Genomic DNA, 57671 nt, shown 5'->3' on the forward strand with positions numbered 1-57671 from the left:
TACGGCTTCATCGGCGAATCGAGCTCGCTCCCCGTCAAGGTCGAGAACGGCGAGATCTGGCTCGCCGACCGTCCGATCGGTCTTGCCGCGCCGCACGCGCCAAAAGGCGAGGCGACGCTCTATTTCCGCCCGCACGATGTCGAACTGCTGGACGGCTGCAGCGGCTGTATCGCCGGCACGGTGGCCGCCAGCCGCCGCGTCGCCGGCACGCGGCGCGTCGAGCTCGAGATCGGCGGCGAACGCCGGCGGGTCGAGATCGAGTTGCCGGTCGATCACCCGGCGGCGCAGAAGAGCCGGGTGGCTTTCCGGCCGGGGCGTTGGAAGCTGTTCCCGGCCGCTTGATCCCTAGGGTCAGGCGCTATTGTGCACAGGCGGATCGTTAATCGCGGGAAAGTCGTCTTCAGGGCCGAGCGGTGGCTCTTTCGCCCATTGGGCGAGCAGCGCCGTGAGGCTGGGTTTGCGAACCGGCTCGATGACAAGGCGATCGCCTTCACGGCTGATCAGAACCCTGTCACTCGGAAGTTCGAATTCGGCAGGAATGCGCACCGCCTGGCTGCGGTTGTTGCGAGACATTTCGCCTCCTTCGGCGGCGTTGTTGAATGGCGGTGCTGGGGCATGACTGCCTCCTTGTATGCCATTGTAAATGCGGCCCGACGCTGCAATGCAAGAAGGTAGAAACCGAAGGCAAGAGTGGGCTGACTGGAACAGAATTCCAATGAAAGGCGTTTCTGACGATGTATTTTCGCACAGCAATGCCATGGGTCGCCTCGCATGCCTCGCCGCGCACCGTGCGTCGCGGCTATGGTCGGGCTATAAGCGCATTGCATCGGAGCCTGTTTTCATGAAGCGATTTTTCCTTGGCGTTGCCACCGTCGCCGGCCTGTTCCTCGCATCCTCCCAAGCCTGGTCGGCCGACAAGTTGCTCAACGCCTCCTATGATGTTGGCCGCGAACTATTCGCCCAGGTCAACAAGGCGTTCATCGAGAAACATCCGGGCGTCACCATCGACCAGTCGCATGCCGGCACCTCGGCGCAGGCGCGCGCCATCGCCGAAGGCCTCGGCGCCGATGTCGTCACCTTCAATCAGGTCACCGACGTCGATTTCCTGGTCAAGAAGAAGCTCGTCTCGGCCGACTGGCAGAAGGACTTTCCCGACAACGCCTCGCCCTTCTATTCGCTGCCTTCGTTTCTCGTCCGCGCGGGCAACCCCAAACACATCAAGGACTGGAACGATCTGGTGCGCGACGACGTGCAGGTGATCTTTCCCAACCCGAAGACGTCGGGCAATGCGCGCTACACCTATCTGGCGGCAACCGCCTACGCCAAGGAAGCCTTCAAGGGCGACGACGCCAAGGTGAAGGAGTTCATCGCCAAGCTGTTCAACAACGTGCCGATCTTCGACACTGGCGGCCGCGCCGCGACCACCACCTTCGTGCAGCGCGAGATCGGGGACGTGCTGATCACCTTCGAGTCCGAAACACGCGGCATCCGCAAGGAGTATGGCGACGACAAGTTCGAGCAGGTCACGCCTTCGGTCAGCCTGCTTGCCGAATTCCCGGTTGCGATCGTCGACAAGGTCGCCGACGAGCACGGCACGCGCGATCTGGCCAAGACCTATCTCGACTTCCTCTACACGCCCGAAGGCCAGGATATCGCCGCCCGCAACGGCCTGCGGACCCGCGATGCGGCCGTGGCCGCCAAATACAAGGCCGATTTCCCCGATATCCGCCTGCTGACAGTGGAACATGTATTCGGCGGCTGGGACAAGATCCAGAAAGAACACTTCGCGGCCGGCGGCCTGCTCGACCAGGCCTATGGCAGCCGCTGACGGTTGCAGGATCTGAACGCGATGAAAGAGCCGGCGCCTTGCCGGCTTTTTCGTTTTTGCGCCGGCCGGTTTCCAGCACAATATCGGCGACCTCCGTGCAATACGTTACAAAGAATCAACGCGTTTGTGCCTAACGTGCCATTAGGCGTCTTGTTGTCGCCAAATACTGTCGCGCGGCGATACCGTCATTATTTGCACACAAACAGCCGCCAGATGCGGGTGGTTGGGGCTTTCAATGGGTTGATCAGGGCATGCTGACAAAAAAAGGCAAATACGGCCTCAAGGCCCTCGTTCATCTTTCCAGTCTTCCGGTCGGCCAATTGGCCTTCGTCAACGACATCGCGGTCGCCAACAACATCCCGAAGAAATTCCTCGATGCCATCCTGGGCGAATTGCGCAATGCCGGCTTCGTCCAGAGCCGCAAGGGCAAGGAAGGCGGATACCGCCTCGCCCGCCCGGCCTCCGAGATCAAGATCGGCCATGTCGTGCGCGTCCTCGACGGGCCGCTGGCGCCGATACCCTGCGCCAGCCGTACGCAGTACCAGCGTTGCGAGGATTGCGACGAGGCGACCTGCCAGGTCCGGCACATGATGCTGGAGGTGCGCCAGGCGATCGCCGAGGTGCTGGACAACCGCAGCCTCGCTGCCATGCGCGATGCCGACAACGATGATTTCCCGGTCGAGTTGACGTCGCAGATCTAGGCCACGGCCTGATGCGCGGCATTCGCTATCGCGGTTGCGCGGCCCATGTCGACGCAGTAAAGCGGTCTTGAACAACAGGCTGGACCGATGAGGCTGTCGTGGTTCGCAAAGTCCCGCAACCGCAAGCCGCCGTCCGCGGCCGCCTTCCGCACTGAAATCATCGCCGACGTTCGCGTTCCGGAACGGGCGGAGGACGTGCGCTTCTTCAGCCGCAAGCTGATCCGCCCCGGCAGGCCGCGCCGTTTCTCCAACAGGGACCCTCGCGAAAGCCTGCTGGCCGTCTTGTATCTCGTGGTCGCGGCGGCTTTGCCCGTACGCTGGTGGGCGCCGGTCTGCCAGCGCGTGTCCAGACTTGGCCTGAAGCGGCATCTGCGCAAGGAGTTCTCACCCTACGCCGAAGCCGTCCACGCAGTGCTTGGCGATGATATCGATGCGCGCAGCCTGTTCGAGGCCTTGCTCGCGGCACGCCATCGCCGCCGCCTGCAGCTTGCCGCGCATCTGGTCGCCAGACGCTGGTCGCCAACGACACGGCTGGAAGGGCTCGAGGGACTGCGGGCCGCCTTGCGACGCGGCCATGGCGCCATGATCTGGTGCGATCAGTTCACCTCGCAGACCATCTTCGGCAAGCGCGCCCTGCACGAGGCCGGCATCGGGGCCTATCAGGTGAGCGTCAACGCGCATGGAGTTTCCGAGTCTTCGTTCGGCCTGCGCTTCCTGAACCCGCCGCTGGTCAATGTCGAGAACCGGTTCCTGAAGGGTCGCCTCGTCTTCGACCGCGACGATGTCTATCAGCTCACCATCCGCATCCAGAAGGTCTTGAAGGAGAATGGCGTGGTGCTGATGACCAACAACATCCACGCCGGCTCGACCTTCACCGAGGTCGCTCTGGGCGACAGTGGCTGGACGCATCTTGCCTCGGCCCCGGCGAATTTCGCCGCCAGGGGCAAGGCGGCGCTGTTTGCCATGTCGACATTCGAAGAGGTCCCCTTCAGCCAATACCGAGCCGTCCTGAGCCCCGAGCTGGTGCCCGCGAACCCGCCAACGGGCATGTCCAGGGATGGAACCAAGAACACGGTCCTGCAGGCAAGCTACATCCTGCTCAAGCGTGATTGTCTGCTGCAGGCACTCAAGCATTGCCCCGAGCAGATGATGTCGTGGTCCCGTCGCCAACGCCTGACCGAGGGTCGACACGGCATCGGTGCCGATGACGGTTCATGACCGGCGCAGCAAACGGCTCGCATTCGTGACGAGTTCGGCCACCGGGCGCGTCGCATCGAGCGTCAACGCCCGCTCATCCATTCCCGGTGGCTCGAGGATGGCGAACTGGCTGTCGACCAGGCTTGCCGGCATGAAATGGCCTTTGCGGCCGGCGACCCGCTCGCTCGCCGTCGCCGGATCGATCTCGAGGTAAAGGAAGACGATGTCGCGGCGGAAGCCGCGCAGCCGTTCGCGGTAGCCGCGCTTCAGCGCCGAGCAGGCAGCGACCACACCCTGCCCTTGGCCGACCGACACGGCGATGCGCTCGCCGATCGCGTCGAGCCAGCCTTTGCGCAGCTGGTCGGTGAGCGGCTCGCCGCTTGCCATGCGGGCGACATTTTCCGGCGGATGCAGCCTGTCGCCCTCGATGAAGATCGCGCCCAGCACCTCCGCCAGCGCGGTTCCGACGGCCGACTTGCCGCAGCCGGCGACGCCCATCACCACGATCGCGGGGGGCGCCGAACCGGAGACGCCCGACGGCGCCTGGGCTGCCTTGTCGTCCATGGTGGTCAGCGGCTTGCCGGCGCGCGGCCGTAGAGCAACAGCATGGCGACGATGACCACGCCGTAGATGATCTGCCGCCCCGCTTCCGGCATCTGCATGACCGACAGGATGGATTGCAGGAGCGTGATCAGGATGACGCCGGCGACGGTGCCGAGATAGGAGCCGCGCCCGCCGAGGATCGAGGTGCCGCCGAGCACTACGGCTGCGATCGACGGCAAGAGATAGGCGTCCCCCATCGACTGTGCCGCCTTGGAGGCATAGCCGGCCAGAAGCACGCCGCCAAAGGCGGAGAGCCCGCCGGAGACGGCGAAGGCGATCATCACCACGCGCCTCGTGTCGATGCCGGAGAGGTAGGCGGCGCGCTCGCGGTTGCCGATGCCGTAGACGGTGCGGCCAAAAGCGGTGCGGGTCAGCACGAACACCATCGCGGCGCCGATCAGCGCCCAGATGATCACCGCATTGGGCACCGCCGGAATGGCAAAGCCCGTGGCCAGGTAGCGCATGGCGCCGGTGGCCGAATCCTGGGGCGAGAAGCCGCCGGTGTAGACCACCATCAGCCCTTGCGCGACGGCATTGGTGGCAAGCGTGATGATCATCGAGGGGATGCGCAGATAGGCGACGCCAATGCCGTTGACGACGCCGATCAGCACGCCGCAAAAGATGCCGAACGGAATGGCCAGCGCCACGCCGACCGGACCGTAGGCGGCCGCTGCGCAGGCCATCATCGCGCCTGCCGCCACCGACCATGGCACCGACAGGTCGATCTGGCCGAGCAGGACGACCAGCATCATGCCAGTGGCGATGACGCCGAGAAACGATGCCACTTTCAGCTGCTGCAGCAGATATTCAGGCGACAGGAAGCTGCGCGAATAGAGGCTGCCCAGCAACAGCAGCATCACGATGCAGGCAAAAGCCGTCAGCACCGCCGGATCGGCGCGGCGGATGAATTTCGGCATGCGGCCGGCAATGCCGCCCAAGGTCGTATCGCTCACAGGAACCACTCCAGCCGGTTGCGGACCCGAAACAGGGCGAAGGCGCCGAGGCTGACGGCGACCAGCAGGATAACCCCCTGGAACAAGGGCTGCCAGAGCGGATCGAAATCAAACACGAACAACAGGTCGCCAATGGTGCGGAAGGCAAGCGCGCCGAAGATCGCGCCGATGGCGCTGCCCTTGCCGCCGAACAGCGAGACGCCGCCCAGCACCACGGCGGCGATCGAAAACAGCGTGTAGGCGTTGCCGCTGGCATAGGCCGCTTCGCCCGTATAGGTGAAGAAGGTCAGGAACAGGCCGCCAATCGCGGCCAGCAGCCCGGCCAGCGCGTAGGCAGCGAACTTGCCGCGCCTTATCGGCACGCCGGACATGTAGGCGGCCGTCTCCGAGGACCCGGCCGCGTAAGCCGCCCTGCCGAGCACCGAGCGGCTGAACGGCACCCAAACCACCAGCACGACGGCCAGCAGCACGACAAGGCTCGCCGGCACCACGCCGAAAACGCGGCCCGTCAGCGCATCGGCCAGGTCCTCATTGACCGAACCGCCCGGAAAGGGCCGCAGCAGAAGGCCGATGCCGTAGTAGACAGCGCCCGTCGCAATGGTGGCGACGATCGGCTGCAGCCGCCCGTAGATCACGATGGCGCCATTGACGGCGCCGCACAACAGCCCGACCGCCAGCACGGCGACGACGCCGAGCGCCGTCTGCATCGGCGTCCCCACCACCAGCCAGGAGGCGAGACAATTGGTAAGCAGGAAGATCATGCCGACGGACAGGTCGATGCCGGCGGTGATCACCACCAGTGTCTGCGCCATGGCGACGAAGGCGAGCAGCACGCCTTTGTTCGCCGCCGTCTGCACGACGTTGGCGCTGAAGCCGGCCGGATGGTTCGCGCTGTAGATGGCGAACATGACGATGAAGATGCCGAGCGCCAGCAGCGTTCCGCGCTGCTCGGCCAGCCAGTAGCGCCAATCCTTCACGCACTTGCTCCCAGGCCCACCGGGCTCTCCTTGCCGTCAATGTTGAGCGCGCTCGATATCAGCGCCCGCTCGGTGATCTCGGCGCCGACTAGCTCGCGCTTGACCGCTCCGTCATAGAGGACCAGCACCCGGTCGCAGCAGCCGATCAGCTCGTCATAGTCGGTCGAATAGAACAGGATCGCCGCACCCGCATCCGCCAGCTTGCGCATCAGCTGATAGAGTTCCTGCTTGGTGCCGACATCGATGCCGCGCGTCGGATCGTTGAGCAGGATGATGCGCGGCTGGCGCATCAGCCATTTGGCGATGACCACCTTCTGCTGGTTGCCGCCCGACAGCGCGCCGACCGGAATGTCGAGCCCTGCCGTCTTGATCGCCAGAAGACCGACCATGTCGTCGATCAGCCGCTGCTCGGCCGTGCGGTCGATGATGCCGCCCCTGGACAGCCGGTCGAGCGCGGCGAAGGACAGGTTCTCGCGCACCGTCATCGGCAGCATCAGCCCTTCCGTCTTGCGGTCTTCGGGGATTAGCGCCATGCCTATGCCGTCATCGCGGGCGGCCGATGGACTGGCGATCGCCACCGGTTTGCCGTCGATCAGGATTTGACCGGACAGCCCGCGCAGCACGCCGAAGAAGGCGAGCAGCAATTCGCGCTGACCCTGGCCGTCGAGGCCGCCGAGACCGACCACCTCGCCGGCCCTGACGGTCAGCGAGATGTTGTCCAGCCGGTCCGCCCAGGAAAGCTTGCGGGCTTCGAGCCTGGGAGCGGCGGTGGCAGGCACCGCCGCCGGCTTGGGCGGAAAGATATGGCTGTATTCGCGGCCGATCATCAGTTCAACCACCTCATTGTCGCTCTTCGAGCCGGCCTTGTAGCTGGCGACATTGCGGCCGTTGCGAAACACCGTGCACTGGTCGGCCAATTCGGCGATCTCGTTCATGCGGTGCGAGATATAGAGCAGCGCCAGCCCTTCCGAGCGCAGCCGCTTGAGCACCTCGAAAATCCTCGAGACATCCGCCGCCGTCAGCGCCGAGGTCGCCTCGTCGAGGATGAGGATGCGTGGCTTGCGCGCCAAGGCCTTGGCGATCTCGACCATCTGCCGGCGCGACAGCGGCAGGTCCTTCACCAACGCCAGCGGGTGGATGTCGGCTGCCCCCGCGCGCGCCAGCGCATCTTCCGCGATGCGGCGCTGCGCCTTGCGGTCGATCATGCCGAAGCGTTTGGGCGGGTCGGAAATGACGATGTTGTCGGCGACACTGAGTTCGGGGATCAGCGACAGTTCCTGGAAGATGCAGACGATGCCGGCCTTGTTCGCCGCACCCGGCGAAGCGAAGGTCACTTCACGCCCGTCCAGCATCATGCGGCCCTCGTCGGGTGCCACGACACCGGCCATGACCTTGATCAATGTGGATTTGCCGGCGCCGTTTTCACCGAGGATGGCGTGGATGCTGCCGGCAGAAACCGACAGATCAGCCTTCTCCAGCGCCCGTACGCCGCCATAGCGCTTGGATATGCCTTCCACGCGCAAGAGCGGAACCGCGCCGTCCATCAACCCTCCCCAAGGGTAATTGCGATTGGAACAAGCGGCCGATGCCGCGGGATTTCTCCCGCTGCATCGGCCGGTCGGATTATTTGTTTTCCTTGGTCTGGCCCATGATCTCCTGGGCCGTGAAATTGATGCCGCAGGTCGGGAAGGAATTGCCGACGAAGAAATTATCGGACTGGTCGGGGAAGAAGTCCTGGCCTGCCTTGAAGTTGGGATCCTCGACGATTGCCAACGGCAGCTTGACCGACTGCGGCACGACATTGCCTTCGAGGGCCGCTATCGCGGTCTTGATGGCGACCGCCACCTGGGCAGGACCAGTGCCGGCCGATGAGCATTTGAGCCCATCCGCCGCATGCGCCGAGCAGAATTTGCGGAAGCCATTCTCCGTTTCGCCGCCGAACGGAACAAATGGATGCTTGGCGTCCATCATCGCCTGCACGATTCCGGTATCGCCGCCCTGCCCAGTGATGCCGTCGAAAGGTCCATTGGTGGCAATCGCGTCGGCCGTCGCTTTCTGGGCCACGCCGTCGTCCCACTTGCCGACGACCTCGGTGACGGCCCACTTCTTGCCGGAACCGTCGAGCACTTCGTGGATACCGGCATGGCGGTCGGTATCGACCGATGTGCCGGCAACGCCGCGCACCTCGAGCACCTTGCCGCCGTTCGGCACGTGCGACACCAGCCACTTGCCCCACAATGCGCCAAGCCCCTTCTGGTCGACATTGACGTTGATGGCGTCCTTGGTATCGAGAATGTTGTCGAAGGCGACCAGCACGACGCCGGCTTCCTTGGCACGCTTGATGACCGGTCCGAAGGCGGTCGGATTCTGCGCGTTGACGACGATCGCGTCAAAGCCGGAATCGATGAAGTTGTTGATCGCGGAGATCTGCGCCGGAACGTCCTCGCCGGTCGAGACGACCTTGAACTCCTTCAGCTTCTTGGCGACATCCGCCTGTGCGGCATAGGCCTTGGCGGTCTGCACCATCTGGATGCGCCAGGTGTTGGCGATATAGCCGTTGGCGAGCGCAATGCGGTATGGACCGTCCTTCTTGGGAAATTTGAAGAATTGGGTATCGGCGGCCCAGGGCGCAAAACAGTCCGGCTCGGCGGCCGGTCCCTTGACGACCTCAGGCCCCGCGGCCATCGCAGCCGAGCTCAACATGACGAATGCAGTGGCGGCAACGATGCCACCAACGAGTGACTTGATCATCGATATTCCTCCCATTTGCAGTTCTGATTTATCTTTTTGGCTGCAGTACAACTGACGCGCTTGCTCAAGCACCTCCTGCCTTGGCCCGCCGCTGTTTCAGGCGGTCAACGCCGACCTGATCCTCTCCCTTGTCGCTCCCTCAAGCGGCTACGAAAACTATCATATTATCCATAATAAACAAGAAACATTCTGTCGCTTATGGATAATAAACAGAGTTGTTCCTCTTGCGAGTTTTCGCGAGCGCGGGATGGTAGCGCTACCAAGAAAGGCTGTAAAGTCTCATTTCAGCGAACTCTAAGATACTCAGCGGGCAGTGCTCTCGCGGCGCTTGAGCTCGAAGCCGAGATCGACGACCCGCTGCTGCGGCCTGTCGCCGCCGATCGCTGCCAGCGCCATGGCGACAGCACGCCGGCCGATTTCATAGCGATGGGTGCGGATGCTGGTGACCGAGGGAAACGCCACCTGCATCATGTCGAGGTCGTTGAAGCCGACGATGCCGATGGTCTTTGGAACGTCGATCGCTGCGCGGTGGCATTCGAACAGCACGCCGAGCGCGATGTCGTCATTGTTGCAGAACACGCCCTCGAGCGTCGGAACCTTGGCAAGTGCATCCCGGAACAGTTCACGGCCAAGCGACACGCTGGACGGCACCGGCGTGGTGGTGATCAGGCGCGGATCGAACAAGCCGGCTTTTTCCATGGCGATCCGGTAGCCGGCAAGGCGGCGCTGCGAGCGCGGATCCATGCGGGCGCCGATGAAGCCGACACGACGATACCCCATCTCGATCAGGTGCTCGGTCGCCGTTCTGCCGCCGTCGAGATGCGAAAACCCGACCATCATGTCGACGGGATCGGGACCGGTCTCCATCACCTGCACCACCGGGCAACCGGCATTCTCCAGCAGTCGTCGTGAACTCGGCGTCTGGTCGATGCCGGCCACGATCAGCGCCGCCGGCCGCTGCGAGCCGAACAGTTGCAAGAGCCGCTCCTCCTCCAGCCCGGAATAGTGCGTGTTGCCGAGCTGGATGCGGAACGGACTGTCCGACAGGCTGTCATAGATGCCGCGCACCACCTCGGCGAAGACGTTGTTGGTGAGCGAAGGCACCAGCACGCCGAACACCTCGGCGCGCGCCGAGGCCAGCGCCCGCGCATTGGGGTCCGGCACATAGCCGAGTTCATCGACCGCTGCCTGAATCTGCCGGCGCAAATCCTGGCTGACGCGCTCCGGCTCGCGCAGCGCGCGCGACACGGTAATGGCGCCGACGCCGGCCTTGCGCGCGACATCGGATATGGTCGGGCGGCCGCCGCCTCGGCGCGAGCGCGGCTTGATCAAGGCCATGGCCCGTGCGCATGTCCGCCGAAGCTGACCCGCAATACGATCATCTGATCTGTCGACATGTCACCGGCCCGTTGCCGCACCCTTCGGCCTTTGGCGTCGCGCAGTGCCTGTCCGTTGTCAAGCCGAGGCGCTTAGCAGCCGCACCGCGCCCCTTAACTCAGATGGCTGCGACGGTCCTGTGTCTCGCCTTCCACATGAACAGGCCGATGGCCAGTATGTTCAATAAATTCCAGGCGATGCCGTTGAGGAATGCCGCGGCGTAGGAACCAGTTAGGTCGTAGATCCAGCCCGACATCCAGCCGCCGATCGCCATGCCGAAAATCGTCGCCATCATGACGATGCCGATACGCTGGCCGGCCTCCTTGGCAGGCAAATATTCGCGCACGATGATCGCGTAGCACGGCACGATGCCGCCCTGCGACAGGCCGAATACCAGCGACACGACATAGAGCGAGGCGAGCCCGTCGAACGGAATGTAGAACAGCAACGACAGGCATTGCAGCACCGAACCGATAAGCAAGGTTTTCGCGCCGCCGATGCGGTCGGCAATAAAGCCCGAGGCAAGCCGGCTGACGACTCCCGCCGCCATCATGATCGACAGCATGTCGGCGCCATGCGCCACCCCGTAGCCGAGATCCATGCAATAGGCCACGATATGCACTTGCGGCATCGACATCGCTACGCAGCAGCCGAGACCGGCGACGACCAGCAGCGCCTGCAACGCCGCCGGCGACATTGGCATCGGCTGCACCGGGCGGCTTCCCGGCGAGCCGGCGGCCGCGGCCTCCGGAGCGCCNCGCCGCAGCATCAACACCAGCGGCACCATCGTAACCAGGCAAAAGATGCCGATGGCTGCATAGGTGAAGCGCCAGCCTTCCGCTTTCATCACTGTCGGCATGATGGTCGGCCAGATCGCTCCGGCAAGGTAATTGCCTGCCGCCGCGGCTGTCACCGCGACGCCGCGCCTACGGTTGAACCAGTGCGAGATGTCGGCGATCAGCGGCCCGAAGATCACCGAGGTGCCGACACCGATCAGTACCCCTTGGGCAAGGGTGAATTGCAGGATCGAGGTCGACAGCGCAGCCAGCAGGAGGCCTGCGGATAGCGCCACGGAAGAGATCAGCGCCGGGATCCAGTACCCCATGCGGTCGATGGCGCGGCCGACCAGCACATTGCCGGCGGCGAAGCCCACCATGGTTGCGGTGTAGGGCATCGATGCAGCGGCGCGGTCGACGCCGAACTCGGCCTGCACGGCGGGCAGCACCACGACGACAGCCCACATGCCCACGGCGCCGATCGTGGCCAGCAGCATGGAAATGGCAAGGCGCATCCAGGCGTAGGAACTGTCGATGCCGGGGCTCGGTCCGCTCAAGTCTGTTCGGGTCAAAAGGCGTTTCCTGTCGGCGATCTCGAAAATCGGCTGCCGTTGGCCTCCACTATCGGCGCATTCTGGGCTCGCAGCAGCGCCACGACAGGCAAATCCGTGGCTCCAGAATGGACAAGAATGCGGGAACCGACGCCAATATGTGGAGTTTTCCGGTCAGCAACCCCGCAAAGGAGTCCCAGCCATGACCGCTGCCAAGGAAAAATGGTCGGCCGAGGTGACCGAGCACAGCAACGCGATGGATCTTGAGGACCATGTCTTCGAATCCGACGATGCCAAGAAGATCGCAGCCTCGCTCAAGCGATCTGCCGAACACAGCCACAGGCGCAAGGCCGAGCCGTTTCAGTCCGCCATGTCGATGCTGAATTTCTACATCAACCGGGCCGGCAAGAACCTGCCCGCCACGCGCAAAAAGGTGCTCGAGAACGCCAAGGACGAACTGCGGGTGGCCTTCGGCCGCGAGAAAGAAGGCTAGCGCCGGCCAGGGTGTGTTGAGATTCAGGTCAGGCCGCGCCGAGAATGGTGGTTTTCGAGAACCGGCGCGCAGCGTACGTTTGGTACGTGAGCACCGGAAGCGCAGAAAACTGCCGTTCGCAGGCCGGCATCACCTGAATATCAACACACCCTAACGCGACTTGATCACGTGGTCGGTGTTGGCCAGCAATTTGCGCACCGCGTTGCGTGCTGCGTCCGGCCGCTGCAGGCGGATGTTCTTCTCGATCGCCTCATGCAGCTTTTGCGCATGGTTGAGATCGTCGACGGCCCGCGTCGTATAGGTGAAGAGATGATCGAAGGCGGATTCGATCAGCACGCCGAGCGGAACCAGCAGATCGTTGCCCGAGGCGCGCAGGATGGCAAGATGGAAGTGCGTGTCGGCGCGCGTGCGCTCCTGCAAGCTCGTCGCCTCCCCCATCTCGCGGCAGGCCTGGCTGATCTCGGCCATCTGCTCGTCGGTTCGCCGCATGGCGGCAAAGGCGGTCGCTTCCGGCTCGATGATATGACGGAACTCCTGCACCGTCTTCAGGAACACCTCGCGGTCCGGCGACGTCGCGTACCAGGCGAGCACGTCTCGGTCGAGCAGGTTCCAGCGCTCCTTGGGCTCGACCCAGCTGCCGATCTTGGGGCGTGAGGCCAAAAGGCTCTTGGCCATCAGCATCTTGATCGCCTCGCGCACCGCCGAGCGGCTGACGTTGAAGGTCTCGGCCCATTTGGCTTCGTTGGGCAGGATGCTGCCGGGNTCGACCCAGCTGCCGATCTTGGGGCGTGAGGCCAAAAGGCTCTTGGCCATCAGCATCTTGATCGCCTCGCGGACCGCCGAACGGCTGACGCTGAAGGTCTCCGACCATTTGGCTTCATTGGGCAGGATGGTGCCCGGCGGATAATCGCCGCGCACTATCCGCAGACCAATCTCGCTGGCCAGTGATGTGTGCACGCTGGAGCCGGGAATGCGCGCCGCGTCGGACCGCCGAACACCGGCCGGGCGCTCAGCGGCTATAGCCTTTTTCGGCGATCTTTCCTTGTTCGGCTTTGCGTCCCGCATGCACTTCAGAAAGGCCGGTTTGCGGAAGCTGTCAAGCACTGTCGGGCGGTTAGGCCGTAAAGCCCGCAGCTATGCACAGCCCAGCCCGTTCAGCTGCTCGATTGCATATGTTGAGGTTCAGGCCGGCATCACCTGAACCTCGACCTGCCTCAGGCGGTTTTGACGTATTTGCGCCAGCTATGCTCCGGTCGGAAACCCAGCATGTCGCGCGCTTTGCGGTTCGATAGCAGCGTCTCGTATTCGCCGAGTTCCGCCTTGACCGGCACATCTGGATAGAAACGCTTCAAAAGCTCCGCCGTCGGCAGATCCGACGACGTGTCGTCATTGGCGGCGTTGAACACCTGGTAGCCGAGCCCATCCTTCTCGATGGCGCGCAGCGTGATCTGGCCGAGATCGCGCGCGTCGACATAGCTCCAGGCGATGCGCTTGCGGAAGCCCGGATCGGCGAACCATTTCGGGAACAGCGAATACTCATGCGGTTCGATGACGTTGCCGATGCGCAAGGCGTAGATGTCGGTGCCATTGCGCTGTGCGAAGGCCCGCGCCGTCTTCTCGTTGACGATCTTGGACAGGGCGTAGCTGTCCATCGGATCGACATCATACTCCTCGTCGAGCGGGAAATATTTGGGGTCCCGCGGCTCGTTGGCGAAGACGAGGCCGTAGGTCGTCTCGCTGGATGCGACGATCACCTTGCGGATGCCAAGCTTCACCGCGGCCTCGATGACATTGTAGGTGCCCATCGCATTGATGCGGAACACCTCATTGTCGGGCGTGATCATGATGCGCGGGATGGCGGCGAAATGCACCACCGCATCCACCGGCTGCGGGCGCAGCGACGGGTCGAATTCGTGCAGGCCCATATAGCTCGACAGCGCGTTGAACACCTGCCCGCTGTCGGTGATGTCGGTAATCAGCGTGCGCACCTTGGGATTGTCGAGCGGCTTGGTGTCGATGTTGAGCACCTGGCAGCCCTGCTCGACAAGATACTGCACGACATGACGCCCAGCCTTGCCGCTGCCGCCGGTGAACATGATCCGCTTCGTCATTGTGGTCTCCATGACAGGCTCTGGAATTCCCGTGTATTGTCAGACAATATTGCTTTCTGCAACCGCGTAGGGCTAAAACGGCGGCGCTATTATCAATAATCTGGGATAGGACTGATAACATGAACACGACTGCCGCGCGCGAGACGATCGGCTTCATCGGCCTTGGGCTGATGGGACACGGGATCGCCAAGAACATCGTCGACAAGGGCTACCCCCTGACGTTCCTCGGCCGCAAGAACCGCAAACCGGCGGAAGATCTTCTGGGCCGTGGCGCCAAGGAAGCCTCGACCTCGCGTGATGTCGCCGCGGCATCGACGATCGTCTTCATCTGCGTCACCGGTTCGCGTGAAGTCGAGGCCATCATCCGCGGCCCGGGCGGCCTCAAGGAGGGGTTGAGAAAAGGCTCGGTCGTCGTCGATTGCTCGACCTCCGATCCGGTCTCGACCGTGGCACTGGCGACCGAACTCAAGGCATCAGGCATCGACTATGTCGACGCACCGCTGAGCCGCACGCCGAAGGAAGCCTGGGAAGGCACGCTCGACGCGATGGTCGGCGCGCCCGACGCTCTCTTTGCCCGGGTGAAGCCGGTGATCGAGACCTGGGCCGGCCGCATTGTCCACATCGGCGACACCGGCGACGGCCACCGCATGAAGCTACTCAACAATTTCATCTCGCTGGGCTATGCCGCCATCTATTCCGAAGCGCTGGCCCTGGCGCAAAAGGTCGGTATCTCGCCGCCGCGTTTCGACAGCGTCATCCGCAACGGCCGCATGGATTGCGGCTTCTACCAGACCTTCATGCGCTGGACGCTGGAAGGCGACCGCGACGCGCACAAATTCACCATCGCCAACGCCTTCAAGGATCTGACCTATCTGGAATCGATGGCGGGTGCCGCCGGCATCGCCAACCCACTCGGCAACGCCACCAAGAACTCCTTCGCCGGCGCCCATGCCACAGGCCCGGCCGAGCAGTTCGTGCCGATGCTGGCCACCCATATCGGCAAGGTCAACGGCGTCGACCTGATGCCTATGAAGGACGGCAAGAAGCAGACGATTTGAGAGAACAGCTTTCCCGGGGAAAGTGCGTCAAAACAAGGAGTTGGAGCAGCTAGGCGGGGCCTTACCGCCGCCCTCGTCCAATCCCTTCATCGGTGTCGGCAAGCAGCTTGTGCACCGCATTGCGCGCCGCCCCCGGGCGCTGCAGGCGAATGCTTTTCTCGATCGCTTCGTGCAATTTCTGCGCTCGTGGCTGGTCGCCGACCTGCCGCGTGGTGAAGACGAACAGATGGTCGAGCGCGGACTCGATCAGCACGCCGAGCGGCACCAGCAGGTCGTTGCCCGAGGCGCGCAGGATGGCGAGGTGGAAGCGTGTATCGGCGCGGATGCGTTCCGGCAGGTTCGCCGCCTCGCCCATCTCGCGGCAGGCCTGGCTGATCTCGGCCATCTGCTCGTCGCTGCGCCTTATGGCGGCAAAGGCGGATGCTTCCGGTTCGATGATGTGACGGAACTCCTGCACGGTGCGCAGGAACGCTTCGAGGTCGGGTGCGGTCGCGTACCAGGCAAGCACGTCGCGGTCGAGCAGGTTCCAGCGCTCCTTCGGCTCGACCCAGCTGCCGATCTTGGGGCGTGAGGCCAAAAGGCTCTTGGCCATCAGCATCTTGATCGCCTCGCGCNCGCCTCGCGCACCGCCGAGCGGCTGACGTTGAAGGTCTCGGCCCATTTGGCTTCGTTGGGCAGGATGCTGCCGGGCGGATAATCGCCGCGCACGATCCTGAGGCCGATCTCGCTGGCCAGCGAGGCATGGACGCTGGCTCCCGAAAAGTGCGCGGCATCCACTCTGCGCGCCGCCGGATCGCGGTTGGCTTGCACCTTGGCCCGGCTGGCTTGTTTCTTTGCCTTTTCGTCCGGCATTCACGTTCCAATAGGTCGGCCGACTGTCGTCCGGATGGATCCGGATCTGCGCGCCGATCCCGTTGCCGAAATCAAATTCTGGACGCGTCAAAGCTGGAGCCAATCGCCCCGGCTACCGCGTCTTCCTGAAGGTTCGATGGAACGGGGCGCCCGTCGCCGGGCGCCCCGAAGTTGCAGCCTATTTCTGGATGCAGGTGTCGACCGTGTCCTTGGTGCATTCGTCGAGGCCGGTGAAGACCGGATCGTCGACCTTCTTGCCCTCGATGAGGTCGATCATCACCGTTGGCGCCTTGTAGCCCATCTCGAACGGCCGCTGGCCGACCAGCGCGGTGACAAGGCCGTCTCTGGCGATCGCCACCTCGTCGCCGATCGTATCGGCGGCGCCGATGACGAAGTCGTTCTTGGCCAGCCGGTCCTTGAGCGGGCCGATCAGGTCGCGATAGGGCTGCGGCGCGCCGAACAGCGGCCAGCCGCCCATGATGCCGAACGCATCGAGCTTGGGGTTGGCGGCGAGGATGTCAGTCATCGCCTGAACACCCTTGGCGCCGTCGTCATTGGTGAACACCGGGCAGCCTGCGACTTCGGTCCAGCCACCTTCGCCGGCAAGCGCCGAGAGCCCTTCCTTGCCCGTCAGTGCGTCGCGCATGCCTTGCGCGCGGCGCAGGATGTTGTCGGCCGCCGGATTGCCCTCGATGGTGCAGATCGTGCCACCATTCGGCTTGGCCTTCTTGATGTATTCGCCGATCTTCTTGCCCATCAGATAGTTGTCGGTACCGAGATAGGTCTTGCGAAGCGAGGCGTCGTCCTTGGAGAGGTCGGCGTCGACCGTCATGATCGGGATCGTCGGATTGGCGGACTTGATCGTCTGCGCGATCAGCGGCGCGTTGGACGGCGAGATCGCCATCGCGACCGTGTCGGCCTTGCTCAGCATGTCCTGGACGATCTGTGCTTCGCCGGCTTCGTCGGAAGTCGACGCCGGGCCGGTGTAGAAGCATTCATATTCCGAGCTGGCGTTTTCCTTGTTCCACTTCTCGCAGCCTTGGTGGATGGCCTCGAAGAACGGATTGTCGAGACCTTTCACCACGATGACGAGTTGCTTCTTGGCCAATGCCGGCCCGGCGCCCAACGCCATGGCGGCGACGGCGGCGAGCAAAAGTGTTTTCCTCATGTCAGTCCTCCCTTGGAAACAGACGGGCACGGCGTGCCCGCCACACAAACCAGCCCGGATGCAAGATGACGAAGGCGCGAGCGCTCGTGCCATCAAGCCAGGCCGATAAGCATTTTCAGATGCGACCGGGCCGGCATTCGCCGGCACGGTCGATAATAACCTCCAGCCGCTCCCGTCGCCAATGATGGCGTCAAGGGGACCAGCCTATCTTCCTCCGGCTCCCAGCTAATAACGGCGGACGGCCAACGTCAATTGCAATTTGTCCTACAAAACTGATTTTTCAAAACAGCACGAAACTATTCGTCTGACAATTGGATTTTCTTGTGCATCCGACAATTGACGCCCGCGCGGCCATTCGCGTAAATGCCGGTCATCGCTGGTTCCGGGAGGATCTGGGAGCGCGACGTGAAGGCAGCACCCTAGCTTGGGTATGCGGCAAACATGGGAGGCAATAGGCTGGTGGCGGTTCTCGAACTCACCAATATCTCGAAGCATTTCGGCGCCATCCAGGCGGTCAACGACGTGTCGCTGTCGATCGAGCCCGGCCAGGTCGTCGGCCTGATGGGCGACAATGGCGCGGGCAAGTCGACATTGGTCAAGATGATCGCCGGCAATTTCCACGCGAGCCATGGCATCATGCGCATGGACGGCAAGGAATTGATCCTGAACAAGCCGGCGGAAGCCCGCCAGCACGGCATCGAGATCGTCCATCAGGACCTTGCGCTCTGCAACAATCTGACGGCCGCCGCCAATGTCTATCTCGGCCGCGAACTGCGGCGCGGCGTCGGCCCATTCCGCATCCTCGACTATGCCGCCATGTACAAGCGCGCCGGCCAGCTCTTCGCCGAATTGAAATCCGAGACCCGCCCGCGCGATCTCGTCAAGCAGATGTCGGGCGGCCAGCGCCAGGCGGTGGCGATTGCCCGCACCATGCTGTCTCAAGCCAAGATCGTGCTGATGGACGAACCGACGGCGGCGATCTCGGTCAGGCAGGTCGCCGAAGTGCTCAACCTGATCCGCCATCTGCGCGACCAGGGCATCGCGGTGGTGCTGATCAGCCACCGCATGCCCGACGTGTTCGACGTCGCCGACCGCGTCATCGTCATGCGGCGCGGACGCAAGGTCGCCGACAAGACAATCGCATCGAGCTCGCCCGAGGAAGTCACCGGGCTCATCACTGGCGCCATCGAGCAGGTCTCGTAAGCGCGGCTAATTTCACCAGGCTGGCGCGTATCGCAGCCGGCAGGAAAGGTCGATAATGGCAGTCACCCTTGACCAGACGATCGCACAGAAGCAGCACAGTTTCCTGTCGCGGCTGTTCTCCACCCAGACCTTTTGGGTGGTGATCGCCGTCATCCTGGCCTGCATTTTCCTGTCGTTCGCAACCGACGCCTTCGCCACATCGAAGAACCTCTACAACATCACCCGAAACATCACCTTTGTCGCCATCATCGCGCTCGGCATGACCTTCGTCATCATCACCGGGGGCATCGACCTGTCGGTCGGCTCGGTGCTGTGCCTGTCGTCGATGGTGCTGGCCGTCACCATGCATGCCGGCTACTCGATCGAGGTCGGCATCCTGGCTTCGATCGCCACCGCGCTCGCCATCGGCGCCTTCAACGGCATTTTGATCGCCTATCTCGGCTTTCCGCCCTTCGTGGTGACGCTCGGCATGCTATCGATTGCCCGCAGCCTGGCCATGGTCGCCTCCAACAACACCGTCGTCTTCCAGTTCGGGCCGGACCACGACAAGCTTCTGGCACTCGGCGGCGGCGCCTGGGTGTTCGGCATCGCCAATCCGGTGCTCTACATGATCCTGCTGGGGCTGATCACCGGCTTCATCCTGCGCTGGACCAAATTCGGCCGCCACATCTTCGCCATTGGCGGCAACGAGCATGCGGCAACGCTGACCGGCGTCCCGGTGAAGCAGATCAAGGTCGCTGTCTACATGATCTCGGCGCTTTCGGCAGGCATTGCCGGCATCATCCAGACCGGCTGGCTGGGCGCCGTCACCACCAATCTCGGCACCGGCATGGAGCTTCAGGTGATCGCCGCCACCGTCATCGGCGGCGCCAATCTGGCCGGCGGTGTCGGCACCGCCTTCGGCGCCATCGTCGGTGCGGCCCTCATCGAGGTGATCCGCAACAGCCTTGGCCTGCTCGGCATCAATGCCTTCTGGCAGGGCGTGTTCATCGGCGGCGCCATTCTGATGGCCGTGCTGTTCGACCGCATCCGCAATTTCAGACGCAGCGACTGAAACTCAAGCGCCCGTCCTTCTCCCACAAGGGACCGCCCTTCTCCCACAAGTGAGAAGGGCGAAGCGTTATTCGTTCTGGTTCCTATCGTTCAGTCTGAAAATCGGCTGAAGCGGCCCGCCATGGCTATCGGCTAACAACCGATAGCTTGACGGAGGCGGACAACCGGCCGCACAATCCTGGATGCAGGCGAAGGGAGGCCAGTCGCCTGCGGGAGGATATACCCATGACGGAAGCGATCAGGCTCTACTGGGGCCGGTTCGGACATGTTTCTGTCCTGAATGTCGCGAGCGACTTCGTCACCCATGCCCATGTCGAGGCCCATCTGATCATCTGGCTCGAAGGCACCGCCGGCGAGATGACCATCGGCCGCGAGACCGTCCGGCTTGGACCATGCACCGCCGCTGGCATCAATTCCTTCCAGCCGCACAGCCATGTCCTGTCGCACAACGGGACGCCCGGTCTGTTTCTCGCCTTCTACATCGATCCCGACTGGGCGCGCCGCCGCCGCGACCTGCCCTCTTCCGCGCCGCTGTTTTCGCAGGCGGCAATCACGCTGGAACCTTGGTTGCACCAGGCTGCCGCCAGCCTGCTCGACCATCTGACCGACAATGAAAGCATCGACGACGTCGCCAATTACGAGATCGAGCGCTTCATCGACAGTGTGCTCGATGCCGCCGACGCCTCGGCGCCGCAGGAGGCGCGCGCCCGCATCAGCACCATGCAGGATTTCCGCGTCCGCAAGGCGATCCAGCTGATGAAGGCTAATGTCTGCGAGCGCATCTCCTTCGACGACGTGGCGCGCAGCGTCGGCCTGTCGCGGCCCCATTTCTTCGCTTTGTTCAAGGAACAGACCAATTTGACGCCTAATGTCTACTGGAACACGCTGCGCATGGAGGAAGCGGTGCGGCAGTTGCAGTGGTCGCAGGAGCCGCTGATTTCGGTCGCCTGCAACCTTGGCTTCACCACGCAGGGCAATTTCTCGCGCTTCTTCCGCGACCATGTCGGCGTGCCGCCGACGCTCTACCGCGAGGCCGCGCGCGCAACTGCCTGAGCCCCGACGCCTGTTTTTCAGACTCCTTGATACGCGCCCAAGACGCATTGATAAGCGCGCTTGAAATGGCCGCCCTACCCTTGCCCAGCTGTCGCATTCGCAAGGGAACATCATATGCCGAAAATCACCATCTCCAGCGTCATCGACGCGCCGGTCGAAAAGGTCTGGGCGCGCATACGCGACTTCAACGGCCTGCCGGGCTGGCATCCGCGCATGGTCGAGAGCCATATCGAGGACGGCAAGGACGCCTCGACGATCGGCTGCGTGCGCAACTTTCAACTCGCCAGCGGCGCGCGCCTGCGCGAAAAACTGCTCGACTTCTCCGATGACAATTTCCTCGTCAGCTATTCCATCCTGGAAACGCCGCAACCGCTGACCAACCACAAGGCAACGCTGCAGCTCAGGCGCGTCACCGACGGCGACCGCACCTATGCCGAATGGACAGCCAGCTTCGACGCCGCCCCCGAGGATGCCGACAAGCTGGCCGAGGGCATGGGCACCAATGTCTTCCAGGGCGGCTTCAACGCCCTGAAAAGCCATTTCGCCGGCCAGAACTGAAGGAGCGGGCCATGGCGCTGGCACTGCAGACTTTTGCAACGGTAAAGGATGCGAACGCGGCGCTGAAGGCGGCCGGCACCCGCTATCTCGGCGGCGGCACGCTGGTTATCCGCGCGGCCAATGAAGGCGACGTCTCGGTTTCCGGCCTTGTCAGATCGACCGACCCGGCCCTGTCGGCCATTGCGGTCGCCGGCGGCAAGGTCCGCATCGGCGCTTCCGTGACCATGGCGGCGATCGCCCGCCACCCTGAACTAGGCCCGCTCGCCAAGGCCGCGCGCGCCGTCGGTGGTCCGGCGGTCCGCAACATGGCAACCGTCGGCGGCAATCTGTTCGCGCCCTCACCCTATGGCGATTTCGCGGTTGCCTTGCTGGCGCTCGATGCCACGGTCGGCACCGATGATGGCGAATTGCCCATCGAAAGCTTCCTGGCCGGGCGGGACAACAGCCGCGTCATCGTCACCTCGGTCAGCTTTGCGCTTCCAGTTGCCGACAGCTTCCGCTTCCTGAAAGTGTCGCGGATCAAGCCCAAGGGCGTCTCCGTGCTCAGCATCGCCGGCGTTGTGGAGCTGACTCGCGACGGCACCGTCTCCTCGGCACGGATCGCGCTCGGTTGCATGGCCGATCGCCCGATGCGCGCCAGGGCGGCGGAAAAGGCGCTGCTCGGCCGAAGCCTGACCAAGGACGGCATCGCCCCGGCGCTGGCTGCCGCAAGCGAAGGCATCTCGCCGATCACCGATCCGATCGCCAGTGCCTGGTATCGCGCTGAAGTCCTGCCGGTCCATCTCGGCCGGCTATTGCTTGGTTAAACATCCGTCGGGGGGCGCGCGTCTGTCCGATTGCTCGGGCAGGCGCGCAAGGAGGAAACATGGCGAAAGTCCCGGTTCAATTCACGCTCAACGGCTCCGAAAAAGCCGAATTCATCGAAGGCGGCACAACGCTGCTCAACGCCCTGCGCGACAAGATCGGCGATACTTCGCCGAAGGGCGGCTGCCATCAGGGCACTTGCGGCGCCTGCACCGTCATCGTCGATGGTGAGCTGCGGCTCTCCTGCCTGACTCTGGCCGAGACCTGTAATGGCGCCGCCATCACCACCACGTCGGGCCTCGCCGAGGGCGGCGTGCTGCATCCGCTGCAGCGCGCGTTCCTCGACACATTCGCCACGCAATGCGGCTTCTGCACGCCAGGCATGATCATGGCCGCCAAGGTGCTGCTCGATCACACCCCCAATCCCAGCCGCGACGAGGTGATCGAGGCGCTGTCGGGCAACATCTGCCGCTGCACCGGCTACGAGCCGATCATCCAGGCGGTGCTAACCGCCGCGCGCGCCAATTCGCAGAACGCCGCCTAGAGCCGGATGATTTCAGGTCGAATCGACCTGAAATCTGAATCCGGTTCTAAATCAAAGAGATAGAGCATGATGTCGTCCGAAAACCGCTTCACACTTTTTGGCATCATGCTCTGAGGGAACCAAAAGAATGGAACTGCGCAAGAGTTATTTCGCCGATGTCCGCAAGGACGACCTGCACGAGATCGGCCAACCCAGGCCACGCTCGGATTCGCCCGGCCACGTCACCGGCAAGACCGCTTACTTCGCCGACCGTAATTTTCCCGGCATGTTGCACCTAAAGATGGTGCGCAGCCCGCACCACCATGCCCGCATCCGCTCGATCGACACTTCGGAGGCCGAAAAGCATCCGGGCGTGATCAAGGTGCTGACGGCCAAGGACGTGCCCCACAATGTCTACACCATCCTGATCCTGATCCAGATCGGTCCGGAGGACGAGACGGTGCTGGCCGACGGCAAGGTGCGCTGGAAGGGCGAGGCCGTGGTGGCGGTGCTGGCCGAGACCGAGCGCGCCGCGCAAGAGGCCGCCGCCAAGGTCAAGGTCGACTACGAGGTGCTGCCGGCTGTCTTCGACATGGAGGAAGCGCTGAAGCCCGGCGCGCCCATCGTCAACGAATATCACGGCCAGAACTATTATCTCTACGACAGCGGCGAGTGCCGGAAGGTGCGTTTCGGCGATGTCGAGGCCGGCTTTGCCGGCGCCGACCACATACTGGAGCAAAGCTACCAGTCCTCGCCGATCGAGCACGCGCCGACCGAGACCACCGGCTGCGTGGTGGCGCCGGAGGGCAATGACCGCTTCACCTGCTACACCAACACGCAGGCGATGTTCTTCACCCTCGACAACACCTCGATCATCCTGCAGATGCCAGGCAGCAAGCTGCACTTCGTCGGCGGCACCGTCGGCGGCGGCTTTGGCGGCAAGGTTGACGTCATCGTCGAGCCGATCGCCATCCTCGGCGCGAAATTAACCGGTCGACCAGTCTGTTTTATCTACAGCCGCGAGGAGGAGATGCAGATCTCCTCGCCCCGCGCCGCCGAAAAGGTCGTCATCAAGGACGGCGTCATGAAGGACGGCCGCATCGTCGCGCGCAAAGTCACCGGCTACACCGATGCCGGCGCCTATTCGCGCCACTCCCCCTATGGCGCCCAGAAAGGCGCGGGGCACTATCCCGGCCCCTACACCATTCCCAACGTCTGGATCGACACCTACTGCGTCTACACCAACCGCACGCCGTCCTCGGCCATGCGCGGCTTCGGCGTCACCATCGGCGACTTCGCGCTGGAGGTGCAGATGGACAAGCTGGCGCGGTTGATCGGCATGGACCCACTCGAATTCCGCTTCATCAACGCCTATCGCGACGGCGACATGAAGGCGCATCGCCAGCCGACCGAGGGGGCGGCCCTGATCGAATGCATGCAAGAGGCCTCGCGCGCCGCCAACTGGCCCGTGGCGGAGAAATACATGGCGATGTCCTCCTACGCGAAGGGAGCTTGAGATGGCGATCAGGCGCGGACGCGGCATTGCCGCCATCAACTATCCGACCGGCATGAACCTCGGCGGCGACCCGACCCAGGCGCTGGTCCATTCGACACCAACCGGCAATTTCATGGTGACTTTGTCATCAGTCGATCTCGGCCAGGGCATGAAGCAGATCATGGCGCAGATCTGCGCCGAGACCATCGGCGTGCCAACCGACCGTGTCGTCGTCGATACTGCCGACACCGACACCGGTCCGCATTGCATGGGCACCTTCGCCTCGCGCGGCACCCACCGCGCCGGCAATGCCGTCATTCAGGCAGCCAAGGAAGCCCGCCAAGTGATGCTGGAAGTGGCGGCGGAAGAGCTGGAAGTCAATGCGTCGGACCTCGAGACCGACGGCCAGGGCAACATACTGGTCAAGGGAGCGCCGCAGAAATCGATCTCGATCTTCGATGTCGCGCTGTCGGCGCATTTTAAGCGCGGCCGCTCGATCTCGGGCCGCGGCATGTTCCTGATCCCGCGCTCCTATCCGGAGAAAGAGACCGGGGCCATGAAACCATCGACCTGCTATGCGCACGCCTGCACGGTTGCCGAGGTCGAGGTCGACGACGAAACCGGCGAAGTGACCGTGCTGACGGTGAAGAACGTGTTCGAGATCGGCCGCGCGCTGAACCCCAAAATGGTCGAGCAGCAACTCGTCGGCGGTTCATGGATGGGCATCAGCCACGCGCTCTATGAGACGACCGAGCCTTATTATCCCAACCGCGACCATGGCGGCACCGACTTCAACCAGTATCTGATGCCGGGCCCGGGCGACCTTGCCGAGACCGAGATCATCGTGCTGGAACGCCCCTCGGCCGACGGGCCTTACGGTGCCAAGGGGCCTGGCGAGATGTGCGCCAACCCGCAGATACCGGCGGTCGCCAATGCCGTTTTCGACGCAGTCGGCGTACGCATCGACACGCTGCCGATCACGCCGGAGCGCATCTTGCGCGCGCTCAAGGCGCAAGCGGCGAACTGAGGACCGAAATGTCCGGGACAAACGCCGAAACGGTCGCGACCTCGCCGGAGGCGGTGGGCGAGCATCTCGCCGCCTCGCGCTATCTGGCCGACGACAGCCTGGCGACCGCGATCTTCCTGGCGATCCGCCTGGGCAAACCGCTGCTGCTCGAAGGCGCGCCGGGCGTCGGCAAGACGGAAGCCGCGAAGGCGATCGCCGAACTGCTCGGTCGCGACCTGGTGCGGCTGCAATGCTATGAAGGCATCGACGCCGCGCACGCGCTCTACGAGTGGAACTACCAGCGCCAGTTGCTCGCCATCCGCCATGCCGGGGAGCATGAGATCGACATCTACGACGATCGCTTCCTGATCGCGCGGCCGCTGCTGCAGGTGCTGAAGGCGCCGGAGAAGCGTGTACTGCTGGTCGACGAGATCGACCGTTCCGACCATGAGTTCGAAGCGTTGCTGCTGGAATTCCTTTCCGATTTCCAGATCAGCATTCCCGAGCGCGGCACCATCCGCGCCGCTGCCCAGCCGATCGTCATCCTGACCTCGAACCGCACCCGCGAATTGGCGGAAGCGCTGCGCCGGCGCTGCGTCTACCATTGGATCGGCTATCCCGACGCCGAGCGCGAAGCCGCCATCATCATGCTGCGCGCCGGCAATGTCGCTGAAGGCACGGCGCGCGCCGTGGCGACCGCCGTGCAGACCATCCGTGCCCGGCCGCTCGCCAAGCCGCCGGGCATCGCCGAAGCGGTCGAGTGGGCCAATGCCGCCACCATCCTCGAAAAGGGCGGCAGCCCGTGGCCGGAAGCCTTCCGCCGCGCCATCGGTGTGCTGATCAAGGACGAGGAGGATTTGTCCTATATCGCGCCGGAGCTCGGCCATATCGTCGAGGAGGCGCTGGCGTGAGCCGGGACCTCATTCTGCAACGCTGGCGGGACAGCGCCCCCCTCTGTCCTGCCGGACATCTCCCCCTCCAGGGGGGAGATCAGCCGCCATCGCGGCTTTCGCCAATCTCCAGCATCGCAAAGCTGAGCGAAGCATCGAAGCTGCCAATCTCTCCCCTTGAGGGGGAGATGTCCGGCAGGACAGAGGGGGGCGACACAGAATGATGCGGGCAACAAGCCTGCCCCGCGCCGCCGTGCCCCTCTTCGGCTTCGCCCGCCTGCTGCGCCGCCACGGCTTCGCCATCGCACCCGAGCAAGTCTCCGGCTTCATGCAGGCGGTGACGCTGCTCGGCCCACGCTCGATGGCCGACATACGCGAGGCCGCCCTTGCCACGCTGGCGCCACCGCCGGACCGCCGTGACCAATTCGAGGCGCATTTCCAGAGCCATTTCTATGGCAATGCATCCGCGGTGGTCGAAGCCGATGCCGACGAGAAAACCCGCATCAAGGATGATGGCGGCGCCGACGACGAGCGGATCGAAGCAGAGCAGCAAGAAGAGGGCGGCGAGCTGTCCTCGGTGCTTGAGCAATTGAGCATGCGCGATTTCCAACGCGACGACGACAGGCTGGCCGCCTTTCGCCGAAGACTGTCGGCCGCCCTGCCCGCCCGCCGCTCCTTCCGCACCGTGCGCACCCATTCGCGCGGCAAGCTCGATTTGCGCCGCTCGCTCAGGGAAATCGTCAGTGCCGATGGCGATGTCCCCTCGCCGCTGCTGCGCCGGCGGCAGACCCTACCACGCAAGCTGCTGCTGCTGATCGATGTCTCCGGCTCGATGAAGCTTCACACAGCGGACTATCTCAAGCTGGCACACGCCGCCGTGCAGGGCGCTGACCGCGCCGAAATCTTCACCTTCGGCACACGGCTGACCCGCATCACCGCGGCATTGCGCATCCGCGATCGGGATCAGGCGCTGGCGCGCGCGGCGGCCCAGGTCGACGACTGGGACGGCGGCACCCGAATGGGGCCGACGCTGCTCGCTTTCCTCTCCGTGCCGCGCTTCTCATCCTTCGCGCGCGGTGCCGCGATCGTCATCCTCTCCGACGCGTTGGAGCGCGGCGACCATGCCGAGCTGGAAACAGCCATGCGCCGGCTGAGCGCCCGCGCCTTCCGGCTGTCGCTCGCCACACCTTTGGCCGGTGACCCGCGCTTCCGGCCGGAGACGGCGGCGCTCCGCGCCATCCTGCCGGTCCTCGACGATCTGGTCGACGGCTCCTCGCTCGCCGGCCTCACCGGTTTCATCCTGTCGCTTGCCCGCCCCGCCCCGGCGGCAGCGACGCTCTGGAAGAGGGTTTTGTGATGCAGAAAGCCATCGACGCGCATTTCCACATCTGGCGCCAGCAGGATCAGCCCTGGCTGGTCGGCCCAATGGTGCCGCGCATCTTCGGCCCCTACGAGCCGATCCGTCGCGACTATCCGATCACCGAGTTTTTGGAGGACCAGAAGGGTTCGGGCGTCGAAAAGGCCGTCTATGTCCAGACCAACTGGGCCAAGGAAGATTTCGAGAAGGAAGTCGCCTTCCTGCAGAAGACATCGGACGAGACCGGCTGGCCACATGCCATTGTTGGCTATGCCGACATGACGGTGGACGATGTACGCCACCAGATCGACCGCCTGATGAAATACAAGCTGCTGCGCGGCGTGCGCATGCAACTCCACTGGCACGAGACCCCGGCCTTCCGCTTCGCCACCTCGGCCGACCAAGTCATCGACCCCAAGGTACGCACCAATGTCGCCAGGCTTAAAGACTACGGCCTGTCCTTCGACCTGCAGCTTTTTCCCGCCCAGATGAAGGATGGGCTGACATTGGTCGGCGAGAATCCGCAAACCAATTTCATCCTCACCCATGCCGGCATGCTGACCGGCATGGATCCGGAGACAACGGAGGCCTGGAAAGCCGGACTGCGCACGTTGTCGGCGGCGCCCAATTTCTACGCCAAGCTGTCCGGCCTCGGCACTTTCATCCACCGCAACGACCCGGCCCTGATCGTTTACATCGTCGACAACGCAATCGAGATTTTGGGCGCCGACCACCTGATGTTCGGCTCGAATTTCCCGATCGAGAAGCTCTGGACCAGCCACGCCGAGCTGATCAAGGCGCACCGCACTGCAGCGGCAAAACACGGCGCGGCCGCCGAGGCCGATATCTTCTGGAACACGGCGGAAAAGGTGTACCGGCCGGTGTAGCGCGGGTCTTTCCCCTCACTTCACCTCGAACTGCGGATCGACCGGAATCTGCATTGCCGTCACCAGATGGTTGGTCTGGCCGGCAAGCCCGATGATCGACACCAGTTCGCCATGCTGCGCGTCGGTCATGCCCTTGGCCCGTGCCGCCGCGGTGTGCGAGTGGACGCAGTAGGAACAGCCATTGGCGGTCGAGACGGCGATGTAGATCATCTCCTTGGTCAGCGGATCGATGGCGCTGTCGGCCACCATCACCACTTTCAGCTGCTCCCAGATGCGCTTCAGCGCCGGGGGATCATTGGCCAGTCCGCGCCAGAAATTGTTGACGAAATCCGATTTGCGCGTCGCGCGGATATCGTCGAATACCGCCTTCACATCAGGGATTTTTTCGACCTCGGCATCGCTCAGGAGTTTTGTGGTGGCCATGGCATTTTCCTTTCGTGTGAATTGAATCAGGTCATGAGCAAAGATGGCTAGTCGGCTCTTCTGATTCAGTTTTCGTGCGTATCGAAACACGATCTTGATGATTGGCCGAAGCTTTTCACCTTCGTCATCCTAGGGCGAAGCAGGAGCGAAGCTCCGTCGCGGAGACCCGAGGATCCATTCCGTGACGTCTATCGAAGTGTGCAGCGGAGCAGAATTCCGCACCGTGGCAGCGCTTCCGAGTCCCGGCATGGATCCTCGGGTCTGCGCCGCGTCGCTACGCTCCTTGCTCCGCCCGGGGATGACGAAATGACGGATGCCTCGGCCAACTTCCGGTGTTCGATCCAACGGTGCGATCATCCGCCTTGCCCGCCACCTAATGTACCGCCGCGTACATAATCTTCTCTTCCGTAGCCTCCGCCGGGGAAAACTCCTCGACGATCCGGCCTTGCCGGCACACGAGAATCCGATCCGACAGGTTCGTGATCTCCGGCAGGTAGGACGAGATGACGACCACGGCGAGGCCCTCGTCGGCCAGCCGGTTGATGATCTGGTGGATCTCGGCGATGGCGCCGACATCGACGCCGCGCGTCGGCTCATCGAAGATGACGATGCGCGGCTGCTGCACCAGTCCCTTGCCGATCACCACCTTCTGCTGGTTGCCGCCGGAGAGCTCGACCACCCGCGCATTGTCGTTGATCGTCTTGATGTTCAGCGTCTTCGTCCATCCGGCCGAAAGCTGCCGCATCTCCTGCTGGTTGATCACCCAGGCCTTTTCGCGGCCTGCCGCCAGCAGGCCGCCAAACAGGTTCTCGGCGATGCCCATGGTCTCGAAAATGCCTTCGCTCTTGCGGTCCTCGGTGACGTAGACGATGCCGTCGGCCACGGCTTCGCTCGGCACGAGATAGCGCACCGGCCTGTCGTCCAGTTCGATCGTGCCGCCGCGCAGGAAATCGCGCTTGTAGATGCCCGACACGATCTTGAACGTCTCCGTGCGGCCGGAGCCGATCAGCCCGAACACGCCGGTTATCTGGCCCTCGAAGATCGAGAAGGAATTGTTGCGCACGACATTGCTCATCGAGATGTCCTGCACCGAGAGCACCTTCTTGCCGGCCTTGCGCAGCTTGGTCTCGTCGCGCTGACGATAGATCTGTCCCGACAAGGTGCGGCCGACCATGGCGGCGACAATTCGATCGCGATCGAAAGCGGATGTGTCGTCGGTGATGACCAGTTCGCCGTCGCGCAGGATGGTGATGCGGTCGGCAATGGCAAGCGCCTCCTCCAGCGCATGGCTGATGAAGACGATCGACACGCCACTCGCTTTCAGCCGCCGGATCAGCGCAAAGAAGTGGCGCTTTTCTTCCGGCGTCAGCGTCGCCGTCGGCTCGTCGAAGATGATGATCTCGGCATTGTGGTGCACCGCGCGTGCAATCTCGACCATCTGCCGCTTGGCGGCACCCAGCGTCGCCACCATCGCATTCGGGTCGACCGGAAAATTCAGCGACTGCAGAAACTGCTGTGCTGAAATATACGTGCCGCGCAGCCGGTTGAGGAATTTTTCAGTACCGAGATAAAGGTTCTGCGCCACTGTCATCGACGGCACCAGGCTGGTCTCCTGGAACACCATGGCAATGCCGGCTTCAAGTGCCGCGTGCGGCGACGCGTAGGCGATCTCCTGCCCCTTGTGGAACATCTTGCCCGAAGTGGCATCGACGACGCCGGCGATGATCTTGGTCAGCGTCGACTTGCCGGCGCCGTTCTCGCCCAGCAGCGCGTGGATTTCGCCCTTGCGCAGTTCGAAGCTGACTTGTCTGACCGCCGGCACGCCGCGATAGTTCTTGGTGACGTTCTCCAGGCGAACGATCGGTTCCATCAGAAACCTCCCGCGTCGACAGAAAGGATGCAGTCGCCACCCCTGGAGGCAATTAGCAACTGGCTATCCTTTTCCGCCACGCTGCAGATGCCGTGGCGTGTGCCATTGGCACGGCTGTGCAGACTGAACTGCGGCTGCATCCTCTGGTCGAGCCTGACCACCAGCCCATAGGAGCGGCTCGGCGACCACGGCTTGTGGATGCCCATGGTGCGGATGCCGCCGCATTGCAGCGGCTCGAGGAAGCTGCGGCTGGAGGCCAGCGCCGGCGCGATCCAATATGCCGGCGGCACCTGGTCGATCATGTCCTGCCGGTAGTGCGTTTCCTGCAGCACGAACTCGATCAGCCGGTTGCGTGGCGCAAACAGTGTCAGCCATGCCCCGCCATCCGCGGATGGCGACAGGCGGGCAGGATAACCAGGCAGATGCGTCAGCACCGTCGAGCGGCTGCCGGTCGCGCCGTCAAGGCGGATGAGCTGATGGCGCCAGCTTTCGCTGACCAGAACGTCCCCGCCGACGGGATGGAGACCGTAGGGGAAAGCGAGATCGCCGGCCGCTTTGCGGAAGTCCCCGCCGGCCGGGTCTCGCTTCCAAAGCGAACCGGACGCGCCCTTCTTCATCAGATCGGCGGCCCATTGCGATGGCGTATGGTCGAGCGAGCCGTTGGCCAGCCACAGCGTGCCATCCTCTGCATAGGCGAGCGCGGTGATGCAGCGGACACCGGCCGGCAGCGAAATCTCTTGGCCGCCAATCAGCAGCTTGCCGTTTTCCAGCCCGACGGTCAGTTCACCCGATCGCGACAGAGCCAACGCCGTAATGGGGGACGAAAAGGTCTCGACCACCTTGGGCTCGGTTTCGGCGGCAAGCGAATAGACGGCGTTGCCACTGGAGGCGAGCAGCCGGTCACCGGAGACCAGAAGATTATCCGGCTCGGTCAGCTCCGCAAAGGCCGGCGCATCGTCCAGCCGCGTGTTGGGCCGAAACGCACCATCCAGCGGCGGGATGGTCACCGCCTTGCCGCGAAATAGATCCAGGATCGGATCGAGGATCATGATGCTGCTCCCCAATAGGAAGCCGGGCTGGTCCAGTTCGGGTCGGCGCCCGAAATCTTGTAGCAGCCGATGCGGTTGTTGAGGATGCCGCCGACGAACAGATAACCCTTGTGCTCGCGCATCGAGGTGACCATCGGATGCGCGCCGCCGGTGAGGTCGCCCATCGCCTCGACGATGCTGCCCTTCTCGGTGAATTTCACCACGCCGCCGGTGTTGATGTTGGGGAACAGCCATTCGTCCTGCGGCAGCCGGCGGGTCATTCGCTTGCGCATGTCGGGATGGCGCAGCGACAGGTCGAAGCTCGGCGTGCGCATGCCGAGCCACGCCATCCAGTAATTGCCGTCCGAGGCCCGGTTGATGTTGTCGGGATATCCAGGCATGTCGCGGATGACGCATTCGGCGGTACCGGCCTTCGGCCCCTCCAGCCAGTAGCGATGCACGCGACAGGCCCAGCTTTCGGCGAAGAACAACGACTTGCCGTCATGCGCCATGCACACACCGTTGGTATAGCGATAGCCGTCGAGCAGCGTCTTGGTCGAGCCGTCCTTCGGGTCGTAGACCAGCAATCGCCCCGTAGCGCGGTTCTCGATCGAGTCCAGTGCCCAGTCATGGGCGTCGTAGCGCTTGGTGGAGTCGGTGAAATAGATGCGGCCGTCAGGTGCGATGTCGCAATCGTTGGGGTCACGCAGCCGCGCATCGTCGACGATCGAGGTCCAGGACCGCGACGTCTCCGCCGACAGGCGTTTCACCTCGCGGTCCGGCGAGACGGAATAGAGCCCCATTGCGCCGACGCAACTGATCAAATTGCCCGATTTGTCGAAGGCGAGGCCGAGCGGAAAGCCGCCGATATGGGCAAACACTTCCGACTTGACGTAATCGGGCGCGAAAAAGCGGACGATCTCACCATGACGCGTGCCGCAGTAGAGATTGTCGTCGCGGTCGAGAATGACGTCCTCCGGCCCTTCCAACTCGCCAAGCCCGATATGGTCGGCCGCCGACAGCCGGTTGTCGAGTTCATAAGGCGTGCCGGAGCCTGGTGCTGCGGACTGCGTCTCGCCCATCTTGAGATAGACCGGCGCGACATAGACTTCGTTCAGCACCTTGTGACGGTTCTTCAGCCAGCGGATGTCGATGGTCACCGCCACCGCCAGCATGATGCCCAGCACCATCTGGTTGGTACCGGTGCCGTAGCCCAGCCGGATCAGACCGTTGGTCATGGTCAAGACGATGATCGCGCCCATCAGGCCCTTGATCACCGAACCGCGCCCGCCGCCGAGGCTGACGCCGCCGACCACCGCAGCCGTCAGCGCCATGATCTCGAGGTTGAGGCCGGTGCCCGGCCCTGCCCCGCTCAGCCGGCAGGCGATGAGGAAACCGCCGATCGAGGCACAGAAACCGGAGAAGACATAGGTCATGAACACGGTGCGGCGCACGCGGATGCCGGCATTGTGTGCCGAGCGCCTGCTGCCGCCAACCGCCAGCACGTGCCAGCCGGGCCGCGAGCGCGTCAGCGCGATATGGGTGACGATGGCCAGGATGATGGCCAGCCACACCGACACGGAGAGCCCCCAGAAGGTGCTGTCGCCGATGAAATCCAGCACATCCGAGGTCGCCGTCGAAAGCTGCACGTCGGCTGCATAGGTGGTGACCAGGATGTCGAACAGCGCCCGACCGAAAATAAAGGTCACCAGCGTGGTGAGGAAGGCGCGCAGGCGCAGATAGCCGACGAGGTAACCGTTGATGGCGCCGAAGACGAGGCCGGTGGCAAGCGATGCGGCCAGCGCCAGCCAGATCGACTGTTCGAGGATGAAGAAGACATAGACGGCGGAGAAGCACGACAGCGCGAAGATCGAGCCGACCGACAGGTCGATGCCGCCGCCCAGCATCACCACGGTCATGCCGGTCACCACCATGGAGAACTCGCCGAGCTGGCGGGTCGATTCCTGCAGCGAGGTCAGCTTGAAGAAGCCCGGAATGATCGAGCCGAAGGTCGCCAATGTCACCACCAGCGCCAGGAAGGGAATGGCGTTGTCGGTCCAGCGTTTGGTCAGGATCTCGCCGACCAGATGGTCGGGCACGAGATTGTAGCGCCATGACTGGAGGCGTTCGCGAAAGGACATCGGCTCACTGCGGCAAGAGAAAGAGGTGGCCGGGCAATCCGGCCACCTCATTGACTGGTGTTTGTAAGGATCGGCTTACTTCGCCGCCGCTTCGGCCTGCAGCGCCTTCAGGTCCCAGCAGCTGTCGGGCTTCAGGTCCGCCTTGGTCGTCGCCTTCTCCAGCGTGTAGATGTAGGTGTGCGAGGTGCCGGCCGGCTGGCCGCTCTGCAGCAGGAACTTGATGATGGCGTTCATGTCACCTGATTGGCGGGCAAGGTCGGTCATCACCACGGCGCCATAAGTGCCGTCGGCCAGCTTGTCGCAGTCGGCCGCCTTCTCGCCGCCGCCGGTGGTGACCAAAAACACCTTGCCGTCGAGCTTGGCGTCACGGATCGCGGCGGAAGCGCCGGTGGCGTCACCATCCCAGAAATCGATGATCGAGCAGATGTCCGGATTCTGCTGCAGCATCGTCGTCGTCACGTTGCGCGAGGTCGTCGCATCCCAGTTGGAGTCGGGCTTGGCCACCACCTTGAAGTCGGGATGCTTGTCCAGCACCTTCATGATGCCGGCATATTGATAGAGGCTGGACGAGTTCGCCTGGTCGCCCTGCACCAGTCCGATCTTCTTGGAAGAATTTTCGCCGCAGCCCTTGATCGCCGCTTCGGCCTCGAGCTGGCCAAGCCGGTCCCAGTCGCTGCCGACAAAGGCGTCGGCCGGGAAGTTGGCGGGATTGTCGACCAGAATTACATAGGTGCCGGCGGCCTGCGCCTTCTTCATCAGCTTGGAGTAGGAGTTGAGGTCGGGGGCATGGATGATCAGCACGTCGGGCCTGGTGTCCGACGAAATGGCGTCGGTGATCGCCTGCGCGCCGGCGTCGACGACCCAGTTCGGATCGCGCGTTTCGAACACGCCGCCCCAGGCCTCGACCTCGGTTTTCAAATAGTGCGACCAGCCTTGCGCCAGGTCGAAGCCCATCGCCAGCGGCACCAGCATGACGCGCTTGCCCTTGAGCGCCTGCGCATAGGCGGCCGGGCCCGGATCGTCGGCTGCGAAGGTTGGCGCCACGAAGGCGGTAACGGCAAGCGCCGTGGCGGCGGCCATCAGTGTTCTGATCAGTTTCATGTCGTCACATCCTCTGTTCGGTTTTCATTGCCGGCCGATCGTCGCGATCGCGCCGGGTACCCCTAAATGTCGCCCTGCTGGGCGGTCTGCTCGTCACGTGGATTGATGATGCCGTCGACGATGATGGCGCCGAGCAGGATCGCCGCCTTGATCAGGTTCTGGTAGAGCAGCGGAATGTCGATGATGGTCATGGCGTTCAAGAGGATCCCGATCAGCGCCGCACCGACCAACACATTGCGGACCCCGCCCCGTCCGCCGGACAGGCCGATGCCGCCGATCACCGCCACCAGCACGATGTCGTAGAGCAGCGTGGAATTGACGATTCGGGTGTTGATCGAATGCAGGCTGGCCGCCGTCAGCAGGCCGGCGATCAGCGCCACGAATGCGGACAGCACGTAGCGCAGCACCAGCATCGGCCGCACCGGAATGCCGATGTTGCGGGCGGCCACCGGATTGTCGCCGGCGAAATAGATGTAGCGGCCCCATTTTGTGTAGCGCAGGAACAGGAAGAACAGGAAGGCCAGCCCCGCGAAGACGAACACTTCGATCGGAATGTCGAGGAAGCGCAGGCCGCCCAGCAATTCCACCCAATGGCCCTGCGGCACCGGCACGGCATCCTGCGTGATCAGCTGCGAGCGCACATAGCCGAAGACGAAGGAGCCGGTCGCCAGCGTGACGAAGATCGCCGGCACATCGGCATAGGCGACGAGAAAACCGTTGAGCAGTCCGATCGCCAGCACGCCGGCCAGCACATAGGCGAAGGCCAGCCCGTCCGAGGTCCCGGTGTTGAGCAATTGCAGGTACCAGGCGACCGACATCGCCATGATCGCCACGGCGGAGAGGTCGATACCGCGACCGATGATGACGACCGCCATGCCGAGCGCGAGGATCCCCAGCACCGATACAGAGCGGACGATGGCGACGAGATTGTTGGGATCGATGAAGCCCGGCAGGCCGATCGCCGCGGCAACGAACAGCACCACCGCTATGGCAAAGACAATGCCTTCCTGATTCAGGCTCCTGAAGTTCGGCCAGCCGGTCGCGTTCATGTCTGCATTCGCCCCGATGGCAGTGCTGCCATCCCGAAAACAAAAGCTAATCGGCTCAGCGTCGGTTCGTCAAATGAATCCGCGTCCGGAACGAGGCCTCATGTCGATATTCGCCGAGTGGACGCATCGATTGCCGTAGCTGGCGCAATGCGTGGAAAAGCCTGCATTTTTTGGCAATTGATTGCGCCGTGTCAGCTGTTCGCGAAAGTGCTGGATCAAGGCGAAAGGACAAGACGGAATTTATCTCCGCGCCGGGCGGAAAAATCCGATTTCAGTTCGCCGGCGTGTGGCCGGAAACCTCGGCGCCGGCGCCGGGCGGCAGCACCAGAAATCGCAGCGCGGCCACCAGCCCGATGACGCCGATCGCCAGGAAGGCGATTCGGAAATCGACGAGGTCGAGCGCCGGCTGTGCCCTGGCGATCTGCGACAGATTGAGGATCGCGGCCGCAATCGCGACGCCGAACAGCATCGCCACCTGCTGCAGCATGGACGACAGCGTCGCCGCCGAACTGCGCTGCGCCGCTTCGATATCGGCGAAGGCAAGCGTGTTGAGCGCCGTGAACTGCATCGAGCGCGACAGGCCGGCGACCAGCATCAGCGCCACCACCAGCGCCTGTGGTGTCTGCGGCGAGATCGCCGCGCAGGCCATGATCGAGGCCGATGCGATCAGGCCGTTGACGACCATCACCGATCGGAAGCCGAAACGCCGCAAAGTCGGCGTCGTCACTGTCTTCATGCCGAGATTGCCGAGGAAATAGGCCAGGATCATCATGCCGGCATCGACGGGGCTGAGGCCGAAGCCGACCTGGAACAAAAGCGGCAGCAGGAACGGCGTGGCGTTGATTGCCACCCGGAAAATGGTGCCAGCGGCGAGCGTCGAGATGGCGAAAGTCAGTACCTTGAACGAGGAGAGATCGAGCAGCGGATGCGGCGCGCGCCGGAGATGCCGCGCCGCCAGCCAGCTGATGACGATGCCCGCCGCGATCAAAAGCGCCGTCGGCAGCACGCCGTCCTCGGGATGCGCGATGCGCTCGAGGCCGTAGAGCAGCAGCGCGAGCCCGAACGAGGTCAGGAAAAACCCCGGCCAGTCCAAAGGCTTCGGGTCGGCCTCGCGGTCGCCGGGAATGAAGCGCGCAACCAGCGCCAGCCCGATTGCGCCCAGCGGTATGTTGATGAAGAAATTCCAGTGCCAGGACATATAGGTGGTGATGAAACCGCCGAGCACCGGCCCGACCACCGGCGCGAACAGCGCCGGCCAGGTGATCAGCGCCGTGGCATTGAGCAGCTCGGATTTCGACGCGTTGCGCAGGACGAGAATGCGCCCGACCGGCGTCATCAGCGCGCTGCCCAGCCCCTGCACCGCGCGGGCGGCGACAAACTCGGTCAGGTTTTGCGAGAAGCCGCAGGCGAGCGATGCCAAAGTGAACAGCGCGATCGCCACCAGGAAGATGTTGCGCGCGCCGAAGCGGTCGGCGAGCCAGCCCGACAATGGCACGAACACCGCCATGGTCAGCATGTAGATGGTGATGCCGATGCTCATCGCCACTGCCGGCACACCGAAGGAGGCGCCCATCTGCGGCAGCGACGTCGAGATGATCGTCGAATCCAGCAGTTGCATGAAGAACGCGATGGCAACGATCAGCGCCACGCGCCGCGCATTCGTGGCCGTTTCGGACAAGGCTTCAGTCTCGGGAATGGCAGTCATGACGGATCGGTTTGAACAGCATTTGGCAAGCTGCGTCCATAGATAGCGCAACAAACTTTCGTGTCGCGCCGTGGCCTGCTATGGGATGAGCGGGGCAATCGAGGAAAGTGTACGCATCGACATGAAGGCGATCTATATCGACTACCTCAATGCCCTCGACATCGATGCGCTTGCCATGACCGATGGCGAAATCATTGCCGCCGTCGAGGCCGGCCTTGTCGCCCAGGGCAAGGGCCAGACGGTGATCGAACCACGTGTTCATCTCGAACCGGATCCATCCTTCCACGGCCATTTCAATGTCTTGCGCGGCTACGTCGCGCCACTCGATACAGCGGGTGTGAAAATCGTCGGCGACTACGTCGACAACTACCTGCACGGCCTGCCCTCGGAATTCGGCATCCTCAATTTGTTCGATCCGCGCACCGGCGCGCCGCGCGCCATTCTCGACGCCACCGTCATCACCGACATGCGCACGGGCGCCGTCACCGCCATCGGCGCCAAACATCTGGCGCGCAAGAATTCCAAGGTGCTGGCCCATATCGGCGCACGCGGCACCGCCTACTGGAACGTACGCCTGCTCGATCATCTCTTCGACTTTGACGAAATCCGCGTCCATTCGCGCCGCCCGGAGAGCCGCGACGGCTTTGCCGCCAAGCTCTCCGCCGATCTCGGCAAGAAGTTCACGGCCGTGGCCGACTGGAAGAGCTGCGTCGAAGGCGCCGACATCGTCGTCGAGGCTTCGCGCCTGCCGGAGCCGCAACCGCTGCTCAAGACCGAATGGATCAAGCCCGGAGCTCTGGTCGTGCCCTACGGCACGATGAGCGCGGTCGAGCTGTCGCTGACCGACATCATGCAGAAGATGGTCGTCGACGATTGGGGCCAGTGCAAGGGCGGCAAGTTCGGCTCGCTGCGCGCCCATGTCGAAACCGGCCGGCTGAGCGAAAAGACGCTGCATGCCGAACTTGGCCAGATCGCCGCCGGCCTCAAGCCCGGGCGCCAGAGCGACGACGAAACCATCCTGTTCTGGCATCGCGGCCTGTCGCTTTCAGACATCGCGCTGGGCAAGGCGATGCTGGCCAAGGCAGGGGAAAAAGGCATCGGCCAGAGGCTGCGCTTCGCATGAGCGCGCTCGTCCTTACCGGAACTGGTGTCAGCGTCGGCGATGTCGCCACCGTCGCTCGCGAGGCGCGCAAGGTAGAGATCGGACCCGATGTCGTCGGCAGGCTGGAGAAAGCGCGAAAGGTGCTCGACCAGGCTGCCGCCTCCGGCCAGCAGATCTATGGCCTGAACACCGGGCTCGGCGCCAATCTCGGCACGACAGTCCAGGGTGATGCCAGTGCCTTCCAGCGCCAGTTGCTGGAAGGGCGCAGCGCCGCGGTCGGCGAAGCGCTGCCGGTCGAAGCCGTGCGGGCAACCATGGTCGCCCGCGCGGCGATGCTGTCCACCGGCGGCTCCGGCCTTTCGCCCGCCGTGTTTGTCGCCCTGGTCGACGCACTCAACGCCGGCGTTCATCCGGTGATGCCGTCGCTCGGCTCGATCGGTGCCGGCGACCTTGTGCTGATGACGGCACTCGCCCGTCTCCTGATCGGCGAAGGCGAGGCCGACTATCAGGGCCGTCGCATGCCGGCCGCCAAGGCGCTGATGATGGCCCGCCTCGCTCCAATCAGCCTGGCGCCCAAGGACGGACTGTCGCTGATCAACGCCTCTGCGGTCTCGGCCGGCAGCGGTGCGCTTGCCGTGACCGACGCGCTGTCGGCGTTTGTCCAGCAGCAGCAGGCCGGCGCGCTGACCATGGAAGGTCTTGGCGCCAACCGCACCATCCTCGATCCGCGCCTGCACATGGCCCGCCCGGCCGCCGGACAAGCTGAAGCCGCCAAGGCGCTCCATGATCTCCTCGCCCGTGACGAGGCACCGGCTCCAACCACCATACAGGATCCGCTGTCGATCCGCTGCATGCCCTCGATCCACGGCGCGCTGATCGAGGCGATCGGTCAGGCAAAGCGTGCCGTCGAGATCGAGCTCAACGCCGCCGCCGACAACCCGCTGGTGCTCGGCGACGACGAACTGGTGCTGTCGACCGGCAATTTCCACACCGCCGCACTTTCGCTCGCCTTCGAGACGCTCGGCCTGGCGATCGCGCAATGTGCCGCCGCAAGCGTCGCCCGCTTCATTCAGCTCACCGGCCCGGGCCGCAACGGCCTGCCGAAATATCTGTCGCCAATCGGCGGCGCCTCGGCCGGCTTCGTGCCGCTGCAGAAGACGGTGACATCGATCCTGGCCAGCATCCGCCACAAGGCCAATCCGGTGATGCTCGATTTCCTGCCCGTGTCGGAAGGCGTCGAGGACCATGCCACGCAGACGCCGCTGGCCGTTTCGAAATGCGCCGCCATGATCGCGCTTTGGCGGCGGTTGATCGCCTTCGAGCTGATGGCAGCCGCCCAGGCTATCGACCTCCGCGAGGGGGTGGTGCTGGCGCCGCGCACGGACGCGATCCATGCGGCGGTGCGCGCGCTCGTCCCTGCCCTCAGGGAGGACCGGCCGCTCGGCGTCGAGGCCGAAGCGCTCCATGCGGCGCTTGCCGGCGGGAATTGGACCTTAACCCCGGCCGACCTTGTCCAGGAACAGGCGTAGCTCGGCCGGATCCATGTGCACGATGTGCCTGTCCTCGGGATAGGCGCCACTGTTGACGTCGGCGACATATTCGGAAAACGCCGCCACCCGCTCCGCCTGCAGCCGGTCATATTCGGCGGCGAAGTTGCGATAGACCTTGGAATGGCGGGGCATGTGGGCCCGGTTCTGGCCAAGAATGTCGTCGGCGAACAGATATTGCGCGTCACAACCGGTGCCCGCCCCCATCGACAGCATGATCAGCGAAGTGCGTTCCGAAATCGCCTTGGCCACCTCGACCGGCACCACTTCGATCTCGGCTCCGATGGCGCCGGCCGCCTCCAACTGCTTCACCGCCTCGAACACCTGGATGGCGGTGTCGGCGGTCTTGCCGACCGCCTTGAAGCCGCCGGTCCAGGTCGCGCGGGAAGGAATGAGGCCGACATGGCCGATGACGGGGATGGCGTCATCAGCCATCCGCTTGATGGTGGCATAGCCGGCGCTGCAATAGACCGCGTCGGCACTTGCCTTGTAGAGCCTGAAGGCCCAGCGGACGAAGTCATCCGCCGTACCGATCTCGAAGAAATTCTCGCCCGGCATGGTGAACAGGCTGGGTGCTGCATCGCGATATTGAGGGTTGAGCACCAGTTCGGGTGGCACCGAGACGATGTCGACCCCTGCCCGCTCGGCGGCCTCCGCCTCGTCCAGGTTGAGCACGCGCAGCATGGTCAGCTGCCGCTTGCCCTTCATGGCGCGCAGGTCGGCGACGGTCGGTCTCTTTCGGCTCATTTAGATGTCCCCTCTGTGATGCTGGATCGGATGCCACACGTCAAATCTGGATCATCACCTTACCGGCCTCGATCTTCACCGGATAGGTCGCGAGATTGACGCAGACCGGTGCGCCCTTGGCCTGGCCGGTCTTATAGTTGAACCGGCCATTGTGCTTGGGGCATTCGATGATGTCGTCCATCACCAGCCCGTCCGCCAGATGTGCCTTCTCGTGCGTGCAATAGCCGTCGGTGGCGAAGAACTCATTATCGGGCGAGCGGTAGATCGCAAAGGTGCGGCCGCCATGATCGAAGCGGATGACATCCTCTTCCTCGATGTCATCAACCGCGCACGCTTCAACCCAATCAGTCATTTCTGTCTCCTGCAATCATTCGCGATCGCTATTCGGCCGCCGCCGACATATCGACCTCGTGGAATTCGCCGCGATAGGGTCTCGCCGTCGGCGGCAATTCGCGCTTGAGGTAATAATCCTCGTATTTCAGCTGCCTGAGCAGGACCGGCCAGACCTCGCGATAGGCATGCCACATCGAAGGGTTCGGCTCGGGCAGGTCGTGCTTGATCAGTTCGTGCAGCCTGGGCAGCGCGTGATAAGGCACCATCGGGAACATGTGATGCTCCACGTGGTAGTTCATGTTCCAGTAGATGAACCGGCTGATCGGGTTCATGTAGACGGTGCGGGTGTTGAGCCGGTGGTCGACGACGTTGTCGGCAAGCCCAATATGCTGCAGCAGGCCCGTCGTCACCATGTGCCAGGTGCCATAGAGGCGCGGCAAGCCGATCAGCACCAGCGGCACCCATGACCCCAGCGCGATCGCGAAAGCGATCGTCGCAACGTACACCGCCACGTGCCAGCGGGAGGCGACCACGGCCTTGTGCTGCTCCATCTCGGGGATGTAGCTCTTCTCCTCCTCCGACAGCGTGCCGAACGCCTGGCGCACAAGGGTCGGCAGAGAATAGCGGAAATCGAGGATGCCGGTGAAGGCCAGCGCCGCCTTCAACAGGTCCGGCGGACGCATGACGGCGATCTCGGCGTCGCGGCCGACAATGATGGTGTCGGTGTGGTGGCGGGCATGGCTCCAGCGCCATTGCACCGGATTGCGCATCAACATGAAAGAGGCGATGTGGTAGACGACATCGTTCATCCAGCGGGTGCGGAAGGCCGTGCCGTGGCCGCATTCATGCCAGCGCGAGTCGCTCGACGAGCCGTAGAGCACGCCGTAGACGAACAGGAACGGCACCACCCACCACGAGCCCCAGAACCAGACGATGCCGGCGGCGGAGCCCAGTATGACGGCGAGCCAGATCACCGTGTCCCTGATCGCCGGACCGTCGGAGCGTTGCATCAGCTCCTTCATCGCCTTGCGCGGCACGTCGGTGTGGTACCACTCGGCCGAGGCCAGGCCGGTTTCGATCGCAAGCCGCGTGTTTTCGCCGACCAGGCTGTAGTCGCGTTTTTTGCCCATCACACCGGCCTCCGCTTTCCGGCCCGCCAGCCGGAGCATTCCTGTCGCATCATGCCCTCAATCTCGCAAAATTTCCCGACGGTTGCGGATAATCCTGCCGCGGCTGCCTGGCGATAGAGGTAATCCTGCTTTCGGCCGCGGCAATCTCGCGGGCGCCATCGAGGACGCGAAACACCGCATCGTAGCTCCGGCTTTCGCCATGCTCCAGCCAGATCATCTCGCCGCGTTCACGCGCGGCGAGATCGCCGAGCACATGATGGGTCGAAGGCTCTATACCCAGCGCATACTGCCCGGCCTGGAAATTCTGCCATTGATAGGCGCAAGGCAATTGGTCCTTGCGCGTCACCACTTCGAAGCCGAGACCGAGCCGGTCGTTGACCACCGCCACCGGCACCTCCCCATTGGCGTCAGCCGTCATCTCATGCTGCCAGACCTGTTCGCTGAAACCGAGCTGCGGCGCCGGCACCGTGCGGTAGCCGACCTTCTGCGCCTCGTAGTGTTCGCCGGCATGGCCGGCCCAGACAATTTCGCGGATCGGCGCCAGATAGCGCGACCCTTCGTCGAGCAAGGGATGGCTGACATTGACGTGGTAGAAATACATATGCGGCGTGCGGTTGAAGCCGTGATTGACGACACGGTCGGACAGCCGGATCTCGCTGCCGCCGACATCGGCCTCGATGCGCCGGATCAGATGCAGATCCTCGCCGAACACCGCCGATTGCTGGACGACACCTTCGGCCCACAGCACGCAGCGGTCGACATCCCAGCGCTCGCCATAACCGGTCAGCCGCGCCGGGATCGTGCCGACACGGCCATGCAGCGAATGGACCGTGGTCTTCTTGCCGGGGTAATTGTAGGTGTCGGCAGGTACTTCTTCCCGGCCCAGTATGTGGTCGAGCCCGCAGGTGACGAGCAGGCCGGAAAAGGAGCGCGCCCAGGCAAACCCGCCCTCCCCCTCATACTCGTGCAAGCCCGGATGGCGAAAACCGCTCGGCGAATGCCAGCCGATCGCCTGGCCCCTATAGTCGCAATCGGCGATGTCGAGCGCCCGGTCGACCAGCGCGGTGAAGCGCAGGCCCGAACCGGTGCGGAACTCAAGCATGCGGATGCCGCGCTCCACCCCGTCGCCAAGCGTCATCAGCCGCACCCCGGCGAATTGCGACAACATGCCGGACCGCTCGGCGACTTGCCTTCGCGACAGCGTCTTGCCGTAAAGCTCTACCATGCGACTTCCTTCACTTTGCCCTCGCCTCCTTGAGCAAGGCCGACATGTCGGCGCCGGTGATGATGCTTTCCACGGTCAAGAGGTCGGTGTCGGCGACCGTCTGTTCGGCGACGATCTCGCCACGCCGCATGACGATGATGCGATCGGCGACCTGGAACACGTGGTGGATGTTGTGGGTGATGAGCAGCACCGAATGGCCGGCGTCGCGCACCTCCTTGACGAAGCGCAGCACGCCATGGGTTTCCTCGACGCCGAGATTGTTGGTCGGCTCGTCCAAGATGATCACCTTGGCGGCGAACTGCATGGCGCGCGAAATGGCGATCGACTGCCGTTCGCCGCCCGACAGCGTCGAGACCAGCGCATCGGCGTCCAGCTTCTTCGAGATGCCGACGCGCTTGAGCAGTTCGGAAGCGGCCTTGCGCAGCTTGGCAAGATCGAGCGGCGCAAAGACGCCGAGCCAGCCGAATTTGACCGGCTCGCGCCCAAGGAAAAGGTTGCGCGCGATACTGAGATCCGGCGCCAGCGACGTGTCCTGGTGGATGGTTTCGATGCCCAAGTCCATCGCATCGCGGGTCGAGCGGATCGAGACCTTCTCGCCGCGCACGAAGATGTCGCCACGGTCGACGGGAAACACGCCCGAGATCGCCTTGATCAGCGTCGATTTGCCGGCGCCATTGTCGCCGAGCAGCGCCACCACCTCGCCCTCCCGTAATGACAGCGAGGCATTCTTCAGCGCGCGCACGCTGCCGAAGGATTTTTGCAAATTCTGCAGCCGAAGCACTTCCATCGTCAGCCCCTTGCGGCGTTCTTCTGCAGCAGAGCGTGCAGGATGAGCATGGCGAGGATGATGAGGCCGACGAAGATGTTGTAGGCGAGCCCCGGTACGCCGATCAGCACGATGCCGTTGCGGATGGCGCGCAGCATCAGCGCGCCGACGATGGTGCCCAGGATGGTGCCGCGCCCGCCGGTCAGCGCCGTGCCGCCGACCACCACCATGGCGATCACTTCCAACTCGTAGCCGGTGCCGGCGACCGGCGAGGCGGCCGAGATGCGAAAGGCGCTGATCATGCCGGCAAGACCGGCCAGCACCGAGGTCGCGATGAACAGCCAGATCTTGACGGCATCGGCCGGCACGCCGCGCGCCACCGCCGCGTTGCGGTTTGAACCGATGGCGCTGATCCAGTTGCCGAGCTTGGCGTAGCGCAGGATGTAGATCGCCAGCAGCGACAGGCCGATGAACCACCACAGCGACGTGTAGAAGCGGAACGAGCCGATATTGAAGCTGCCGGCGAGCAGCGTCACGAAGAAGCCGGGCTGGTCCCAGGATTTCAGCGGAAAGCCTTGCGTGATGTAGAGCGCCGCCCCGCGCACGACGAGCAGCATCGACAGCGTCACCAGGAAGGACGAGATGCCGATCTTGGTGACGATCAGTCCGTTGATCGCGCCGATCGCGATGCACAGGAGAAGCCCGGCCAGTAGGGCGACGCCGATATCCACCCCGCCATTCTGCACCAGAAGCATCACCACCACCGGCGCCAGCCCGAACACCGCGCCGACGGACAGGTCGAACTCGCCCGCCGTCAGGAGCAGCGTCATGCCGAGCGCGATGATGCCGAGTTCGGGCAGGAACGCCATCATGTTGGAGATGTTGAGCGGCGACAGGAAATTGGCGTCCGCGATGGCGAACACCGCCAGCAGCACGATGAGAATGATGAAAGAGGAGAATTGCGGCGAGCGCAGCAGGCTCGATCTGCCCTTCGCTCCCGGCGCGTCATCTTCTGCGGCAATTGTCATGACTGCTTGGACCATGCTTTGGAAGACGCCCGCCGCTTGCCGGCGGGCGCCGGTTTCTCACTTCTTGTCGTAGAGCTTCAGGATCGGGTCGACGCTGGAGGCGTCGTAGAGACCGAAAGTGTGGATGTCGTAGCCGATCGGTTCGCCCGAGGCGGCGAGCCCGAGCAGCGCCACCGGCATGAAGCCTTGCGCCGACGGGTACTGCCAGGCGGCGGCGTTGACGAAGCCATCCTTGACCGCCTGTGCCGTCTCCTTGGAATTGCCCCAGCCGACGACCGGGATCTTGCCGGCCGGAACGCCTGCGCCGTCGAACACCCGCTTGACGCTGGCCGCCACGGAATCGCCGAGTGCGATGATCGCCGGCGGGTTGTTGGCCACCATGTAGTCGGTCATCTTGGCGATGATGCCGGCGGGATCGGTGCCGCAATCGACCACATCGTATTTGATGCCGAGCGGATCGAACACGCTGGCAATGCCTTCGGTTTCGAGCTGCTGGTAGCTGGCGCCGGGCACTTCCACCGGCAAGAACACCTTGTCGCCCTGCTTAACCATCTTGTGGTCGACGAGATATTTGGCCCAGATCGCGCCGGCTTCCTTGAGGTCGGCCCCGACATAGGCCTGGCGCCCCGTCGCCGGATCGTCGGTGTTGAAGAACACGATCGGGATGCCGGCTGCCTTGGCCGCCTTGACCTCCTCGGTCCACAGGCCCGGCTGCGCCGAGGTCGTGGCGATGCCGTCAGGCTTGGCGGCGAGCGCCGAGTTGAAGGCCTCCTTCTGCGCCGCCATGTCGCCGCCGCTGAAGGAGATCTTGCAGGTCACCTTGAGCTGGTCGCAGGCCTTGGTCGCGCCGGCATTCCAGTCGATCCAGAACGCGTCCGACGGGCCGCCATGCGACAGGAGATAAAACGTCTTCTGCCCGTCCTGCGCCTGCGCCGTCGATCCGAACGCGACGCCGGCAAGCACTGTCGCGGCGGCCGCCAATTTCAAAGCGAATTTCAACATTCTTTCCTCCCTTGTTTGGAGCCGCGCCGCCATGCACCGGCGGCGCGACTGGCCATCACAGGCCGTTGGCGCGGAACTTCCCGTCCAGGAATGTCTTGGCGCGCGGCACGTCGTCTTCCGACAGATGCTCGATGATCACCGGGATGTTCGGGTGCTTTTCCGCCAGCCGCTTGAGATAGAGGTCGTAGTTCAGCGAGCCGAGGCCGGGCGCCGGCAGCTCGATCTCGCCGACGCCGCGGAACGTATGGCTTTCCATCGCGTCGGCGTCGCCGATATCGGCGTGCTTCTCCGACTTGTCGTCGCCCGAACGCTTGACGTCCTTGGCATGCGCGATCTTGATCTTGTCGGTCAACGTGTCGAACACCTGGTTCAGGATCTGATCCATGCGGTCGATGTTGTGCGTCTCGAAATAGTTGGTCGGGTCCATCAGCAGGCCAAGGCCGGGATGGTCGACCTGCGCGAACATCCGCACCGTCTCCTCGACAGAGCCGACGACGTTGTTGACGTAGGTTTCGAGCAGGAAGACCGCGCCATGGTCATAGGCTGTCTGGGCAAGGTCGGCGATCACCTTGCGGCATTCCTCGAAACCTTCCTCGGTCTTGTTCTTGGGGTGATGCACCCAGTCGGATTCGGTGTTGTAGGTCCCGGTCTCCGAGATCACGTAAGGCGAGCCGAAATGGCGGGCATTGCGGATGATCTCCTTGAGGTAGCCGACGCGCTTGTCACGCTCGGCCTTGTCCGGATGGATGATGTTGGTGTAGCCCGACACGCAGCAGACAGGCAGATTGTGGTCGCGGAAGACGTCGCGCACCCTCTTCGCCTTGTCCTTGGTGATCTGGCCGGCCGACAGGTCGACATCCCTGAAGTGCAGGTCGAGCTGCACCGTGTTGAAACCGAGCCCGCGGATCTTCTTCGCCGTCTCTTCGAGACCGTACGGGAAATAGCCCGTGAAAATACCTGCCTGCATCATGACGTGAATTCCTCCCTGTAAGCGATTCAGTTGTCTGGTGTTTCAGTTGCGGTGATCAGATAGCGATCTCGGACAGCTTGACCGTGCGGCCCTCGTCGATCGAGCGGTAGCCCGCTTCGACCAGCGCCATGGTCTTGACGTTGTCGGCGACCGACAGCGCCGGTGGCATGCCTGTCTTCACCGCGTGCTGCAGTTGCTCCATCACGCCGATGAAGGCATGGGGGAACCACATCGTGTCCCAGCTTGGGCTCACCCATTCGCCACCGGTGGTCTCGGTCGAGGCGTAGGTCAGGGTCGAGGCAGCGCCCGTCGGCCAGCCGATCGTGCCCTTGGCCACGCCCTTGGTGCCGTCGACGCGCCAGTTGATATGCTGGTCGTCCTTGTAGCCTTCCTGGCGCGGGCCGGACCAGACATCCTCCAGCGACACGGCGAGCACCCCGGACGGGAAGCGCAGGGTCGACACGGTGATGCCGTCGGAGTGATCGAACTTCGTGCGCGGATCCTTGCGCGTCAGCGTGGTGATCTCCAGGGGATCGCCGAACAGGAAACGCAGCACATCGAGATGATGCACGCTCATATTGGCGAGCGTCAGCCGATCGTAATCCTCGAGGAACGTCTGCCAGTGCGGGATGGCGTGCATGTCGATCTGCGCGAACACGATGTCGCCGAGCGCGCCGCTGTCGATGATCTGCTTCAGCACGCGCATCGACTGGTCGTAGCGCATGTTCTGGTTGACCGAGAGGATCTTGCCGGCCTTCGCCGCCTCGTCGCGCAGCTTGACCGCCTCCTCGACCGAAAGCGCCAACGGCTTCTGCGCCAGGATCGCCTTGATGTGCTTCTGCTTCAGCGCATGGCGGATCAGCGCCGGCTGCTGGTCCGGCGGAAAGGCAAGGTCGATGATCTCGACGCTTGCGTCCTCGATCAACCGCTCCGGCGTATCGTGGACGGTCGGGATGCCCCAGCGTGTCGCCACCTTCTCGGCACTTGCCTTGGTGCGCGATGCGATCGCCACCACCGGAAACCCGGCCTCCTTGTAGGCAGCCAGATGGCACTCGGCCATGATCATGCCGGCGCCGACGCAGCCGATCCTGTATTCTTTCGTGCGGACCTTCACGTCCGGCTCGAAACCTTTGCCTGTCATGTCTTCCTCCCGAAACTCTGTCCTCGCGGCCGCAATCATCTCGCCAACGCGCCTCCGCTCTGCCCGAAATAATGCACGCGGGCCGGCTCGCAGGATATCGCCACCATCGCATCGGGCCTGATGTCGGGCTGGCCGCGCAACAGTGCCTTCAGCCGCGCCTGCCCGGCGGCGAGCGTCACCACGGTATAGCCGCCGAGCGGCTCGACCTCGAACACCCGCGCCGGGTGGCCCGGCCCTCCATCCTCTTTGCCATCAATGGGCCACGGTCTGACCTTGATGTCTTCCGGTCTCAGCCCAATCTCGACAGCATCAACGGGGGCAGCCTTGTCGGCAATCCGGATCGTGCCTTCAGCCGCCTCGACGCCGCCCTCGCCGCGCGCCGATTTCAGGATGTTCATGACAGGCGAACCGAGCAGCCGCGCCACATAGGTGCTGGCCGGGCGGTCGTAGATCTCGGCCGGCGCACCGATCTGCCTGATCGTGCCATTGTCCAGTATGGCGATGCGGTCGGCGATCGACATCGCCTCTTCCTGGTCGTGGGTGACGTAGATCAGCGTCTTGCCGAGCTCCCGCTGGATGCGCTTCAGCTCGACACGCGTCTCCTCGCGCAGCCTGGCATCGAGCGCCGAGATCGGGTCGTCCATCAGATAGGCATTGGGGTCGCGCACCAGCGCGCGCGCGATCGCCACGCGCTGCCGCTCGCCGCCCGAAAGCTGCGCCGGCGGCTTATGCAGGATATGGCCGATATGCAGCTTGGCGGCGACATCGGCGACGCGTTTTTCGATCTGGGTCTCGGCGACCCGGCGCTCGACCAGCGGGAAACGCACATTGTCCAGCGCGCTCATATGCGGGAACAGCGCCAGGTTTTGGAACACCATCGCGACATTGCGCTCGGCCGGCGATACCGTATTGACCGGTCTGCCGCCGATCAGGATTTCGCCGGCATCCGGCATCTCAAGCCCGAGCACCAGGCGCAGGATCGTCGACTTCCCCGACAGCGGCGGCCCGAAGAAGCAGAAGAACTCGTTGTCGTTGACGGTGAACGAGGCGTCGTCGACGGCGATCGTAGCACCATAGCGTTTCGTGACATTGCGAAAGATGATGTCGGCCATGGCTCAGCCCGCCCCCATCGCAAGGCCGCTGGCGGCGTCGAAGACACGTACCGACGAAGCCGCGGGCGCGACGACAGCCGTCTGCCCGATCGACAGCCCGACATCATTGTCGAACACCGCCTTCACGGCGCCCTCGCCTTCGCCGAGATGGACGATGGTGCGCGCGCCGATCCGCTCGACGAAGGTGACAGGCATGGCGAGCCCGCGCACGTCCTGCGCCAACGCCACCTGCTCCGGCCGAAAACCGTAGAGCACGTCGCCACGCGCGCCGCGCAAGGTGGCTGCCAGATCGTCCGGCAGTGGCGGCGTCACACCCAGCGGCCCGAGATCGACGACAAGGCCCCTGTCGCTTTCCGCCGGCTTGCCTTTGAGCAGGTTCGTGCCCGGTGCGCCGATGAAACGAGCGACGAAGACATTGGCCGGATTGTTGTAGACCTCGAGCGGCGTGCCGACCTGCTGCAGCACGCCATGGTCCATGACGGCGATGCGGTCGGCCATGGTCATGGCCTCGAGCTGGTCATGGGTGACGTAGACCATGGTCTGCCTGAACTGGCGCTGCAGTTGCTTGAGCTCGGTGCGCATCACAGCCCGGAAGGCGGCGTCGACATTGGACAGCGGCTCGTCGAGCAGGAAGATTGCCGGCTCCATGATCGCCGAGCGGCCGATCGCGACGCGCTGCAAGATGTTGACCGACAGCCGGTCGGCCTTGCGGTCGAGCAGCGGCGCCAGTTGCAGCAGCTCGGCAATGGCGCCGACGCGGCGGTCGATCTCGGCTTTGTCCGCGCCGCGCATCCTCGGGCCATAGGCAAGGTTCTGGCGCACCGTCATGTGGGTGAAGATGGCGTAGTTCTGGAACACGAAGCCGACGCCGCGCCGGCCCATCGGCACGCCGGCCATGTCGCGCTCGCCAAACAGGATCTTGCCGCTGGTCGGTTCTTCCATGCCGGCGATCATGTTCATCGTCGTCGACTTGCCGCAGCCCGAGGGTCCGAGCAGCGCCATGAACTCGCCATCGGATATTTCGAGATCCATGGTCTTCAGCGCGGTGAAATCGCCGAATGCCTTGGTGAGGTTACGCAGCTGGATCGCGCTCATGCCGGCACCTGCCTTGCCCGCGCCATGCGCTTCATGGCGAACACGGCAACGATGGAGAGCACGATCAGGATGGCGAGCGCGATAGCCGCCACATAGCCCCAGATCAGATCCTGCGTGGTAACCTTGTATATGTAGACCGAGATCGTTTCCGTGGCGACGCCGGGACCGCCGCCGGTCATGATGAAGAGCGTGTCGAAAATCTTGAAGTTCTCGATCACTCGGATCGCCAGCGCGATGATGATGATCGTCTTCATCTTCGGCAGCACGATGGTGACGAAGCGCTGCCACGGATTGGCGCCGAGCAGTGTCGCCGCCTTGATCTGGTCCTCCGGCACGCCGACCAGGCCGGCCAGCAGGATGAGGAACATCAGCGGCGTCCACTGCCAGATATCGGCGATCATCACCGCGATCAGCGCCAGCGTCGGATCCGACAGCCAGGCAATGGTGACGCGTGTACCCGTGATGGCGGACAGGATATCGTTCACCGGACCACCCGACTGGAACAGCATGAAGAACATGTAGCCGGCCACCGCCGGCACCACCATCATCGGCATCAGCAGGATCGAATAGAAGATGCGCTTGCCGGGAAAATCGTCGGCGAACAGCGTCGCCAATGCGAGACCCAACAGGAATTCAGCCGGCACGCAGACGACCATGACGATTGCCGTGCGCCTCAGCGCGCTCCAGAAACGGGCATCGGCGGCAAGGTCGGTGTAGTTGGCAAAACTGTTCCACATCTCCCAGGCGTTCCACCAGCCGATGCCCGAGAGCGGCGACCAGTCGGTGACGCTGATGTAGAGCTGCATCAAGAGCGGAAAGACGGAGATGAACAGCACCAGGATCTGCGCCGGCAGGGTCAGCCGGAATCCCAGCCGCGCGCCCTCGTCCCGCAGGGCCGGCTTCGCACGCGCGGCGCCCATTTCGTCCTCCGAAACAGTCACTGTCACCGCGCTCATTGCTTGAGCGCCCCAAAAGTCAGCCCACGCACCAGATGGCGCTGGATGGCGATGCCCATGATGACGGGCGGCACGGCGGCGATGAGGCCAAGCGCTGCCTTGGCGCCATAGAGCTGGCCGGTCATCGAGGACGACAGCGAGGCCATGTACACGGGGACCGTCACCCATTCGCGCGTCGTCAGAAGCAGCGCGATCAGATAATCCGACCAGTTGAGGATGAAGACGAACAATGCCGCACTTGCAAGTGGCGCGCGCATCATCGGCAGCGTGATGCGGGTGAAGACGCGTAGCCGCGAACAGCCCTCGACTAGGGCGGCCTCCTCGATCTCGCGAGGCATGTCGTCGAAGAAGGTCTTCATCAGCCAGAAGGCGAACGGCAAGGTGACGATGCCGTAGATCAGCGCCAGGCCCCACCAGCTGTCGGTGAAATTCAGGAACGCCCACATGATCATCACCGGGATCATCACCGCCATCGGCGGAAACAGCCTGAGCTGGATCAGCGCCAGCGGCAGGTTCTGTCCCGAGCCGAAGCGCGACAGCCCATAGGCCGCCGCCGTGCCCGCCGACATGGCGATCGCTGTGCCGAACACAGCCGACAGCAGCGACGACAGGATCGGCTTCAGCGCGGTGCGGTCGAGCGCCACGATCAGGCTGTTGGTGGACTCGCCGAACACGAACTGGAAATTGCTGAGCGTCGGGTTCTTCGGCCACCATGTCAGGTCGGCACCTGTCGCCGACCATTCGGCGATCGGCTTGAAGGCCATCGACACCATCCACAGGATCGGCACCAGCGTCACCGCCATCGCCGCCAGGATCGCGGCGTAGCGGAATATCTCGAAGGGAACGGAACGCTTCATCTGGCTGCTTTTGCTGGTGGCGTTGATTGCGGAGGGGAAGAGCTTTCGCCCCTCCCCTCCGGCTCTGATCCAGGGAGACGGATCAGCTGATCGGATCGAGAACGGTCGGCCAGGCCTCCTTGTTGGTCCTGATGGCTTCGAGCAATTTGTCCTCGCCGATGCGCCGGGCGATCTTCTTCCACTCGGCTTCGGTATCGGCCATCGCCTGCTCTGCGGTCTTGGCCTTGGTCAGCGAGGCCATGAGGTTTTCGTCCAGCGCGTTGTGGAAGGCGGTGGCGCCGGGATAGTTGATGGTCGGCACGGTGCGGGCGACCGTCTCGCGCACCACGTCCATGTGGTAGGCATGATAGGTCTGGCGCACCAGCGGATCGGAGAAATCCGAAAGCCGGAACGGATCGAGATAGCCGCCGGGATTGGCGCTCATCCAGGCGTAGATGCGGGCCGAGCCCAGCCATTGCAGCAGGAGATAGGCGACCTCCTGGTTCTTCGACTGCGACGAGACCATGCCGGTCAGCGAGAACCACAGCACGGAGCGGCTGATCAGCTTGCCGTCGATCTCGCGGCCGGGTGGCAGCATCGTGCCGATCTTGCCGGTGACGGCCGAATCCTTGTTGCCGGCATTGTCGAGGAACTTCGGCAGGTTCGAGAAGGCGCAGGTCATCGCCGCGCCGCCCTTGGCGAAATTGCCATACTGCTCCGGCCAGCCCCACGAGATCGCATCCGGCGAGTGATGGGCGAGCGATTCGACATATTCGTTGGTGGCGGCGATGCCATGCTCGGAATTGATCAGCGGCTTGCCGTCGTCGCCGAACAGGAACTGGTTGGGCGAGGCCATCGAGACATAGCGCTGGTACCAGTTGGTGTAGCCCCAGCCCTGGTTGCGCAGGTCGGTCGAGCCGAACAGGCCCTTTTCCGGACGCTGGAAGAAGGCAGCGATATCGCCGTGCTGCTTCCAGGTTTTCGGCGGCGCCAGATCGTAGCCGTATTTGTCCTTGAACGCCTTCTGCTCTGCGGCGTCGCCGAACAGGTCGGTGCGATAGACCCAGGTCTGGAAGTCGCCGTCCAGCGACACGCCATAGTTCGAGCCACGGTATTTGTTGAGCAGCGACACACCCTTGGCGCCATCGACATAGCCGGTCTTGGGGTCGTCCCATTCGGGCTTGTACTGGGCGACGAAGTCGTCGAGCTTGGCGATGCCGCCGGTCTCGGCGAGATCGCCGAGGCGGTTCCATTCGGTGGAATAGATGTCATAGGCCCCACCCTTGGTGGAGATGTCCTGCATCGTCTTGGTGAATTCCTGGCCGTTCGGCAGGCCGACGATCTCGATCGGAATGCCGGTTTCCTTTTCCCACAGCTCCTTGATCGACGGCGCGCCGGCCGGGAAAGGCTGCGTAAGCTGGCCGATGGAGCCGTCCGACAGGCCGAGCACGATCTTGGCCGGCGCCTTGCCGGCGCCCTTCAGCGCCTTGGCCGCCTCGATGGCACGGCCTTCCGGCGTGTCGGCGCCATACTGGTAGCGCTCGGCGCCCTCGAAACCGGTCGGGCCGCCGATCATGCCCGGTGCCAGCGCGTCCGCCGCATAGGCACGGCCGGGGCGGATGAATTGGGGTGCGATACCTGCCGCGGCTACGAACACCGCCGCCTTTCCTCCGGACGCCAGCAATCGGCGTCGCGACATGCGGATCAGATCAGACATTGGAATTCCTCCCTCGGGCCCAATGTTTCCTCCACGAGCCCATGAGGGATATTGACGGCAGGATCGGAAGGCTGTCAACATCATAAATAATCAAAATACCTCACAACATCGCAATGGGGCGAGGAAATGCGTCACACGAAGGTCCTTACAACGCTCTCCATGCCTCGATTTGATGGGAAATATATCTTCCCGCCCCGGTATGGCCGTGCCGGGCGACTTGATTTAGCGCGACGACTTGCGCATCGGCCAAGGCCGGATACATCATTTCCCATCAGAATCGCGGATAGCGAGGAGCCGTTGCCATCAGGCCGGCCGCGGACAATGCGTAATCCTGATGCGTCGAGGAGATGAAAGACGGTGCGTTCCACCCTGACTGACATAGCCCGGGAAGCCGGCGTCTCCGCCGCCACCGTCGACCGCGTGCTCAACAATCGGCCCGGGGTGCGGGCGCGTACCCGCGAGGTGGTGCTCGAAATGGCGCAACGCCTAGGCTACATCGCCGAAGGCCCGAACGGGGCAGCGCCGCGCACCTCGCCCGGCGAGATCATCCGGCTCGACTTCGCACTGCCGGCCGGCACCAATTCCTTCATCAAGATGCTGCACCGCCACATCGAGGCGCAGGCTCTGGCGCGACCCGATCTCGACGTCCACATCGCCACCATAGAGGGCTTCAATCCCGATCGGCTCGCCCGTCTGCTGCAGGATCTGCGCGGACAGACGCAAGGCGTCGGCGTCATCGCGCTCGACCATCCGACGGTGCGCGAGGCGATCCGCTCGCTGTCGGCCAACGACGTCAAGGTGGTGACCATCGCCTCCGACATCCTGCATGTGCCCAGGGTCGCCTATATCGGCATCGACAACCGCGCCGCCGGCCGGCTGGCCGGCTATCTGCTCAACCGGTTCATGGGGTCGGAACGTCCCGGCAAGGTGGCGCTGTTCGCCGGCTCGCTCTCCTATCGCGGCCATGAGGAACGCGAGATGGGGTTCCGGCACATATTGACCGAGGAATCGCCCAATCTCGAGATCGTCGAAATGCGCGAAATGCTGGACGACCGCGAAAAGGCCTATTCGGAAGCATCAGCGCTTCTGGAACGGCACCCCGACCTTGCCGCAATCTACAATGTCGGCGCCGGCAACACCGGCATAGCCCGCGCGCTCAAGGAGCGCGGCCGCGCGCAATCCATGGTCTTCCTTGGCCATGAGGTGACGGACGGCACCAAGGAGCTGCTGCTCGATGGCACGCTCGACGCGGTCATCGACCAAAACCCGCGCGTCGAGGCCCGCGAGGCGCTCAACACCTTGACCCATGCGGTCCGGGGACTGCCCTACGAGTTGCACCAGCCGAGGCTGCAGGTGATCTTCAAGGAAAACATCCCGGAGATTTGAGCTAGCTTTCCGTCTTAACTCCTATGATCGCCCGGCCGTCCGCGCCAGCGCCGATCGCTATCCTGTCGCCGGCGACGATGCCGGAAATATCACACACCACCAACGGCATGCGTATCCCATAGAGAAACTCGGCGACGATGGCGCCCACGGCCAGGATCGGGTCCGGCCGCTCCAGAAGAATGCCGGCCGGCGCCGTGCCCTTGCGGATCGCCTCGGCCAGCACCGAGGACGAGGACGACGAGCCGCGCCCGCTCGGCATGACCAGGATCTTGCCGGCGACATTCTGGCCGAGCCCCGGATGCGAATGGTCTGTTACGTCGCCGGTCTCCGCATCGATCCCGCCCCAGAAACTGAGCGGCTGCGAAAACACCAGCGCCCGACCTTCGGCCTCACCGGCCAGCTGAAAGATGCCTGCTCTTTCAAACGCTTCCACCGGTTGTGTCATGTGCCGCTCCGCACGACATGGCCGACCGCGGCGGAACGGATGCAATCCTTCATGTCGGCGAAGGCGACGGTCACGCCGATATTGCCCGGCGCGTAATGCGCCCATTTGCCGGAATTGGTCATCACCACGCCGTCGAGCCGTTCCATGATCGAGGTGACATAGGTGCAGGTGTCGGCAACCGGAACCAGGCCGAACGCCTCCATCCCAGCCAAGGCACCCTCTTCCTGCAATCGTGTCAGTGTCGCACGGCCTGTGTTGACATAGATCGGGATGCCCCTGCCCGGCGCTGCCTCGCGCAGCAGCGGCAACAGGCGCATCCATTCCTCATGGGAGAAATGCGGCGTGCCCAACGAGACCGCCGCGAGCCGTGAGCCATCCGGCACCGTCGATAGCCTGGCCAGCGCGTGATCGATGTCGGAACGGGTGATGCGGACCGTCTCCTCCGGCGCCTCGCCATGAAACGCCTCGTCGAGCGTTCCGGCTTCCGGCGTGATGCCGACCGCATGGAACAGCGCCACAGCACCCGTCGTTGCCGCCGCAGCACCCAGTGCCTTCAACTGGTCCTCGTCGCGCGGCTGCGGCAGGCCGGCAATCACCGGAATTCGATCGCCGCTGGCTTGTCCGATGATCAGCCCGACGCCAACGAACAAGCTGTCGCTCGGCTCCGGATCAGGAACGTCCAATTCGAACAGGATGCGGCCGCGCCGGTTTTCGCTCAGATGCAGGCCCCAGGCCGGCGCGCGTCCGGTCATGGCGCAGCACAGGTCGATGAAATCGCCATAGCGGTTGGTGCGCGCCCCGATCACCGAATTGGCGAAGACGATGGCGTTGGATTCGCCCCAGGCGATCTGCTGGCCGAATTCAGGCCGGAACCGTGTCTGGTAGGGCGCGCAGGTGAACGTCGCCTGGCAGCCAAGTTCCATATGCGCCTTCATCAGCCGCCGCGCCGGCACCTCGTCCGCTGCCGGCATCTTCACCATGCCGGGATGGATGAGGTCGAACGAGCCGACATTGAGCGTCGTCGGCACCTTGACGCGACCACCGCCCTCGGCGAGCCGTTCGACGAAATCGAGCCCGGCCTTGCCATGATAGAGGCAGCCATCGATATGGGCACCTGATATGTCGAGCAGGCTGTGCGCGCCGATGGCTCGGGAGAAGGCGACGAGGATTTTCATCGCGGCGGCCGCAGATGGGCCTTGCCCGCCGTCGAGCATGGATCGGTCGCGCGTGCTCAGTTCCAGGGTCATTGTAGCTCCGGGCTCGCAATCAGAGAGGACTGAGGGACAGCACCCCCCTCTGCCCTGCCGGGCATCTCCCCCGCAAGGGGGGAGATTGGCGGTCATTTCTGCTTTCGCAAATTTTCAACGTTGCAGGAAGAGCTGCGGCGCTTACGCTGCTGATCTCCCCCCTTGCGGGGGAGATGCCCGGCAGGGCAGAGGGGGGTGTGACGGAGCGCCAACCTCTCAGTTGGACCCTACCCCGCCGCGATCAACACCGTACTCTCCGGCGACCAGCGCAGCACCACATCTTGCCCTTCCGCCAACCTGTCCGCGCCGGTGTTCTGCACGATGACTTTCAACGTCTGGCCGGC

At 63.8% G+C, this 57671-nt stretch carries 55 protein-coding genes and 1 pseudogene (1 of these 56 running past the window's edge); 20 read left to right on the plus strand and 36 right to left on the minus strand.

The window, feature by feature from the left end:
* Window positions 1–342: TOBE-like domain-containing protein (locus X743_RS0137005; protein WP_031258454.1), on the plus strand; the 342-nt coding region annotated here is incomplete at its 5' end.
* A gap of 9 nt (window positions 343–351) precedes the next feature.
* On the opposite strand, the gene X743_RS0137010 is transcribed toward X743_RS0137005, so the two are convergent.
* Window positions 352–573 carry an AbrB/MazE/SpoVT family DNA-binding domain-containing protein gene (locus tag X743_RS0137010; RefSeq protein ID WP_023768254.1) on the minus strand — a complete coding sequence of 74 codons (222 nt, stop codon included), beginning with the start codon at window positions 571–573 and terminating at the stop codon, window positions 352–354.
* Between the two features lie 268 nt (window positions 574–841).
* Between X743_RS0137010 and X743_RS143625 the strand changes: the two genes are divergently transcribed.
* The 3 genes from X743_RS143625 (at window position 842) to X743_RS143615 (ending at window position 3747) form a co-directional block, all read left to right on the plus strand.
* Window positions 842–1828, plus strand: a complete 987-nt coding sequence (locus X743_RS143625) for a sulfate ABC transporter substrate-binding protein (RefSeq protein WP_023779845.1) — start codon at window positions 842–844, stop codon at window positions 1826–1828.
* A 251-nt stretch (window positions 1829–2079) separates the two neighbouring features.
* Window positions 2080–2529: an Rrf2 family transcriptional regulator gene (locus tag X743_RS143620; RefSeq protein WP_023768256.1), complete on the plus strand. Its 450-nt coding sequence runs from the start codon at window positions 2080–2082 to the stop codon at window positions 2527–2529.
* An 87-nt stretch (window positions 2530–2616) separates the two neighbouring features.
* Window positions 2617–3747, plus strand: a complete 1131-nt coding sequence (locus tag X743_RS143615; protein WP_023768257.1) for a hypothetical protein — start codon at window positions 2617–2619, stop codon at window positions 3745–3747.
* Here the strand turns inward: X743_RS143615 and X743_RS143610 are convergent.
* From X743_RS143610 to X743_RS143580, 7 genes are all read right to left on the minus strand, one after another.
* Window positions 3742–4290, minus strand: coding sequence for a gluconokinase (locus tag X743_RS143610; protein ID WP_023768258.1), 549 nt, complete (start codon window positions 4288–4290; stop codon window positions 3742–3744). The two genes, X743_RS143615 and X743_RS143610, sit on opposite strands and share 6 nt — an antisense overlap.
* 5 nt (window positions 4291–4295) lie before the next feature.
* Window positions 4296–5282, minus strand: a complete 987-nt coding sequence (locus X743_RS143605; RefSeq protein WP_023768259.1) for an ABC transporter permease — start codon at window positions 5280–5282, stop codon at window positions 4296–4298.
* Window positions 5279–6259 (minus strand): ABC transporter permease, encoded by a 981-nt coding sequence (locus tag X743_RS143600; RefSeq protein WP_023768260.1) that lies wholly within the window; start codon window positions 6257–6259, stop codon window positions 5279–5281. The genes X743_RS143605 and X743_RS143600 overlap by 4 nt, the downstream gene beginning before the upstream one ends.
* Window positions 6256–7803 carry a sugar ABC transporter ATP-binding protein gene (locus X743_RS143595; RefSeq protein WP_023768261.1) on the minus strand — a complete coding sequence of 516 codons (1548 nt, stop codon included), beginning with the start codon at window positions 7801–7803 and terminating at the stop codon, window positions 6256–6258. Before X743_RS143595 ends, X743_RS143600 begins: the two co-directional genes overlap by 4 nt.
* Before the next feature lie 79 nt (window positions 7804–7882).
* The gene (locus tag X743_RS143590) at window positions 7883–9010 is read right to left on the minus strand and encodes a sugar ABC transporter substrate-binding protein (RefSeq protein ID WP_023768262.1); all 1128 of its coding nucleotides are present in this window, start codon (window positions 9008–9010) and stop codon (window positions 7883–7885) included.
* A 303-nt stretch (window positions 9011–9313) separates the two neighbouring features.
* Complete coding sequence (locus tag X743_RS143585; RefSeq protein WP_023768263.1) at window positions 9314–10348, minus strand: LacI family DNA-binding transcriptional regulator; 1035 nt, start codon at window positions 10346–10348, stop codon at window positions 9314–9316.
* Between the two features lie 157 nt (window positions 10349–10505).
* The gene (locus X743_RS143580; protein WP_031258455.1) at window positions 10506–11735 is read right to left on the minus strand and encodes an MFS transporter; all 1230 of its coding nucleotides are present in this window, start codon (window positions 11733–11735) and stop codon (window positions 10506–10508) included.
* Between the two features lie 181 nt (window positions 11736–11916).
* On the opposite strand from X743_RS143580, the gene X743_RS143575 reads away from it, so the two are divergent.
* Window positions 11917–12207 (plus strand): DUF3175 domain-containing protein, encoded by a 291-nt coding sequence (locus X743_RS143575; protein WP_023768265.1) that lies wholly within the window; start codon window positions 11917–11919, stop codon window positions 12205–12207.
* Window positions 12208–12357: 150 nt separating this feature from the next.
* Here the strand turns inward: X743_RS143575 and X743_RS0137015 are convergent, their stop codons facing one another.
* The gene (locus X743_RS0137015; RefSeq protein ID WP_051508620.1) at window positions 12358–13272 is read right to left on the minus strand and encodes a GntR family transcriptional regulator; all 915 of its coding nucleotides are present in this window, start codon (window positions 13270–13272) and stop codon (window positions 12358–12360) included.
* 149 nt (window positions 13273–13421) lie between these two features.
* Window positions 13422–14318, minus strand: coding sequence for an NAD(P)-dependent oxidoreductase (locus tag X743_RS143570; protein ID WP_013894569.1), 897 nt, complete (start codon window positions 14316–14318; stop codon window positions 13422–13424).
* A 119-nt stretch (window positions 14319–14437) separates the two neighbouring features.
* Here X743_RS143570 and X743_RS143565 point away from each other — a divergent pair, with 119 nt between their 5' ends.
* Window positions 14438–15376, plus strand: a complete 939-nt coding sequence (locus X743_RS143565; RefSeq protein ID WP_023768268.1) for an NAD(P)-dependent oxidoreductase — start codon at window positions 14438–14440, stop codon at window positions 15374–15376.
* Between the two features lie 61 nt (window positions 15377–15437).
* On the opposite strand, the pseudogene X743_RS01000000169395 reads toward X743_RS143565, so the two are convergent.
* Together X743_RS01000000169395 and X743_RS143560 are read right to left on the minus strand one after the other, a co-directional pair.
* A pseudogene (locus tag X743_RS01000000169395) lies at window positions 15438–16228 on the minus strand (FadR/GntR family transcriptional regulator).
* 178 nt (window positions 16229–16406) lie between these two features.
* On the minus strand, window positions 16407–17396 hold the full coding sequence (locus X743_RS143560; RefSeq protein WP_023768271.1) for a sugar-binding protein: 990 nt from the start codon (window positions 17394–17396) through the stop codon (window positions 16407–16409).
* Window positions 17397–17855: 459 nt separating this feature from the next.
* Between X743_RS143560 and X743_RS143555 the strand changes: the two genes are divergently transcribed.
* From X743_RS143555 to X743_RS143505, 11 genes are all read left to right on the plus strand, one after another.
* The gene (locus X743_RS143555) at window positions 17856–18599 is read left to right on the plus strand and encodes an ATP-binding cassette domain-containing protein (RefSeq protein WP_031258459.1); all 744 of its coding nucleotides are present in this window, start codon (window positions 17856–17858) and stop codon (window positions 18597–18599) included.
* Window positions 18600–18654: 55 nt separating this feature from the next.
* A complete protein-coding gene (locus tag X743_RS143550) occupies window positions 18655–19653 on the plus strand; it encodes an ABC transporter permease (protein WP_023768273.1) in 999 nt (332 codons plus the stop codon).
* Window positions 19654–19877: 224 nt separating this feature from the next.
* Complete coding sequence (locus X743_RS143545; protein ID WP_023768274.1) at window positions 19878–20705, plus strand: AraC family transcriptional regulator; 828 nt, start codon at window positions 19878–19880, stop codon at window positions 20703–20705.
* A 114-nt stretch (window positions 20706–20819) separates the two neighbouring features.
* Window positions 20820–21263 (plus strand): SRPBCC family protein, encoded by a 444-nt coding sequence (locus tag X743_RS143540; RefSeq protein ID WP_023768275.1) that lies wholly within the window; start codon window positions 20820–20822, stop codon window positions 21261–21263.
* 11 nt (window positions 21264–21274) lie between these two features.
* Window positions 21275–22069 (plus strand): FAD binding domain-containing protein, encoded by a 795-nt coding sequence (locus tag X743_RS143535; protein ID WP_023768276.1) that lies wholly within the window; start codon window positions 21275–21277, stop codon window positions 22067–22069.
* A gap of 59 nt (window positions 22070–22128) precedes the next feature.
* Entirely contained in the window at window positions 22129–22611 is a 483-nt protein-coding gene (locus tag X743_RS143530; protein WP_023768277.1) for a (2Fe-2S)-binding protein, read from the plus strand.
* 127 nt (window positions 22612–22738) lie between these two features.
* Entirely contained in the window at window positions 22739–24106 is a 1368-nt protein-coding gene (locus X743_RS1000000174030) for a xanthine dehydrogenase family protein molybdopterin-binding subunit (RefSeq protein WP_023768279.1), read from the plus strand.
* 1 nt (window position 24107) lies between these two features.
* Window positions 24108–25112 (plus strand): molybdopterin cofactor-binding domain-containing protein, encoded by a 1005-nt coding sequence (locus X743_RS1000000174035; protein WP_023768280.1) that lies wholly within the window; start codon window positions 24108–24110, stop codon window positions 25110–25112.
* Between the two features lie 8 nt (window positions 25113–25120).
* Window positions 25121–26002, plus strand: coding sequence for a MoxR family ATPase (locus tag X743_RS143515; protein ID WP_023768281.1), 882 nt, complete (start codon window positions 25121–25123; stop codon window positions 26000–26002).
* Window positions 26003–26201: 199 nt separating this feature from the next.
* A complete protein-coding gene (locus X743_RS143510) occupies window positions 26202–27338 on the plus strand; it encodes a VWA domain-containing protein (RefSeq protein ID WP_023768282.1) in 1137 nt (378 codons plus the stop codon).
* Window positions 27338–28225 (plus strand): amidohydrolase, encoded by an 888-nt coding sequence (locus tag X743_RS143505; protein WP_023768283.1) that lies wholly within the window; start codon window positions 27338–27340, stop codon window positions 28223–28225. The genes X743_RS143510 and X743_RS143505 overlap by 1 nt, the downstream gene beginning before the upstream one ends.
* Before the next feature lie 15 nt (window positions 28226–28240).
* Here X743_RS143505 and X743_RS143500 read toward each other — a convergent pair whose 3' ends face one another.
* From X743_RS143500 to X743_RS143470, 7 genes are all read right to left on the minus strand, one after another.
* On the minus strand, window positions 28241–28648 hold the full coding sequence (locus X743_RS143500; RefSeq protein WP_023768284.1) for a carboxymuconolactone decarboxylase family protein: 408 nt from the start codon (window positions 28646–28648) through the stop codon (window positions 28241–28243).
* Window positions 28649–29021: 373 nt separating this feature from the next.
* Window positions 29022–30518 (minus strand): sugar ABC transporter ATP-binding protein, encoded by a 1497-nt coding sequence (locus tag X743_RS143495; protein WP_023768285.1) that lies wholly within the window; start codon window positions 30516–30518, stop codon window positions 29022–29024.
* A complete protein-coding gene (locus X743_RS143490) occupies window positions 30518–31567 on the minus strand; it encodes a hypothetical protein (RefSeq protein ID WP_023768286.1) in 1050 nt (349 codons plus the stop codon). The genes X743_RS143495 and X743_RS143490 overlap by 1 nt, the downstream gene beginning before the upstream one ends.
* Window positions 31564–33687 carry an SMP-30/gluconolactonase/LRE family protein gene (locus tag X743_RS143485; protein WP_023768287.1) on the minus strand — a complete coding sequence of 708 codons (2124 nt, stop codon included), beginning with the start codon at window positions 33685–33687 and terminating at the stop codon, window positions 31564–31566. Before X743_RS143485 ends, X743_RS143490 begins: the two co-directional genes overlap by 4 nt.
* A gap of 75 nt (window positions 33688–33762) precedes the next feature.
* Window positions 33763–34788 carry a sugar ABC transporter substrate-binding protein gene (locus X743_RS143480; protein WP_023768288.1) on the minus strand — a complete coding sequence of 342 codons (1026 nt, stop codon included), beginning with the start codon at window positions 34786–34788 and terminating at the stop codon, window positions 33763–33765.
* Window positions 34789–34850: 62 nt separating this feature from the next.
* Window positions 34851–35837, minus strand: a complete 987-nt coding sequence (locus X743_RS143475; RefSeq protein WP_023768289.1) for an ABC transporter permease — start codon at window positions 35835–35837, stop codon at window positions 34851–34853.
* Window positions 35838–36108: 271 nt separating this feature from the next.
* Window positions 36109–37542, minus strand: a complete 1434-nt coding sequence (locus X743_RS143470; protein ID WP_023768290.1) for a DHA2 family efflux MFS transporter permease subunit — start codon at window positions 37540–37542, stop codon at window positions 36109–36111.
* A 121-nt stretch (window positions 37543–37663) separates the two neighbouring features.
* Between X743_RS143470 and X743_RS143465 the strand changes: the two genes are divergently transcribed.
* Together X743_RS143465 and hutH are read left to right on the plus strand one after the other, a co-directional pair.
* Entirely contained in the window at window positions 37664–38665 is a 1002-nt protein-coding gene (locus X743_RS143465) for an ornithine cyclodeaminase family protein (protein WP_023779817.1), read from the plus strand.
* The gene (hutH, locus tag X743_RS143460; RefSeq protein ID WP_023768292.1) at window positions 38662–40173 is read left to right on the plus strand and encodes a histidine ammonia-lyase; all 1512 of its coding nucleotides are present in this window, start codon (window positions 38662–38664) and stop codon (window positions 40171–40173) included. The genes X743_RS143465 and hutH overlap by 4 nt, the downstream gene beginning before the upstream one ends.
* On the opposite strand, the gene X743_RS143455 is transcribed toward hutH, so the two are convergent.
* The 14 genes from X743_RS143455 to X743_RS143390 form a co-directional block, all read right to left on the minus strand.
* The gene (locus tag X743_RS143455) at window positions 40138–40938 is read right to left on the minus strand and encodes a 3-methyl-2-oxobutanoate hydroxymethyltransferase (RefSeq protein ID WP_023768293.1); all 801 of its coding nucleotides are present in this window, start codon (window positions 40936–40938) and stop codon (window positions 40138–40140) included. The two genes, hutH and X743_RS143455, sit on opposite strands and share 36 nt — an antisense overlap.
* 40 nt (window positions 40939–40978) lie before the next feature.
* The gene (locus X743_RS143450; protein ID WP_023768294.1) at window positions 40979–41290 is read right to left on the minus strand and encodes a MocE family 2Fe-2S type ferredoxin; all 312 of its coding nucleotides are present in this window, start codon (window positions 41288–41290) and stop codon (window positions 40979–40981) included.
* A 28-nt stretch (window positions 41291–41318) separates the two neighbouring features.
* Complete coding sequence (locus tag X743_RS143445; protein ID WP_031258461.1) at window positions 41319–42401, minus strand: fatty acid desaturase family protein; 1083 nt, start codon at window positions 42399–42401, stop codon at window positions 41319–41321.
* Window positions 42402–42450: 49 nt separating this feature from the next.
* A complete protein-coding gene (locus X743_RS143440; RefSeq protein ID WP_023768296.1) occupies window positions 42451–43626 on the minus strand; it encodes an aldose 1-epimerase family protein in 1176 nt (391 codons plus the stop codon).
* Window positions 43627–43636: 10 nt separating this feature from the next.
* The gene (locus X743_RS143435; protein ID WP_198028498.1) at window positions 43637–44419 is read right to left on the minus strand and encodes an ATP-binding cassette domain-containing protein; all 783 of its coding nucleotides are present in this window, start codon (window positions 44417–44419) and stop codon (window positions 43637–43639) included.
* Window positions 44416–45420, minus strand: coding sequence for an ABC transporter permease (locus X743_RS143430; RefSeq protein ID WP_051508619.1), 1005 nt, complete (start codon window positions 45418–45420; stop codon window positions 44416–44418). The genes X743_RS143435 and X743_RS143430 overlap by 4 nt, the downstream gene beginning before the upstream one ends.
* Before the next feature lie 57 nt (window positions 45421–45477).
* On the minus strand, window positions 45478–46422 hold the full coding sequence (locus tag X743_RS143425; RefSeq protein WP_023768299.1) for a substrate-binding domain-containing protein: 945 nt from the start codon (window positions 46420–46422) through the stop codon (window positions 45478–45480).
* A gap of 55 nt (window positions 46423–46477) precedes the next feature.
* Entirely contained in the window at window positions 46478–47392 is a 915-nt protein-coding gene (locus tag X743_RS143420; RefSeq protein WP_023768300.1) for a sugar phosphate isomerase/epimerase, read from the minus strand.
* Between the two features lie 55 nt (window positions 47393–47447).
* Entirely contained in the window at window positions 47448–48533 is a 1086-nt protein-coding gene (locus X743_RS143415; RefSeq protein ID WP_023768301.1) for a Gfo/Idh/MocA family oxidoreductase, read from the minus strand.
* Window positions 48534–48568: 35 nt separating this feature from the next.
* Window positions 48569–49645 carry an ABC transporter ATP-binding protein gene (locus X743_RS143410; protein ID WP_023768302.1) on the minus strand — a complete coding sequence of 359 codons (1077 nt, stop codon included), beginning with the start codon at window positions 49643–49645 and terminating at the stop codon, window positions 48569–48571.
* 3 nt (window positions 49646–49648) lie between these two features.
* Window positions 49649–50740, minus strand: coding sequence for an ABC transporter ATP-binding protein (locus X743_RS143405; protein WP_023768303.1), 1092 nt, complete (start codon window positions 50738–50740; stop codon window positions 49649–49651).
* Window positions 50737–51696 carry a sugar ABC transporter permease gene (locus tag X743_RS143400; protein WP_023768304.1) on the minus strand — a complete coding sequence of 320 codons (960 nt, stop codon included), beginning with the start codon at window positions 51694–51696 and terminating at the stop codon, window positions 50737–50739. Before X743_RS143400 ends, X743_RS143405 begins: the two co-directional genes overlap by 4 nt.
* A complete protein-coding gene (locus X743_RS143395; RefSeq protein WP_023768305.1) occupies window positions 51693–52553 on the minus strand; it encodes a carbohydrate ABC transporter permease in 861 nt (286 codons plus the stop codon). Before X743_RS143395 ends, X743_RS143400 begins: the two co-directional genes overlap by 4 nt.
* 82 nt (window positions 52554–52635) lie before the next feature.
* A complete protein-coding gene (locus tag X743_RS143390) occupies window positions 52636–54249 on the minus strand; it encodes an extracellular solute-binding protein (RefSeq protein WP_023768306.1) in 1614 nt (537 codons plus the stop codon).
* A 357-nt stretch (window positions 54250–54606) separates the two neighbouring features.
* Here X743_RS143390 and X743_RS143385 point away from each other — a divergent pair, with 357 nt between their 5' ends.
* Window positions 54607–55635, plus strand: a complete 1029-nt coding sequence (locus X743_RS143385) for a LacI family DNA-binding transcriptional regulator (protein ID WP_023768307.1) — start codon at window positions 54607–54609, stop codon at window positions 55633–55635.
* A 1-nt stretch (window position 55636) separates the two neighbouring features.
* Here X743_RS143385 and X743_RS143380 read toward each other — a convergent pair whose 3' ends face one another.
* From X743_RS143380 to X743_RS143370, 3 genes are all read right to left on the minus strand, one after another.
* A complete protein-coding gene (locus X743_RS143380) occupies window positions 55637–56080 on the minus strand; it encodes a DUF126 domain-containing protein (protein WP_023768308.1) in 444 nt (147 codons plus the stop codon).
* A complete protein-coding gene (locus X743_RS143375) occupies window positions 56077–57327 on the minus strand; it encodes an aconitase X (protein ID WP_023768309.1) in 1251 nt (416 codons plus the stop codon). The genes X743_RS143380 and X743_RS143375 overlap by 4 nt, the downstream gene beginning before the upstream one ends.
* Before the next feature lie 227 nt (window positions 57328–57554).
* Window positions 57555–57671, minus strand: partial view of an ABC transporter ATP-binding protein gene (locus X743_RS143370; RefSeq protein ID WP_023768310.1) — the final stretch only. 948 nt of this gene lie beyond the right edge of the window; only the last 117 of its 1065 coding nucleotides appear in the window; the start codon falls outside the window, past its right edge; the stop codon is at window positions 57555–57557.

The organism is Mesorhizobium sp. LNHC232B00 (assembly GCF_000502435.1).
In the GTDB taxonomy this organism is placed as follows: Bacteria; Pseudomonadota; Alphaproteobacteria; order Rhizobiales; family Rhizobiaceae; genus Mesorhizobium; species Mesorhizobium opportunistum.

Coding starts and splice junctions, on each gene's coding strand:
- X743_RS143570 (WP_013894569.1), bottom strand. CDS start 14,318: ATGACGAAGCGGATCATGTTCACCGGCGGCAGCGGCAAGGCTGGGCGT.
- X743_RS143415 (WP_023768301.1), bottom strand. CDS start 48,533: ATGACAGGCAAAGGTTTCGAGCCGGACGTGAAGGTCCGCACGAAAGAA.
- X743_RS143610 (WP_023768258.1), bottom strand. CDS start 4,290: ATGGACGACAAGGCAGCCCAGGCGCCGTCGGGCGTCTCCGGTTCGGCG.
- X743_RS143495 (WP_023768285.1), bottom strand. CDS start 30,518: ATGGAACCGATCGTTCGCCTGGAGAACGTCACCAAGAACTATCGCGGC.
- X743_RS143510 (WP_023768282.1), top strand. CDS start 26,202: ATGATGCGGGCAACAAGCCTGCCCCGCGCCGCCGTGCCCCTCTTCGGC.
- X743_RS143445 (WP_031258461.1), bottom strand. CDS start 42,401: ATGGGCAAAAAACGCGACTACAGCCTGGTCGGCGAAAACACGCGGCTT.
- X743_RS143480 (WP_023768288.1), bottom strand. CDS start 34,788: ATGAAACTGATCAGAACACTGATGGCCGCCGCCACGGCGCTTGCCGTT.
- X743_RS0137010 (WP_023768254.1), bottom strand. CDS start 573: ATGTCTCGCAACAACCGCAGCCAGGCGGTGCGCATTCCTGCCGAATTC.
- X743_RS143410 (WP_023768302.1), bottom strand. CDS start 49,645: ATGGCCGACATCATCTTTCGCAATGTCACGAAACGCTATGGTGCTACG.
- X743_RS143440 (WP_023768296.1), bottom strand. CDS start 43,626: ATGGTAGAGCTTTACGGCAAGACGCTGTCGCGAAGGCAAGTCGCCGAG.
- X743_RS143565 (WP_023768268.1), top strand. CDS start 14,438: ATGAACACGACTGCCGCGCGCGAGACGATCGGCTTCATCGGCCTTGGG.
- X743_RS143545 (WP_023768274.1), top strand. CDS start 19,878: ATGACGGAAGCGATCAGGCTCTACTGGGGCCGGTTCGGACATGTTTCT.
- X743_RS143425 (WP_023768299.1), bottom strand. CDS start 46,422: ATGTTGAAATTCGCTTTGAAATTGGCGGCCGCCGCGACAGTGCTTGCC.
- X743_RS143585 (WP_023768263.1), bottom strand. CDS start 10,348: ATGGCCTTGATCAAGCCGCGCTCGCGCCGAGGCGGCGGCCGCCCGACC.
- X743_RS143455 (WP_023768293.1), bottom strand. CDS start 40,938: ATGAGCCGAAAGAGACCGACCGTCGCCGACCTGCGCGCCATGAAGGGC.
- X743_RS143515 (WP_023768281.1), top strand. CDS start 25,121: ATGTCCGGGACAAACGCCGAAACGGTCGCGACCTCGCCGGAGGCGGTG.
- X743_RS143465 (WP_023779817.1), top strand. CDS start 37,664: ATGAAGGCGATCTATATCGACTACCTCAATGCCCTCGACATCGATGCG.
- hutH (WP_023768292.1), top strand. CDS start 38,662: ATGAGCGCGCTCGTCCTTACCGGAACTGGTGTCAGCGTCGGCGATGTC.
- X743_RS143620 (WP_023768256.1), top strand. CDS start 2,080: ATGCTGACAAAAAAAGGCAAATACGGCCTCAAGGCCCTCGTTCATCTT.
- X743_RS143590 (WP_023768262.1), bottom strand. CDS start 9,010: ATGATCAAGTCACTCGTTGGTGGCATCGTTGCCGCCACTGCATTCGTC.
- X743_RS143470 (WP_023768290.1), bottom strand. CDS start 37,542: ATGACTGCCATTCCCGAGACTGAAGCCTTGTCCGAAACGGCCACGAAT.
- X743_RS143400 (WP_023768304.1), bottom strand. CDS start 51,696: ATGAGCGCGGTGACAGTGACTGTTTCGGAGGACGAAATGGGCGCCGCG.
- X743_RS143535 (WP_023768276.1), top strand. CDS start 21,275: ATGGCGCTGGCACTGCAGACTTTTGCAACGGTAAAGGATGCGAACGCG.
- X743_RS143490 (WP_023768286.1), bottom strand. CDS start 31,567: ATGATCCTCGATCCGATCCTGGATCTATTTCGCGGCAAGGCGGTGACC.
- X743_RS143405 (WP_023768303.1), bottom strand. CDS start 50,740: ATGAGCGCGATCCAGCTGCGTAACCTCACCAAGGCATTCGGCGATTTC.
- X743_RS143420 (WP_023768300.1), bottom strand. CDS start 47,392: ATGATGCAGGCAGGTATTTTCACGGGCTATTTCCCGTACGGTCTCGAA.
- X743_RS1000000174030 (WP_023768279.1), top strand. CDS start 22,739: ATGGAACTGCGCAAGAGTTATTTCGCCGATGTCCGCAAGGACGACCTG.
- X743_RS143625 (WP_023779845.1), top strand. CDS start 842: ATGAAGCGATTTTTCCTTGGCGTTGCCACCGTCGCCGGCCTGTTCCTC.
- X743_RS1000000174035 (WP_023768280.1), top strand. CDS start 24,108: ATGGCGATCAGGCGCGGACGCGGCATTGCCGCCATCAACTATCCGACC.
- X743_RS143595 (WP_023768261.1), bottom strand. CDS start 7,803: ATGGACGGCGCGGTTCCGCTCTTGCGCGTGGAAGGCATATCCAAGCGC.
- X743_RS143380 (WP_023768308.1), bottom strand. CDS start 56,080: ATGACACAACCGGTGGAAGCGTTTGAAAGAGCAGGCATCTTTCAGCTG.
- X743_RS143530 (WP_023768277.1), top strand. CDS start 22,129: ATGGCGAAAGTCCCGGTTCAATTCACGCTCAACGGCTCCGAAAAAGCC.
- X743_RS143375 (WP_023768309.1), bottom strand. CDS start 57,327: ATGACCCTGGAACTGAGCACGCGCGACCGATCCATGCTCGACGGCGGG.
- X743_RS143500 (WP_023768284.1), bottom strand. CDS start 28,648: ATGGCCACCACAAAACTCCTGAGCGATGCCGAGGTCGAAAAAATCCCT.
- X743_RS143505 (WP_023768283.1), top strand. CDS start 27,338: ATGCAGAAAGCCATCGACGCGCATTTCCACATCTGGCGCCAGCAGGAT.
- X743_RS143575 (WP_023768265.1), top strand. CDS start 11,917: ATGACCGCTGCCAAGGAAAAATGGTCGGCCGAGGTGACCGAGCACAGC.
- X743_RS143450 (WP_023768294.1), bottom strand. CDS start 41,290: ATGACTGATTGGGTTGAAGCGTGCGCGGTTGATGACATCGAGGAAGAG.
- X743_RS143485 (WP_023768287.1), bottom strand. CDS start 33,687: ATGTCCTTTCGCGAACGCCTCCAGTCATGGCGCTACAATCTCGTGCCC.
- X743_RS143615 (WP_023768257.1), top strand. CDS start 2,617: ATGAGGCTGTCGTGGTTCGCAAAGTCCCGCAACCGCAAGCCGCCGTCC.
- X743_RS143475 (WP_023768289.1), bottom strand. CDS start 35,837: ATGAACGCGACCGGCTGGCCGAACTTCAGGAGCCTGAATCAGGAAGGC.
- X743_RS143560 (WP_023768271.1), bottom strand. CDS start 17,396: ATGAGGAAAACACTTTTGCTCGCCGCCGTCGCCGCCATGGCGTTGGGC.
- X743_RS143390 (WP_023768306.1), bottom strand. CDS start 54,249: ATGTCTGATCTGATCCGCATGTCGCGACGCCGATTGCTGGCGTCCGGA.
- X743_RS143550 (WP_023768273.1), top strand. CDS start 18,655: ATGGCAGTCACCCTTGACCAGACGATCGCACAGAAGCAGCACAGTTTC.
- X743_RS143395 (WP_023768305.1), bottom strand. CDS start 52,553: ATGAAGCGTTCCGTTCCCTTCGAGATATTCCGCTACGCCGCGATCCTG.
- X743_RS143540 (WP_023768275.1), top strand. CDS start 20,820: ATGCCGAAAATCACCATCTCCAGCGTCATCGACGCGCCGGTCGAAAAG.
- X743_RS143430 (WP_051508619.1), bottom strand. CDS start 45,420: ATGACAATTGCCGCAGAAGATGACGCGCCGGGAGCGAAGGGCAGATCG.